Origin of the sequence: Chryseobacterium sp. SIMBA_038, assembly GCF_046535115.1 — a bacterium.
Taxonomy (GTDB): Bacteria; Bacteroidota; Bacteroidia; order Flavobacteriales; family Weeksellaceae; genus Chryseobacterium.
The window spans coordinates 57,672-115,342 of sequence record NZ_JAWRXH010000008.1; the positions used below are offsets into that span (position 1 = coordinate 57,672).

General features: G+C 33.4%; 62 protein-coding genes and 1 tRNA gene (2 of these 63 cut by a window edge). 28 read left to right on the plus strand and 35 right to left on the minus strand.

The features are described from left to right. From SB689_RS18875 to lpxB, 4 genes are all read right to left on the minus strand, one after another. Window positions 1–1,046, minus strand: partial view of a fumarate reductase/succinate dehydrogenase flavoprotein subunit gene (locus SB689_RS18875; RefSeq protein ID WP_410693642.1) — the 5' portion only. The gene continues 967 nt to the left of window position 1, outside the view; only the first 1,046 of its 2,013 coding nucleotides appear in the window; the start codon lies at window positions 1,044–1,046; its stop codon lies beyond the left edge, outside the window. Between the two features lie 15 nt (window positions 1,047–1,061). Continuing rightward, window positions 1,062–1,724 carry a succinate dehydrogenase cytochrome b subunit gene (locus SB689_RS18880; RefSeq protein WP_410693643.1) on the minus strand — a complete coding sequence of 221 codons (663 nt, stop codon included), beginning with the start codon at window positions 1,722–1,724 and terminating at the stop codon, window positions 1,062–1,064. 144 nt (window positions 1,725–1,868) lie between these two features. After that, the gene (locus SB689_RS18885; protein ID WP_410693644.1) at window positions 1,869–3,638 is read right to left on the minus strand and encodes a ComEC/Rec2 family competence protein; all 1,770 of its coding nucleotides are present in this window, start codon (window positions 3,636–3,638) and stop codon (window positions 1,869–1,871) included. Between the two features lie 147 nt (window positions 3,639–3,785). Next, window positions 3,786–4,889 (minus strand): lipid-A-disaccharide synthase, encoded by a 1,104-nt coding sequence (gene lpxB, locus SB689_RS18890; RefSeq protein WP_410693759.1) that lies wholly within the window; start codon window positions 4,887–4,889, stop codon window positions 3,786–3,788. Between the two features lie 159 nt (window positions 4,890–5,048). Between lpxB and SB689_RS18895 the strand changes: the two genes are divergently transcribed. Further along, window positions 5,049–5,558: a DUF2480 family protein gene (locus SB689_RS18895; protein ID WP_410693645.1), complete on the plus strand. Its 510-nt coding sequence runs from the start codon at window positions 5,049–5,051 to the stop codon at window positions 5,556–5,558. Window positions 5,559–5,710: 152 nt separating this feature from the next. After that, the gene (locus tag SB689_RS18900; protein ID WP_410693646.1) at window positions 5,711–6,370 is read left to right on the plus strand and encodes a DUF937 domain-containing protein; all 660 of its coding nucleotides are present in this window, start codon (window positions 5,711–5,713) and stop codon (window positions 6,368–6,370) included. A 73-nt stretch (window positions 6,371–6,443) separates the two neighbouring features. Here the strand turns inward: SB689_RS18900 and SB689_RS18905 are convergent, their stop codons facing one another. The 6 genes from SB689_RS18905 to SB689_RS18930 all read right to left on the minus strand — a co-directional run bounded on the left by SB689_RS18905 (window position 6,444) and on the right by SB689_RS18930 (window position 10,597). Further along, entirely contained in the window at window positions 6,444–6,560 is a 117-nt protein-coding gene (locus SB689_RS18905; protein ID WP_410693647.1) for a 30S ribosomal protein THX, read from the minus strand. A 164-nt stretch (window positions 6,561–6,724) separates the two neighbouring features. Then, a complete protein-coding gene (locus tag SB689_RS18910; protein WP_410693648.1) occupies window positions 6,725–8,119 on the minus strand; it encodes an MATE family efflux transporter in 1,395 nt (464 codons plus the stop codon). Window positions 8,120–8,193: 74 nt separating this feature from the next. Further along, complete coding sequence (locus SB689_RS18915; RefSeq protein WP_410693649.1) at window positions 8,194–9,240, minus strand: ATP-grasp domain-containing protein; 1,047 nt, start codon at window positions 9,238–9,240, stop codon at window positions 8,194–8,196. A gap of 5 nt (window positions 9,241–9,245) precedes the next feature. After that, on the minus strand, window positions 9,246–9,689 hold the full coding sequence (locus tag SB689_RS18920; RefSeq protein ID WP_410693650.1) for a YHS domain-containing (seleno)protein: 444 nt from the start codon (window positions 9,687–9,689) through the stop codon (window positions 9,246–9,248). 54 nt (window positions 9,690–9,743) lie between these two features. After that, window positions 9,744–10,010 (minus strand): hypothetical protein, encoded by a 267-nt coding sequence (locus tag SB689_RS18925; protein WP_410693651.1) that lies wholly within the window; start codon window positions 10,008–10,010, stop codon window positions 9,744–9,746. Continuing rightward, the gene (locus SB689_RS18930) at window positions 10,007–10,597 is read right to left on the minus strand and encodes a sigma-70 family RNA polymerase sigma factor (protein ID WP_410693652.1); all 591 of its coding nucleotides are present in this window, start codon (window positions 10,595–10,597) and stop codon (window positions 10,007–10,009) included. The genes SB689_RS18925 and SB689_RS18930 overlap by 4 nt, the downstream gene beginning before the upstream one ends. Window positions 10,598–10,891: 294 nt before the next feature. On the opposite strand from SB689_RS18930, the gene SB689_RS18935 reads away from it, so the two are divergent. The 7 genes from SB689_RS18935 (at window position 10,892) to SB689_RS18965 (ending at window position 17,766) form a co-directional block, all read left to right on the plus strand. Then, window positions 10,892–11,329 carry an ankyrin repeat domain-containing protein gene (locus SB689_RS18935; RefSeq protein ID WP_066754822.1) on the plus strand — a complete coding sequence of 146 codons (438 nt, stop codon included), beginning with the start codon at window positions 10,892–10,894 and terminating at the stop codon, window positions 11,327–11,329. Window positions 11,330–11,467: 138 nt separating this feature from the next. Further along, entirely contained in the window at window positions 11,468–13,222 is a 1,755-nt protein-coding gene (gene aspS, locus SB689_RS18940) for an aspartate--tRNA ligase (RefSeq protein ID WP_410693653.1), read from the plus strand. Between the two features lie 46 nt (window positions 13,223–13,268). Then, entirely contained in the window at window positions 13,269–13,811 is a 543-nt protein-coding gene (locus SB689_RS18945; protein ID WP_410693654.1) for a hypothetical protein, read from the plus strand. 60 nt (window positions 13,812–13,871) lie between these two features. Beyond that, the gene (locus SB689_RS18950; RefSeq protein WP_410693655.1) at window positions 13,872–14,657 is read left to right on the plus strand and encodes a Ku protein; all 786 of its coding nucleotides are present in this window, start codon (window positions 13,872–13,874) and stop codon (window positions 14,655–14,657) included. Then, entirely contained in the window at window positions 14,657–15,259 is a 603-nt protein-coding gene (locus SB689_RS18955) for a DNA polymerase ligase N-terminal domain-containing protein (protein ID WP_410693656.1), read from the plus strand. Before SB689_RS18950 ends, SB689_RS18955 begins: the two co-directional genes overlap by 1 nt. A gap of 77 nt (window positions 15,260–15,336) precedes the next feature. Beyond that, entirely contained in the window at window positions 15,337–17,193 is a 1,857-nt protein-coding gene (ligD, locus tag SB689_RS18960; RefSeq protein WP_410693657.1) for a DNA ligase D, read from the plus strand. A 33-nt stretch (window positions 17,194–17,226) separates the two neighbouring features. Beyond that, the gene (locus SB689_RS18965; RefSeq protein ID WP_410693658.1) at window positions 17,227–17,766 is read left to right on the plus strand and encodes a hypothetical protein; all 540 of its coding nucleotides are present in this window, start codon (window positions 17,227–17,229) and stop codon (window positions 17,764–17,766) included. Here the strand turns inward: SB689_RS18965 and SB689_RS18970 are convergent, their stop codons facing one another. The 4 genes from SB689_RS18970 to SB689_RS18985 all read right to left on the minus strand — a co-directional run bounded on the left by SB689_RS18970 (window position 17,767) and on the right by SB689_RS18985 (window position 20,576). Beyond that, complete coding sequence (locus SB689_RS18970) at window positions 17,767–18,501, minus strand: SDR family NAD(P)-dependent oxidoreductase (RefSeq protein WP_410693659.1); 735 nt, start codon at window positions 18,499–18,501, stop codon at window positions 17,767–17,769. 249 nt (window positions 18,502–18,750) lie between these two features. After that, a complete protein-coding gene (gene yajC / locus SB689_RS18975; protein WP_410693660.1) occupies window positions 18,751–19,128 on the minus strand; it encodes a preprotein translocase subunit YajC in 378 nt (125 codons plus the stop codon). 4 nt (window positions 19,129–19,132) lie between these two features. Then, entirely contained in the window at window positions 19,133–19,669 is a 537-nt protein-coding gene (locus SB689_RS18980) for a DUF1573 domain-containing protein (RefSeq protein WP_410693661.1), read from the minus strand. Window position 19,670: 1 nt separating this feature from the next. Continuing rightward, a complete protein-coding gene (locus SB689_RS18985; RefSeq protein WP_072412614.1) occupies window positions 19,671–20,576 on the minus strand; it encodes a transcription antitermination protein NusB in 906 nt (301 codons plus the stop codon). 90 nt (window positions 20,577–20,666) lie between these two features. On the opposite strand from SB689_RS18985, the gene SB689_RS18990 reads away from it, so the two are divergent. Next, window positions 20,667–22,328, plus strand: a complete 1,662-nt coding sequence (locus SB689_RS18990; RefSeq protein ID WP_410693662.1) for an ABC transporter ATP-binding protein — start codon at window positions 20,667–20,669, stop codon at window positions 22,326–22,328. 99 nt (window positions 22,329–22,427) lie between these two features. Beyond that, entirely contained in the window at window positions 22,428–22,763 is a 336-nt protein-coding gene (locus SB689_RS18995) for a DUF3276 family protein (RefSeq protein WP_034679055.1), read from the plus strand. Window positions 22,764–22,903: 140 nt separating this feature from the next. On the opposite strand, the gene SB689_RS19000 is transcribed toward SB689_RS18995, so the two are convergent. The 11 genes from SB689_RS19000 to SB689_RS19050 form a co-directional block, all read right to left on the minus strand. After that, window positions 22,904–22,979, minus strand: a tRNA-His gene (locus SB689_RS19000). A gap of 35 nt (window positions 22,980–23,014) precedes the next feature. Then, window positions 23,015–23,734 carry a bacillithiol biosynthesis deacetylase BshB1 gene (gene bshB1, locus SB689_RS19005; protein ID WP_410693663.1) on the minus strand — a complete coding sequence of 240 codons (720 nt, stop codon included), beginning with the start codon at window positions 23,732–23,734 and terminating at the stop codon, window positions 23,015–23,017. A gap of 166 nt (window positions 23,735–23,900) precedes the next feature. After that, window positions 23,901–25,553 (minus strand): tetratricopeptide repeat protein, encoded by a 1,653-nt coding sequence (locus SB689_RS19010; protein ID WP_410693664.1) that lies wholly within the window; start codon window positions 25,551–25,553, stop codon window positions 23,901–23,903. A gap of 91 nt (window positions 25,554–25,644) precedes the next feature. Then, the gene (locus tag SB689_RS19015; protein WP_410693665.1) at window positions 25,645–26,517 is read right to left on the minus strand and encodes a PstS family phosphate ABC transporter substrate-binding protein; all 873 of its coding nucleotides are present in this window, start codon (window positions 26,515–26,517) and stop codon (window positions 25,645–25,647) included. After that, window positions 26,507–26,704 (minus strand): C4-dicarboxylate ABC transporter, encoded by a 198-nt coding sequence (locus SB689_RS19020; protein ID WP_185097261.1) that lies wholly within the window; start codon window positions 26,702–26,704, stop codon window positions 26,507–26,509. The genes SB689_RS19015 and SB689_RS19020 overlap by 11 nt, the downstream gene beginning before the upstream one ends. Window positions 26,705–26,776: 72 nt before the next feature. Further along, window positions 26,777–27,619 carry an energy transducer TonB gene (locus tag SB689_RS19025; RefSeq protein ID WP_066754795.1) on the minus strand — a complete coding sequence of 281 codons (843 nt, stop codon included), beginning with the start codon at window positions 27,617–27,619 and terminating at the stop codon, window positions 26,777–26,779. A gap of 23 nt (window positions 27,620–27,642) precedes the next feature. Next, on the minus strand, window positions 27,643–28,215 hold the full coding sequence (locus SB689_RS19030) for an ExbD/TolR family protein (RefSeq protein WP_066754793.1): 573 nt from the start codon (window positions 28,213–28,215) through the stop codon (window positions 27,643–27,645). Window positions 28,216–28,227: 12 nt separating this feature from the next. After that, entirely contained in the window at window positions 28,228–28,830 is a 603-nt protein-coding gene (locus tag SB689_RS19035; protein ID WP_410693666.1) for an ExbD/TolR family protein, read from the minus strand. 68 nt (window positions 28,831–28,898) lie between these two features. Continuing rightward, window positions 28,899–29,762 carry a MotA/TolQ/ExbB proton channel family protein gene (locus SB689_RS19040; RefSeq protein ID WP_410693667.1) on the minus strand — a complete coding sequence of 288 codons (864 nt, stop codon included), beginning with the start codon at window positions 29,760–29,762 and terminating at the stop codon, window positions 28,899–28,901. A 240-nt stretch (window positions 29,763–30,002) separates the two neighbouring features. Continuing rightward, on the minus strand, window positions 30,003–32,816 hold the full coding sequence (gene leuS / locus SB689_RS19045; protein ID WP_410693668.1) for a leucine--tRNA ligase: 2,814 nt from the start codon (window positions 32,814–32,816) through the stop codon (window positions 30,003–30,005). 187 nt (window positions 32,817–33,003) lie between these two features. Then, complete coding sequence (locus tag SB689_RS19050) at window positions 33,004–33,477, minus strand: lipocalin family protein (RefSeq protein ID WP_410693669.1); 474 nt, start codon at window positions 33,475–33,477, stop codon at window positions 33,004–33,006. Window positions 33,478–33,658: 181 nt separating this feature from the next. Here SB689_RS19050 and SB689_RS19055 point away from each other — a divergent pair, with 181 nt between their 5' ends. The 3 genes from SB689_RS19055 to SB689_RS19065 are packed head-to-tail and all read left to right on the plus strand — an operon-like array spanning window position 33,659 to window position 36,084. After that, complete coding sequence (locus SB689_RS19055; RefSeq protein ID WP_410693670.1) at window positions 33,659–34,651, plus strand: acyltransferase family protein; 993 nt, start codon at window positions 33,659–33,661, stop codon at window positions 34,649–34,651. Window positions 34,652–34,699: 48 nt separating this feature from the next. After that, a complete protein-coding gene (locus tag SB689_RS19060) occupies window positions 34,700–35,458 on the plus strand; it encodes a glycosyltransferase family 2 protein (RefSeq protein WP_410693671.1) in 759 nt (252 codons plus the stop codon). Continuing rightward, on the plus strand, window positions 35,458–36,084 hold the full coding sequence (locus SB689_RS19065; RefSeq protein ID WP_410693672.1) for a deoxyuridine 5'-triphosphate nucleotidohydrolase: 627 nt from the start codon (window positions 35,458–35,460) through the stop codon (window positions 36,082–36,084). The genes SB689_RS19060 and SB689_RS19065 overlap by 1 nt, the downstream gene beginning before the upstream one ends. Here the strand turns inward: SB689_RS19065 and SB689_RS19070 are convergent. The 6 genes from SB689_RS19070 to SB689_RS19095 all read right to left on the minus strand — a co-directional run bounded on the left by SB689_RS19070 (window position 36,076) and on the right by SB689_RS19095 (window position 40,821). Then, on the minus strand, window positions 36,076–37,311 hold the full coding sequence (locus SB689_RS19070; protein ID WP_410693760.1) for a 3-deoxy-D-manno-octulosonic acid transferase: 1,236 nt from the start codon (window positions 37,309–37,311) through the stop codon (window positions 36,076–36,078). The two genes, SB689_RS19065 and SB689_RS19070, sit on opposite strands and share 9 nt — an antisense overlap. 11 nt (window positions 37,312–37,322) lie before the next feature. Next, window positions 37,323–37,661, minus strand: coding sequence for a cupin domain-containing protein (locus SB689_RS19075; protein ID WP_410693673.1), 339 nt, complete (start codon window positions 37,659–37,661; stop codon window positions 37,323–37,325). Continuing rightward, window positions 37,658–38,128: a DUF1648 domain-containing protein gene (locus SB689_RS19080; RefSeq protein WP_410693674.1), complete on the minus strand. Its 471-nt coding sequence runs from the start codon at window positions 38,126–38,128 to the stop codon at window positions 37,658–37,660. The genes SB689_RS19075 and SB689_RS19080 overlap by 4 nt, the downstream gene beginning before the upstream one ends. Before the next feature lie 7 nt (window positions 38,129–38,135). Continuing rightward, window positions 38,136–38,855, minus strand: a complete 720-nt coding sequence (locus tag SB689_RS19085; protein ID WP_410693675.1) for an NlpC/P60 family protein — start codon at window positions 38,853–38,855, stop codon at window positions 38,136–38,138. Window positions 38,856–38,943: 88 nt separating this feature from the next. Next, window positions 38,944–39,591: an O-methyltransferase gene (locus SB689_RS19090; RefSeq protein ID WP_410693676.1), complete on the minus strand. Its 648-nt coding sequence runs from the start codon at window positions 39,589–39,591 to the stop codon at window positions 38,944–38,946. A gap of 396 nt (window positions 39,592–39,987) precedes the next feature. Beyond that, on the minus strand, window positions 39,988–40,821 hold the full coding sequence (locus SB689_RS19095) for an OmpA family protein (protein WP_410693677.1): 834 nt from the start codon (window positions 40,819–40,821) through the stop codon (window positions 39,988–39,990). 86 nt (window positions 40,822–40,907) lie between these two features. On the opposite strand from SB689_RS19095, the gene tilS reads away from it, so the two are divergent. The 10 genes from tilS (at window position 40,908) to SB689_RS19145 (ending at window position 50,950) form a co-directional block, all read left to right on the plus strand. Beyond that, window positions 40,908–42,218, plus strand: coding sequence for a tRNA lysidine(34) synthetase TilS (gene tilS / locus SB689_RS19100; protein ID WP_410693678.1), 1,311 nt, complete (start codon window positions 40,908–40,910; stop codon window positions 42,216–42,218). After that, window positions 42,191–42,745, plus strand: coding sequence for an RNA polymerase sigma factor (locus tag SB689_RS19105; RefSeq protein ID WP_410693679.1), 555 nt, complete (start codon window positions 42,191–42,193; stop codon window positions 42,743–42,745). The genes tilS and SB689_RS19105 overlap by 28 nt, the downstream gene beginning before the upstream one ends. 87 nt (window positions 42,746–42,832) lie before the next feature. Then, a complete protein-coding gene (locus SB689_RS19110) occupies window positions 42,833–43,792 on the plus strand; it encodes a redoxin domain-containing protein (protein WP_410693680.1) in 960 nt (319 codons plus the stop codon). A 17-nt stretch (window positions 43,793–43,809) separates the two neighbouring features. Further along, complete coding sequence (locus SB689_RS19115; RefSeq protein ID WP_410693681.1) at window positions 43,810–44,727, plus strand: hypothetical protein; 918 nt, start codon at window positions 43,810–43,812, stop codon at window positions 44,725–44,727. A gap of 310 nt (window positions 44,728–45,037) precedes the next feature. Further along, window positions 45,038–47,107, plus strand: a complete 2,070-nt coding sequence (locus SB689_RS19120) for a cytochrome c biogenesis protein CcdA (RefSeq protein ID WP_410693682.1) — start codon at window positions 45,038–45,040, stop codon at window positions 47,105–47,107. A gap of 260 nt (window positions 47,108–47,367) precedes the next feature. Next, window positions 47,368–47,892, plus strand: coding sequence for a biopolymer transporter ExbD (locus SB689_RS19125; RefSeq protein ID WP_410693683.1), 525 nt, complete (start codon window positions 47,368–47,370; stop codon window positions 47,890–47,892). 64 nt (window positions 47,893–47,956) lie between these two features. Beyond that, a complete protein-coding gene (locus SB689_RS19130) occupies window positions 47,957–48,478 on the plus strand; it encodes a hypothetical protein (RefSeq protein WP_410693684.1) in 522 nt (173 codons plus the stop codon). A gap of 11 nt (window positions 48,479–48,489) precedes the next feature. Then, window positions 48,490–49,272, plus strand: coding sequence for an alpha/beta fold hydrolase (locus SB689_RS19135; RefSeq protein WP_410693685.1), 783 nt, complete (start codon window positions 48,490–48,492; stop codon window positions 49,270–49,272). Between the two features lie 9 nt (window positions 49,273–49,281). After that, the gene (locus tag SB689_RS19140) at window positions 49,282–50,106 is read left to right on the plus strand and encodes a hypothetical protein (RefSeq protein WP_410693686.1); all 825 of its coding nucleotides are present in this window, start codon (window positions 49,282–49,284) and stop codon (window positions 50,104–50,106) included. 49 nt (window positions 50,107–50,155) lie between these two features. Continuing rightward, window positions 50,156–50,950 carry a patatin-like phospholipase family protein gene (locus SB689_RS19145; RefSeq protein ID WP_410693687.1) on the plus strand — a complete coding sequence of 265 codons (795 nt, stop codon included), beginning with the start codon at window positions 50,156–50,158 and terminating at the stop codon, window positions 50,948–50,950. A gap of 152 nt (window positions 50,951–51,102) precedes the next feature. Here SB689_RS19145 and SB689_RS19150 read toward each other — a convergent pair whose 3' ends face one another. Further along, window positions 51,103–52,107: a DHH family phosphoesterase gene (locus SB689_RS19150; RefSeq protein ID WP_410693688.1), complete on the minus strand. Its 1,005-nt coding sequence runs from the start codon at window positions 52,105–52,107 to the stop codon at window positions 51,103–51,105. 226 nt (window positions 52,108–52,333) lie between these two features. Between SB689_RS19150 and rpmH the strand changes: the two genes are divergently transcribed. Beyond that, window positions 52,334–52,492, plus strand: a complete 159-nt coding sequence (rpmH, locus tag SB689_RS19155) for a 50S ribosomal protein L34 (protein WP_054511485.1) — start codon at window positions 52,334–52,336, stop codon at window positions 52,490–52,492. Between the two features lie 154 nt (window positions 52,493–52,646). Then, complete coding sequence (locus SB689_RS19160) at window positions 52,647–53,357, plus strand: cell division ATP-binding protein FtsE (RefSeq protein WP_066754755.1); 711 nt, start codon at window positions 52,647–52,649, stop codon at window positions 53,355–53,357. Between the two features lie 59 nt (window positions 53,358–53,416). Here the strand turns inward: SB689_RS19160 and SB689_RS19165 are convergent, their stop codons facing one another. The 3 genes from SB689_RS19165 to SB689_RS19175 are packed head-to-tail and all read right to left on the minus strand — an operon-like array spanning window position 53,417 to window position 56,152. Then, the gene (locus SB689_RS19165) at window positions 53,417–54,112 is read right to left on the minus strand and encodes a tRNA1(Val) (adenine(37)-N6)-methyltransferase (RefSeq protein ID WP_410693689.1); all 696 of its coding nucleotides are present in this window, start codon (window positions 54,110–54,112) and stop codon (window positions 53,417–53,419) included. Further along, window positions 54,112–55,566, minus strand: a complete 1,455-nt coding sequence (locus tag SB689_RS19170) for a sensor histidine kinase (protein ID WP_410693690.1) — start codon at window positions 55,564–55,566, stop codon at window positions 54,112–54,114. The genes SB689_RS19165 and SB689_RS19170 overlap by 1 nt, the downstream gene beginning before the upstream one ends. Then, complete coding sequence (locus SB689_RS19175) at window positions 55,553–56,152, minus strand: riboflavin synthase (protein WP_410693691.1); 600 nt, start codon at window positions 56,150–56,152, stop codon at window positions 55,553–55,555. The genes SB689_RS19170 and SB689_RS19175 overlap by 14 nt, the downstream gene beginning before the upstream one ends. 49 nt (window positions 56,153–56,201) lie before the next feature. Here SB689_RS19175 and pdxA point away from each other — a divergent pair, with 49 nt between their 5' ends. Continuing rightward, window positions 56,202–57,293, plus strand: coding sequence for a 4-hydroxythreonine-4-phosphate dehydrogenase PdxA (gene pdxA / locus SB689_RS19180; RefSeq protein WP_410693692.1), 1,092 nt, complete (start codon window positions 56,202–56,204; stop codon window positions 57,291–57,293). A gap of 84 nt (window positions 57,294–57,377) precedes the next feature. Continuing rightward, a protein-coding gene (locus tag SB689_RS19185) for a YceD family protein (RefSeq protein ID WP_410693693.1) crosses the window boundary here: on the plus strand, window positions 57,378–57,671 show its 5' portion. The gene runs 231 nt beyond the window's last position; 294 of the gene's 525 nt are visible here — the first part of the coding sequence; it begins with the start codon at window positions 57,378–57,380; its stop codon lies beyond the right edge, outside the window.

The following is a 57,671-nucleotide window of genomic DNA, read 5'->3' on the forward strand; positions in this document are numbered from 1 at the left end:
CATCTTTCTTTACCCGCTCTAGACGCAACGTCACGAGGAACTAAGTTTCCGAATGCAGGATATCTTCTTTCTAAATAATAATCTCTATCTTCTTCTTTAATATTTTCAGGTCTTAACTTCCCTTCTCTGATCGCTACTGAATCTTCAATCTTTTTAGGAACCCAGATTCTTCCTGAGTTTCTTAATGATTCAGACATCAACGTCAGTTTAGACTGCTGTGTTCCATGAACCGGAATACAAGTCGGGTGAATCTGTACATAACAAGGGTTTGCAAAATATGCTCCTTTCTTGTGAATCTTCCAAGCTGCAGAAACGTTTGAACCCATTGCATTTGTAGAAAGGAAATATACGTTTCCGTATCCTCCAGAAGCAATAACTACAGCGTGAGCAGAATGTCTTTCAACTTCACCAGTTACAAGGTTTCTTGCGATAATCCCTCTTGCTTTTCCGTCTACAATTACTAAATCCAGCATTTCGTGACGGTTATACATTTTTACTCTACCCTTACCGATTTGACGGCTTAAAGAAGAATAAGCACCTAATAATAACTGCTGACCTGTTTGTCCTTTTGCGTAGAAAGTTCTTTTAACCTGAACTCCACCAAATGAACGGTTATCAAGTTGTCCTCCGTAATCTCTTCCAAAAGGAACCCCTTGGGAAACACATTGGTCAATAATATTAGCCGAAACTTCAGCTAATCTGTATACGTTTGCTTCTCTTGCTCTATAGTCACCTCCTTTGATTGTATCGTAGAATAGTCTATAAGTAGAGTCACCATCACCTTGATAATTTTTAGCAGCGTTGATCCCCCCTTGAGCCGCAATAGAGTGCGCTCTTCTTGGAGAATCCTGATAACAGAATGCTTTTACATTATATCCCTGCTCTGCCAAAGTAGCAGCTGCAGAACCTCCTGCCAAACCTGTACCTACAACAATAATATCAATCTTATCTCTGTTGTTTGGTGCAACAAGGTTCATATGGTCTTTATGATTTTTCCATTTATCCTTTAGAGGACCAGCTGGAATTCTTGAATCTAATTTACTCATATTAGTATATTGATATTATTGAGTTATAAAATGAAAAATCGCAATAAAAATAAATCCTGCAGGAATAAGGATTGAATACCATTTCCCTAAAGCTTTAATTACCGGAGTGTATTTCGGATGTCTTGCACCAATTGATTGGAATGAAGACTGAAAACCGTGAGCCAAGTGTAATCCCAATAAAACAAAAGCAATTACATAGATTGCCACTCTCCATAAATCAGCAAACTTTTCATGCAATTCCGGCCAAAAACGTTCTGCATCAGGAGCTAATCCTTCTACATACTTGTAATTAATTTCATGTAACCAGAAATCATAGAAGTGCAATCCTAAAAATGCCAAAACAACAGCCCCAGAAATAATCATATTTCTAGACATCCATGAAGAATTCACAGAAGCATTGTTTGCAGCGTATTTTACAGGACGCGCTTTGTTATTCTTAACCTCTAATACAAATCCCAGAATAAAATGGAAAAGAACTGCAAAACCCAGAACAGGTTGCATGAGGAACTGAACAAAAGGATTATACCCCATAAAATCTGATGCCGTATTGAAAGCATCGCGATTGATAACGGATAATAAGTTTGTCGTTAAATGCAGTATAAGAAAAATCAGCAAAAACATAGCTGATAATGCCATAGCATATTTTCTACCTATTGTAGAACTCGTTAAACCTGCCATATAAGTTTAAATTTGAATTTCTACAAAATTAAGAAATGTTAACTATACTCAAAAGTGAGAAATCTCACTATTAGTCAGTTTGTAATCTTTCTAAATAAGCCCATAAAGCATTATAAATAAAGGAAAAACGAAAAAAGGCAACAATTAATTTATATTGTAAACTTTACCCTTGTACACCACCTTTTGTGTTAAAGTTGGGAAAAATTTCACTTCAATAGCGCCTAATCTCCTTGAAGATTTGTATGGATTGATGATATATTTAGTAATCTTGTCAACATTTGAATTATTTTCAACCCAAAAACAAACTCTGTTTCCCTTTTTCACAGAAAACACTTTATGTTTATAAAAATCATGAAGCAAAATTTCTTCCTTTTGATATTCGATTGCATTGCAGCTTATTCGTAATATTAAAAATACAAAAACCGCCATTATCAATCTTCCTGAATTTTTATAATTAAATTTTAAAATGGCAAACCTCAGCAGATAAACGATTACAAAAAGTGAAAGAACTTCAACCAAATTCATTGGAATATTTTCAAAAAATAATGAATCAAAATCAGCGAACCAATGAATACTTTTCAACAAAATTTTAATGGTAAAATCATATACAATATTGATCAAACCAAAATCAATTTTAAAAGCAATTAAGGCTGTCATTAAAAAAGAAAAGACAATAATAACCTCAGAAAAAGGAACAATAATAAAGTTCGCTAGAATTGAAATAAACGAAAATTGATGAAAATAATACAGCACCAAAGGAAGCGTTGCCAATTGCGCCGAAACAGAAATTGAGATCGTGTTAAATAGTATTTTTTTCAAGTAATTATCCTGTTTTGGGAAATATTTTAAAATAGACTGATTCAACCAGAAAATTCCAAGAACAGCTATGAAACTTAACTGAAAGCCGACATCAAATATTTGTTGAGTATCTAAAATCAAAATAATGAAAGCCGACAATGCCAATGAATGCAATAAATCTGGTTTTCTTTGAAGTAAAACATAGATAAAATACACCGTCAACATAATACAAGAGCGTAAAACGGAATTCCCAAATCCGATAAAAGCGGCAAATAACCAGATAAATATTAAACTTGAAATTATTACATATTTCCTCGATTTTAAAGGAAGAAAATACATACATAAAAAGTAGAATAATCCGAAAATTACGACAATATGAGTTCCTGAAATCGCCAGAAAATGTACTAATCCCGACTTATTAAAATCTTGAGCGGTTGCAGAATCAATTTCAGTTCGGTCTGCCAAAATAATTCCTTTTAAAAACTCCCGGCATTGCGGTGACATTTTAGATTGATCGATATTTTGGAGAACTTCAAGTCTTTTTTGAAGAATCTTTTCATTCCAACTTAAATCATTTCTTACAGAAGAAGAAAATTCATCAGATAAATAACATTGGCGATCAATATTTTTTCGCTGTAAATATTTTGAGTAATCAAACTGAAAATTATATTGAGGAGATTTCGTTTGAGTTACATATACCTTCGCCTTGTAATAATGCTTAAAATCAAGTTCTTGATTAATTTTTGGAATAAATAAAATTGAATTAAAATACTCTTTTCCAGATTGAGCAACAACTTCATATTTTTTATATTTTTCAGTAGAATTTAGTTTTTTAGAAATTTTAAAAACGATGGTTTCATTTTGAGAATCAATGATTTTCTTAGAAGAAAATCCGTTGAAAAAATGAAGAGAAATTCCAACTCCAAAAAACATCAGACCTAATGCATAAGGCTTTAGCTTAAATAAAAAATAAGATTTAAAAAAGGTAGAAATTAAAATAAGTAAACAAATACCTATCGTTAAAAAAACGGAGGTTTCATCCAAGAGAAGTCGATCTTGGAGAAAAATTCCAAAAACGAAACAGATGACCAGAATCAAAAGAGGCTGTTTATTCAATCAAAAAATTTGTGTTGCTCAAAAATATTTATTCGAAAGAAAAATAACACGCCAATATTTGAGAATTTGCAAAACGAGCCAATATTCGTTTTATAAAAGATAAATCGTAGAAAAAATTTCTACGATTTATATGGATAATTCAATATTTTAAACTTTTAAAATCACATCTGCTGCGTGATCACTTGCTCCGCTTCCGCCAAGCTTTTCTCTTAATAATTCGTAATCTTTTAAAAGTTGGGTTCTTTTCTCGCCTTCCAAAACTTTGTTTAATTCATCGACAAGACTTTTTGTGTTCAGATCGTTTTGAATTAACTCTTTTACAACCTCACGGTCCATAATCAGATTAACCAAAGAAATAAACTTGATATTTTTAACTAATCTTTTGGCAATAGCGTAAGAAATTTTACTTCCACGGTAGCAAACTACTTCAGGAACATTCAGCAAAGCGGTTTCTAAAGTTGCTGTCCCAGACGTTACCAAAGCTGCTTTTGAGCATCTTAATAAATCGTAAGTTTTATTGGAAACAAAATGAACATTGTCATCAACATATTTTTGATAAAATTCTTTCGGAAGACTCGGCGCACCGGCAATTACGAATTGAAAATCTTTAAAATGAGGTCGAACGGAAAGCATTATTTCAAGCATTTTCTCAACTTCCTGTTTTCGAGAACCAGGTAAAAGTGCGATGATTTCTTTTTCATTTAAGCCATGCTCTTTTTTGAAATCATCAATCCTAATTTCTTTCAAACTAGAAATAGCATCCAGCAACGGATGTCCCACAAAATGAGAATGAACTCCATGTTTTTTGTAAAAATCTTCCTCGAACGGAAGAATTACCATCATTTCATCAACATATTTTTTGATAATCTCTACTCTACCCTCTTTCCAAGCCCATAGTTGGGGCGAAATATAATAGATAACTTTGATTCCAAGTTCTTTTGCGAATTTTGCTATTCTTAAATTAAAACCAGGATAATCAACCAAAATTAAAACATCAGGGCGATTAGCTTTAATATCTTCTTTACAAATTTTAATATTATTCAGGATCGTTCTCAGATTCATTGCAACCTCCAAAAAGCCCATGAATGCAAGATCACGGTAATGTTTTAACAATGTTCCGCCTTGCTCTTTCATCAAATCACCGCCCCAGAAACGAAATTCTGCGTTGGGATCTTTCTTTTTTAAAGACTTCATTAAATTACTTCCGTGTAAATCTCCGGACGCCTCTCCTGCGATGATATAATATTTCATTTTTGCTGAAACCTTTTTATTTATTTTTTTTGCCATCAAGAACCTCCTTTTAATTGAATGATTTGTCATCATGGGAGGTTTCTATAATAAGGATAGAGAACAAATTAAAGCTTTGTACAATCTTAATTTGTAAATTTGTTTCAAAGATAATGATAAAAAATGTCAGAAGAATTTGAAATCAGAAATAAAGTTGCAGAGAGTGGTCTTATAAATTTTGATCTTGCTACCCTTGTTCCGAAAGGTGTAAGAAAAGGCATTGATCTTAAAGATTTTCTTTTTATGGAAATGATATTGAAAGAAAAAGATTTCCGTGAAAAAGTAGCATTAATCAATACAGAAGAATATGAAGACACTTATATTTACATTTATAATTCAGCTGATGCGATTGTTCCGCTTTGGGCGTATTTTGTATTAACGGCAAAACTTACAGGTGTTGCAAAAAAGATTGTTTTTGGAAATCGTGAGGATCTTGAAGTGATTTTAATGCACAACGCTGTTCAGACTTACGACTTTGAAGAAATGAGAGGAAAAAGAGTCTTGGTAAAAGGTTGTTCAGATAAAGAAATACCCGAAAATGCTTATATAGAACTGGTAGAACAATTACAGCCAATTGTAAAATCTTTGATGTTTGGAGAAGCATGTTCGAATGTTCCTATTTTAAAAAATTAAAAAGTTTTAAGCTAAATCATTGTAAATTTTTAACCTAAAAATCAACAACTTAAAGAAATTCATAAACTTTAACATTAATTTTAGATTAAAAAAAAATATTGAGGAATATTTTTTGATAACTTTGGTTTACAATAATAAAAACAAACACAAACATGAGTTTAATCGACCTACTTACAGGTAACACGGGCAACGAAGTTGCACAACAAGCTGAGAATAAATTTGGCATCAGCAAGAACCAAATTATTGCTTTATTGGCTGTAGCAGCACCGTTGGTTATTTCGTATCTTAGAAACAAATCTCAAGATGCTAAAGAAGCAGAGGCATTGAATAATGCTTTAGACAAAGATCACGACGGAAGTATTCTTAATGATTCTTCACAGCTCGAAGCAAGACAGGCAGAAGGCGGTTCAATTCTAAGTCATATTTTCGGAGGTGACAAGCAAAATGTAGAGAACCAATTATCGCAGAACACAGGAATTTCGATTGATAAAATCGGACCTATTCTAGCCATGTTAGCTCCTGTTATCATGGGTTACATCGGAAAAGAAAAACAACAGAGCAATGTTGGCGCAGGAGGTTTGGGAGATCTTTTGGGAGGTATTTTAGGAAATGCTTCTAATCAGGCTCAGGCTCAAGGTTCAAATCCATTGAATGATATTTTAGGAAGTGTTCTTGGTGGCGGACAATCTCAATCTTCAGGAAATCCTTTAAATGATATTTTAGGAAGCGTTCTTGGAGGTGGCGGAAACCAACAGAAACAACAAGGTGGCGGCGGATTAGGAGATATCCTTGGCGGCCTTTTCGGAAAATAAATAATTTAATTTGAATACAAAAAAAGACCGAAGAGAAATCTTTGGTCTTTTTTATTTTTAAGAAAAATTACTGTTATTTAGATTTTTCTTCTGAAGATGTAATCTGCTTTGAAGCCTTTCTCAGTCTTCTTTTACCATAACTTCCGTTATTGATTTTTCCTCTTCTTGATTTTTTGTCTCCTTTTCCCATAAGTAAATTGTTTTGTTGATTACTACTAATTTAGACAATCACAGTGAGACCTCAAAGTATTAGGCTGTTAAAGTTATTATAATTTTAAGCTAGAGGTTTGAAGTTATTATTGAAATACAATTTTCCCTTGGCTTAAAACTTCCAGCTTCCAACACCCAGCTTCCCTATACTTTCACTGTCTTCCATTTTCCTTTTTTAAACAAAATAAAAGCTACGATCGTTATTAGCGTTTCTGCTGTTGGAATAGAAATAAAAACTCCTTTCGGCCCCATTCCCAAATGTTCTGAAAGAAAATATGCCAACGGAATCTGGAACATCCAAAATCCAAAAAAATTAACCCAGGTCGGTGTCCACGTATCTCCCGCCCCATTAAAAGCATTGATCATCACCATCCCGATTCCGTAGAAAATAAACCCTACACTCATAATGTGTAAAGCGTTTGTTGCGTAATTTTTAATTTCTATTTCTTTCGTGAAAAATCCTACCAAAAAATCCCCTAACAAGAAGAAAAGCAAACTCACAATAACCATGAAAATAACATTGTATTTCACGGTTTTCATGACAGATTGTTCAGCTCTCAACATTTCATTGGCTCCCATATTTTGCCCCACCAAAGTTGATGCAGCATTGCTCAATCCCCAAGCAGGAAGCATGAAAAACATCATTAATCTAAGTGCCGTCTGATAACCTGCCGATGCATTTTCTTCTCCTGTCGTTGCCACTAGTTTTGCCAAAAAGATCCAACTGCAAGATGCAATGACGAACTGAAAAATTCCCGGAGTTGCAATTTTTACGGTTGATTTTATTAGTTTAAAATCCGGTTTAAAATAATTTAATTTTATCCGAATCTCCGTATCAGCTACCAAAAGGTGATATAATTGATAAATAACTCCAATACTTCTTCCAATCGTTGTTGCAAGAGCTGCCCCTGTTAAACCCATCGCCGGAATCGGGCCGAAACCTTTAATTAAAACCGGACAAAGAATAATATTAGCAATATTGGCGATCCAAAGACTTTTCATGGCAATAGCCGCATTTCCTGCACCTCGGAAAATTCCATTAATTAAAAACAAAAGCATGATGATTACACTGCTTCCCATCATAATTCTTGTAAAATCTTTACCGTAAGCCGCTGCTTCAGGTTTTGATCCCATCAGAATTAAAATTTCTTCAGCATAAATAACTGCAATTAAACTTAAAATAAAAGTAATGACAAATGACACCAAAATCACCTGCGCAGCACTTTGAGAAGCTTTTTCAGGGTTTTTCTCACCAATTCTTCGGGCAACCAAAGCCGTTGCAGCCATACTCATCCCTATCGCTATAGAATACATGATTGAAAGTACAGATTCCGTAAGTCCAACCGTTTGTATTGCAAATCCACTTTCTTTAAGATGACCTACAAAATACAGATCCACCAAGGCAAAAACGGATTCCATTGCCATTTCCAGCATCATCGGAATCGCCAAAAGAAGAACCGCGCTTCTAATACTGATTTTGGTATAATCTACACTCTCGCTACTGAATGCTTTTTTGATGAAATCTATATATTTTGTCATAGCTGTAAAATCTACCTCAAAAGTATAGATTCAGAAATGATAAATAATTAGCATATGGAAAGTTTTTCGAAAACTTAAATCGAAAACGGATTATATTCTTTGAAAAGGCTCCAACATTCTTCTCTATCTGTAAAACGATGTCCTTTTTCTTTATTCATCTTCGCAATTTGATACATATAATCCCAATGTCTCATAATTTCTGTGATCGCAAAAAGATAAAAATTTTCGGGATCGTATATAAAAGTAGGCTCTGAAGCAGCGCCATTTAATTCAATTATTTTAAAATTTTCGCCGTTTTCAAGGTCTCTCCAGGAATTGAACTTAACATCAAATCGTCCGTAATAAAATCCGTCCATGGTTGAGCATATTTCATTAAACAAATCCTCCAACTTAGCTGAAATTTTATATGAACTATCATAAAAAGTTGCTCCTCTTGCATGATTTCCGATACTGCTGAGAAGTACTCTTTCATCTTTCTCCGGAATATAATTTTCATTAAAAGTTGTGTTCTGAAAAACCTGTGGATAAAATTTATGGTATCTGAAATTATATTTGATCAACTCAGCTAAAGTCTGTTTGCCATCGCCTACCACTTCTATTCCTTTTTTCTCAACAACTCCACTGATGAAGCCTTTTTCAGAATTTGGAAATCTAATATAGAACACTCCTATTTCCTTTCGTAAATCGACATATTCTTCCAGTAAAAGATCTTCATTCCCAAAATTTTTCAAATAACTTTCAAGATGTGTTTCACTTCTAATTACCTCAACATTTCGACCTCTACAGCCATTATTTGGTTTTAAAACAACCGGATAACTCAAATGATTTTGTTTAATAATATCTAAAACGTTTTCCGCTTCAATATTTTCTTTAACGAAAAAAGATTTCGCTCTAAACTTTTGAGGAATAAGTTTATTCACATAATTTTTATCTTCCAACGTTATCCCACCATGTATCATTGATGGATTTACAGCTTTGAAAAAGCCAACCGACCTGCATTTAATACTAATCCAGATATAATAAAAAATGCAAGGCAGATATACCGTCCACATCGGCCAAAATTCCCAATGCGTTACTCTGTACCATCTGTACCGAAATTTAAATAAAACTTCATTTTCCAATCTTCTTATTTTTGAACTGTATTTTGCCAGTTTTTATCCGCTTTCTTATTAAGAATCTCTTCGTCTTTATTCCAATTGGTTAGTGTATTTTTAAAAAAATTATTATAGAAGAGGTATAGTTTTCCGTTGACGATTTTAAATGTTTCGGGATCTACATTTACTTTTTCACCATCATTACCCATTGCATAAGCACAATAGCCACCATACTGAGGAAAATATTTGTTCGGATTTTGCTGAAATACAGTTTTGTTTGTTTTGTTTATAAAATGATAGCTTACGCCTTGATATTGTACAGAAAAATCTACAGATCCTTTTTGAGGTTTTCCTGTAAAATAACTCACCACATCATATCCCGAATTGGCTATATTCTTTTTGTGGTTAATATTTTTCCCGGTTTGAGCAAACGTCAAACTTCCTAAAAAGAAAAAAATGAGCATTAAAAATTTCATCTTTATAACTTTTAAAATTTTAGACGTAAAAAAATACTGTTCCTTACAAAAAACTTATTCTTTTTTGAAACTTTCTTTTATTTTATCTTTTAATTCCTGAGATACATGTTCTTCATTCTCATTCATTTCCGAATCAAAATGTTTATAAAGAGCTTCATCTATAACTTTTGTCTGTTTTTTAAAATTTTGACAACATTTACAAAACAAAATATGAAATTTCATTTTCAGCCAGGCAGAAAAAGACAAAGATGTTTCTTCAGATTTAATAATATTGAGGGACGTTTCTTCACAATTATTGAGAAGTCGATTAAAAAATTTCATACATAAGGTTTTATTTCTTTTTTTTCAAGGCAGCTTCTTAAAAGAGTTTTAGACCTAAAAAGAAGAACCCAGTAATTTGACGATGTAATATTCAATTCCTTACAAATTTTTTTAGCATCATCATCCATCATATATTTTGCAATAAAAACGGGCTTTAATTTTGGAGGTAATTTTTGCAGGCAATATTCTAAAATCTCATGAAATTCTTTGCTTAAAATACGTTGGTCTGCATTTTCTGAAATGTAATTTTTATTGATTTTCGGTTTCCATCTTCCATAATTATTTTCATTGAAAAAAGCATTACCAAAAGACTCTTCTGTTTCTGAAAAATAATCATCATAGCCTTTAGAATTACTTTTTTGCCTGTAATAATCTATGATTTTATTTTTTAAAATACTTGTGAGCCAAGTTTTCACAGAAGCTTTACCTTCAAATTGTTTAAGACCTTTATATGCTGAAAGGAAAGTTTCCTGTATAATGTCTTCGGCATCTTCTCTAGAATTCACCCTTTTAACAGCAAAAGCAAACAAAAAATCTGAAAATTCATCTACCCATTGCTCTGGGTTTAGACAATCGTTCTTTTCCATCGTATTAATTTTATTTGTGTTATTTGGTTCTATAAATTTAATGAATATTGCCGTTGAAAACTCATTCTATCAGGGCTTTAATTAAAATTCGAAACATTTTAAACTTAATAAAATGGTATGTATTATTTTTTATGTTAATTATTCATTTTCATGTAAAACAATTCTAAGTAAAACATTACTCCCGATATCATTAAAAGAGATATTTTGAAAAAAACATACTTTTTTAGGCGTGATAATAAATATTTTTATCAAAAAATGAATTAGCTTTGTATATTCATAAAAAATAAAAGTTTCATGAAAAAAATAATCTCTACTTTATTAGTATTCGGAATCTCGATATTTGCCAACCTATTATTTGCACAACAGATTTCAAGGGAACAAAAGGTTGCTTTTCAGACTGACAATATAGAAACACTGAAAAAGAGCTTCGCCAAAGAAGATTACAACAAGTGTTTCGGAGCTAAAGAAACATCATATAATCTGCTTTCTTTTAGCGTAAAACATGATAAGAAAAATGTTTTTAATTATTTACTTTCCAACAATGTAGACGTTAATAAAGCGTGTGATAATCAAACACCATTGATGATCGCTGCAAAATACGGAAGAGCAGATCTTGCAAAAGCATTGCTGAAAAAAGGAGCAACAAAAACTTTAAAAAACGACAAAGGACAAACGGCTAAAGATTATTCAGTAGAATACAAACAGCCTGCTCTTACAGAAATTTTAAAATAGAAATATTCAAAATACAATGTAAAAACTTCCGAAAGGGAGTTTTTTTGTTTTTAAAACCCTCAAAAATCTTATCTTTGCAAACGAAAATTCAAGGCTCAAAACTTTGAGTCTTAAACATTGAACTTTAAACAAATAATTATGTTTCGATCGCACACAAACGGAGAATTATCTCTCAAAAATCTTAATGAAGAAGTTACACTGTCAGGATGGGTACAGACTATCCGTGATAAAGGTTTTATGATTTGGATAGATCTTCGAGATCGTTACGGAATTACTCAGTTGGTTTTCGACCAAGACCGTTCTACAGCGGAATTAATGGAAAATGCCAAGAAATTGGGACGTGAATTCGTAATTCAGGTTACAGGAAAAGTAATCGAAAGAGTAAGCAAAAACCCAAATATTCCAACAGGAGAAATTGAAATTTTAGTTGAAAAATTAGAAGTTCTTAATGAATCTCAGCTTCCGCCTTTCACGATTGAAGATGAAACAGATGGTGGTGAAGAATTAAGAATGAAATACCGTTATCTGGATATCAGAAGAGCTCCGGTAAGAGATAAATTGATCTTCCGTCACAAAATGGCGCAGAAAGTGAGAAATTATCTTTCAGACGAAGGATTTATTGAGGTTGAAACTCCGGTTTTAATCAAATCTACTCCGGAAGGAGCGAGAGACTTCGTTGTACCGAGCAGAATGAATCCGGGACAATTTTACGCATTGCCACAGTCTCCACAGACTTTCAAGCAATTACTGATGGTTGGGGGAATGGATAAATATTTCCAGATCGTGAAATGTTTTCGTGACGAGGATTTGAGAGCTGACAGACAGCCGGAATTTACACAAATCGACTGCGAAATGGCTTTTGTAGAGCAGGAAGACGTGATGAATGTTTTTGAAGGAATGACGAAAACCTTGATCAAAGATATTACAGGTCAGGAATTCGGAGCGTTCCCAAGAATGACGTTTGCCGATGCGATGCAGAAATACGGAAACGACAAACCTGATATCCGTTTCGGAATGGAGTTCGTGGAATTGAATGAATTAGTAAAAGGAAAAGATTTCAAAATATTCGATGACGCAGAATTGGTTGTCGGAATCAATGTTGAAGGATGTGCAGATTATACGAGAAAACAAATCGACGAGCTTGTTGATTGGGTTAAAAGACCACAAATCGGGGCTTCAGGAATGGTTTGGGCTAAATTCCAGAATGATGGCGTGAAAACTTCTTCTGTGAATAAATTCTACAACGAGGAAGATTTAGCGAAAATCATCGAGAAATTCGGAGCGAAAGAAGGCGATTTAATGTTGATTCTTTCAGGAAACGAGCACAAAGTAAGAACTCAGCTTTCTGCGTTGAGAATGGAGCTTGGAAACCGTTTGGGATTAAGAAAAGGAGACGTTTTCGCACCACTTTGGGTTGTTGATTTCCCGTTATTAGAATTTGACGAAGAAAGCGGACGTTACCACGCAATGCACCACCCTTTCACCTCTCCAAAACCTGAAGATATTCATTTATTGGAAACTGATCCAGGAAAAGCAAGAGCCAACGCTTACGATATGGTGTTGAACGGAAACGAAATCGGCGGTGGTTCTATCAGAATTTTTGATAAAGATTTACAGTCAAGAATGTTTGATCTTTTAGGATTCTCTAAAGAAGAAGCAGAAGCCCAATTCGGATTCTTAATGAACGCCTTCAAATATGGAGCACCTCCTCATGGTGGTTTGGCTTTCGGATTTGACCGTTTGGTGGCAATTCTTGACGGAAATGAGGTAATCAGAGATTACATTGCATTCCCTAAGAATAATTCAGGACGAGATGTGATGATTGACGCGCCTGCCGCAATTGCTGATGAACAGCTCGATGAATTGGAATTACAATTGAATTTAAAAGCATAAATTAGAAGCGGAGATTTTTTCTCCGCTTTTTTTAACTAAAATAACCATGAACGAAGAAATTCTGACCTACAACACTCCAAATTCAGAACAAATTTTAAGGGAAATCAATCAGTACGAATTCAAAAGAATTTGGAAAAACAATTTGAAAAAAAACAATAAAAACATTTTTTGGGCAGCTTTTTTTCTTCTGTTAGCGGCTTTTATGTTGTTTTATAAGGTATATTTCGGCTATTTTTTTGCGGGATTAGGTTTAATGTATATTTCAATATTTATTAATTATCGCTCAATATATAGAAAGCATAAAGAAAAATTAAATGCTTTGCTTGATAAAGAAACTAAAGATCTTGCAACAAATTCAAAAGATGTGATTTGGGAATTTACTCCTACCTATTTCAGGTTCAAAAACTATAAATCAGATTTTAAATTTAGTTGGGAAACTATTACCTATTGTCTTTTAGACGATCACTATTTATATATTACAGCTTCTCCATACATAAATTTCATTTTAGACAAAACCAATATCGATGAAGAAAACCTCAATAAAACCATCGATTACCTTAATAACAAATCATATTTCAAGGCAATTTAATTAATAATTTTAATTTTCAACGGCACAATCATTGCACACTCTTACACAAAACGTAAGACAATGAAAGCAATTTGGAACGGTGCCATTGGCTTTGGTTTAGTCAATATTCCTGTGAAGATTTATTCTGCGACAGAAACCAGTAAATTGGATTTGGATATGCTTGATAAATCTGATTTTTCGAATATCAAATTCAAAAGAGTCAACGAAAAAACAGGCAAAGAAGTAAAATGGGAAAACATTGTGAAAGGTTATCTCATGGACGACAAATACATCATTCTCGATGAAGAAGATTACGAAGCCGCAAGTCCCGAAAAATCAAAAATACTGTCAATCGAACATTTCGTAAAAGAAGCAGAAGTTGATAGTGTTTATTTTGAAAATCCATATTTTCTCGAGCCTCAGAAAAATGGCGAAAACGCTTACAGGCTTTTAATAAAGGCTTTAGCTGAAACAAAAATGGTCGGTGTCGGAACTTTCGTTCTTCGCGACAGTGAAGCAATTGGAATGATTCGTCCTTATAATGACGAAATTTTAGTGTTGAACAGATTACGTTTTGCCCAAGAAATCAGAGATTACAAAGATTTAAAAATTCCTGCTAAAAAAGCTCCGAAACCTGCCGAACTTAAAATGGCGAAAAATCTTATTCAACAATTATCGGAAAAGTTTGATCCGACTGTTTACAAAAATACCTATTCCGAAGAATTGCTGAAAATCATTAAGAAAAAAGCAAAAGGCAAAACCGTAAAACTTAAAAAGTCCGAGCCCGCAAAACAAGGCAAAGTGATTGATTTGATGGCTCAGTTAAAAGCAAGTTTACAAAGTCCAAAATCTAAAAACGCTTCATAATGGCTCTTAAAGATTATAACGAAAAACGTAAGTTCGACGAAACCACCGAACCCAAAGGCAAAGCAAAAAAGAGTAAAGACAAACTTATTTTTGTGATTCAAAGGCATGCTGCGTCGCGTCTTCACTATGATTTCAGATTAGAAATGGAAGGCGTTCTGAAAAGCTGGGCAGTTCCGAAAGGCCCGTCACTGGATCCGAAAGACAAGCGTCTGGCGATGATGGTGGAAGATCACCCTTACGATTATAAGGATTTTGAAGGAAATATTCCCGAAGGAAATTACGGAGCCGGACAAGTCGAAGTCTGGGACAGCGGAACTTACGAACCTTTAGACGAAACCAGCAAACTTTCGAACGAAAAAGAATTGTTGAAAGAATTAAAAGCCGGTTCATTAAAATTCATTTTACATGGCAAAAAGCTTAAAGGTGAATTTGCTTTAGTTAAAATGAAAAATGCAGAAAATAACGCTTGGTTATTGATCAAACATAAAGACGATTTTGCGGAAGAAAAATATGATGCTGAAGAAAATACTTCACCGAAATCTTTAGTAACAAAATTTTTAGAGGAAAAAAAAAGCCTAAAAAGCAGCAAAAAGAAGTCATAACTTCTGAAACAAAACCTAAATTTCAACGATTCAATTCTTTAGTCGACGAAAAAAAACTAGAGAATTTCATTAAACCAATGCTTGCCAAATCTTTTGAAAAAGCATTTGATGATGAAGACTGGATTTTTGAAATAAAATGGGACGGTTATCGTGCGGTTGCCGATCTCAGCAATGAAAAACCTCTCTTCTACTCCAGAAATGGAATTTCTTTTTTATCAGAATTTGACAAAGTTTCACAAGATTTTGACCAACAGAAATACAAAATGATTCTCGATGGTGAAATTGTAGCCTACGATGAAAATGGCAGACCTAATTTTCAATTATTACAACAAATTGGAGATAATCCTAATTTAGCCTTAGTTTATCAGGTTTTTGATCTGCTTTGGCTCAATGGTCATTCTACGGAAGAACTTCCATTAATTCAGCGGAAAGAGCTTTTAAAAGAGGCTTTGATTGAAACTGATGTTATCAAATATTGTGACCATATTCCTGAAAAAGGCACCGCTTTTTTTAATCAAATGAAAAAAATGCAGTTGGAGGGAATGATCGCCAAAAAATCAGACAGTCTTTATATTGAAAATCACAGAAGTTCAGATTGGCTGAAAATAAAATTTACCAATACAGAAGAAGCTATAATTTGTGGATTTACAGAACCACGCGGATCGAGAGAAGGTTTCGGAGCATTGATTTTAGGAAAATATATTGACGGAAAGTTGATTTATTCCGGACACACGGGAACAGGTTTTAATAAAGAATCATTAAATCTGCTTCATGAAAGACTGAAAAAATTAGTAATAAAAACTTCACCGTTTGAAACCGTTCCTAAAACAAATATGCCTGTAACATGGACAAAACCTGAATTGGTCTGCGAAATAAAATACTCCGAAATTACCAAAGACGGAATTTTCCGACATCCTGTTTTTGTTGCGATCCGTGAAGATAAAAATCCTGAAGATATTAATGAAAAACCTAAAAAAATGAAAGCCAAAACACCATTAAAAAAGACTTCAACTTCTGAAAAAGAAAAGGAAATCACTTTAGACAAACATAAAGTAAAATTGACCAATCAGGATAAAATTTATTTTCCGAAAGACGAGATTACAAAAGGTGATGTGATTGAATATTATCAATCTATTGCCAATTATATTTTACCGCATTTGAAAAACCGTCCCTTGTCATTAAATCGTTTCCCCAATGGAATTGAAGAACAAAGTTTCTATCAAAAAGATGCGAGTGACAATATTCCCGACTGGATTAAAACGACGCAGGTTTATTCGGAATCTAATGATAAATACATCGATTATATTTACTGTAATGACAAGGCAACGTTGGCGTATCTGAATAATTTAGGTTGTATTGATCTGAATCCCTGGAACTCTTCGCTTCCCGATTTGGAGCATCCTGATTTTATGGTTTTAGATCTCGATCCTTCAAAGAAAAATAGTTTTGATGATGTGATTGAAACCGCTTTACAGGTAAATGAGGTTCTAAATTCAATTAAAGTTAAAGGGTATTGTAAAACTTCAGGAAGCACGGGAATTCACATTTACATTCCAATGGCTGGAAAATATGATTTTGACCAAGTGAAAGATTTTGCCCATATTTTGATGAAACAAGTCAATGAAAAGCTTCCGAAAATCACAACTTTAGAAAGAAGTTTGCAAAAAAGAAACGATAAGAAAATTTATCTTGATTATCTTCAAAACAGAACGGGACAAACGTTGGCGAGCGCCTATAGTTTAAGACCAAAAGAAGGAGCTTCTGTCTCTATGCCTTTGGATTGGGAAGAATTAAAACCCGGTTTGAAACTGACTGATTTTAATATCCATAATGCCTTGGAAAGAATTAAAGAAAAAGGTGATCTGTTTAAACCTGTTTTGGGTAAGGGAATTGATATGATGAAGGTGTTGGAATTGTTGCAGAGTGTTGAATAATTTTGATATTTTTGAATGAACTAAAAATACAGAATGAAAACTTCAATTTTATTATTAATTCTCATTTTTTGCCTGAGTTGTTCTGAGAAAAAAATAGATAAAAAGTCAAACTACGATCAACAGAATTATTCATTTGATAATATATTAAGCTACGGCAAAGGAGATACCATATTTATAAAATCAAGATTTCAAGATTGTGGAGAATGGGGTGGTCATGAGGAGTTAGTTAAAATCTACCGCACAGAACGAAAACCCAAGTTGGCTTATGTCAAATTCAAGGTTGATTGCGGAATCAGAAATTCATTAGGTCAAATAATTCAAACCAAAGAATTTACCCAACATATTTTATTATCAAATTCACAGCAATTAATATTGATGAAATATATGAATGATTTAATGAAATTTCAGTTTCTTAAAGATGAAATTTCACATTCTGGAAACTCTTTTTATTTAAGTAGTACCAAGGGAGATTTGAAAATTTCTTATTATGGAGACCAATCTTTACCTTTAAACAGTTACAATACTTTAATGACTGCATTAAAGCTTCCAAAAGTAAATATTGAAAATAGATAATTAAGGTAATTTCGCTACCAAGCTTTCCGGCAACACTTTCAAAATTAAATAAATAATTTTCCATTTAAAATCCGGGATAATGGTGAAAGAATTCCCTGCATTGACGATATGTTTGGCTACATAATCAGGTTCCATAATTAAAGATTCATTTAATTGTAGCCCATCATTAATTTTTGTTCTGATATAACCAATCACCAAAGCATTGACTTTAATATTTTTTGAAGCTAATTCTTGTCTCAAACCAGCTAGATACGTTGTAAAAGCCGCTTTTGTACTTCCATAAACGAAATTACTTTTTCGACCTCTTACTCCGGAAAGTGAAGACAAGCCAATGATTCTTTCTAAATTTTTATTGCCTTCATCCGTCGCAATAATATTTAAAATAGAAACTGCGCCCATATAATTGGTAATAATCATTTGCTGAGTTCCTTTGAAATCTCTTAAAGCCTTTTCATTATCCACCAAAAAGCCTGCAGCGTAAACTGCAATATGAGGTTTTACTGGAAGTTCATTATAGAATTTCTGATGTGAATCAAAATCTGCTGCATCAAAATATAAAACCGTAATTTTTGATTGGTCTACATTATTGGAAACGATAAAATCCTCTAACGATTTTGTATTTCGGGAAGCTGCAATGATCGAAAATCCTTTTTCAAGATATTGAATGATGCATTGCTTCGCAACATCGGAGTTTGCACCTAGAATTAGAATGGTCTTGTTTGTGTTTTGATTCATGGGGCAAAGATATTTTATTTTAAAATTTAAACACAAATTTCACAAATGTTTTCACTAATAACACAATTTTTTGTTATTTCGACGAAGGAGAAATCTATCTTTAAAAGTATGCAATAGATTCTTCACTCCGCTTTGCTTCGTTCTGAATGACAGCTTTGCGCATAGTTTTGCATGAAGGCATCCTATAAAAGAATCGGCGCGGTGAGCTTTGCTCACCGCGCCGAAACGTAATATTTTAAAAACTAAAAATTATTTATTTTCAGTAGTTTCGATTTCTTTTTTCTCAACTGGTTTATCAGTTGTTTTTACTGCTTTATCTCCAAAACGAGTTTCTGTAAATTCTCTAGAAACTGCTGCTTTTTCGAATTTCAATTTCCCAGATAATGTTTCAATAACAAAACCATCATCCTGAACCTGAGCAATTCTTCCGTGAAGACCAGAAGTAAGAACTACTCTAGTTCCAACTTTTAGGTTTTCCTGAAAAGTTTTTTCTTTCTTTTGTTTTGCTTGTTGTGGCCTTATCATTAAGAAATAAAAACCTACAAACATCACCCCCATCATGATCAACATCATTGGAGACGAACCTCCTGCTGGAGCTGCTTGTAAAAAGATTGTTAACGTATTCATTATATTATGGTTGAATATTAGCAGTAAATGTTAATTTAATTGGAGCTTTATCTACATTAGCAAAAACATCTGCATACTTACTTACGTTTCCGTCAAAGCTTGAAGAGTCAAAATGCAAAGTGATTTTTCCTTTTTTACCTGGCATAATCGGTTCTTTTGTGAAATCAGGAACTGTACATCCACATCCTGGCTTTACTTCAGAAATTACCAAAGGATTAGTTCCTGTGTTTGTAACTTCATATACGTGCTCTACTTTATCTCCTTTTTTGATTTTCCCAAAATCGAAGCTGTTTTCAGAAAGAGCAATTGTTGTTAATGGCTGGTTAGATGGAGCTGGAGTTCCTGCTACTGCCGGATTAGCTGTTGCTGCACCTTCTTGTACATGAGCTGCAGAAGAATCAGTTGTTGGTGGCAAATTGTTTGCAGCACTAGAATCTACTGCTACAGCATCTGATCCCTGAACTTCTTTGCTTTCTTTTTTACAAGAAACTAAACCAAAGCCTATAATAGACAAAGCGATAATTGATAACGTCTTTTTCATGTTAAATTCTATTTTGATCTTTACAATATTTATCTAAAATTCCGTTGATGAAGATATTTGATCTGTCTGTAGCAAATACTTTAGCGATCTCAATATATTCATTAATAATTACTCTTGAAGGGGTGAAGGCAAAATTATCTAGCTCAGAAATTGCTGTTGTTAAAATAACTTTGTCCATTAAAGAAACTCTATCCAAATCCCAGTTATCCAATCTTTCACCTAACTTTTTCTCATTGCTTTCCCAGTTGTTCAGTGTGTCTCTCAACAATTTACCTGCGAAATCCCTGTCTTCATCATCTTTCACCATTTTGATCAAAGTTCTGCTGTCTTCATCTTCTTTTAGAAAACCAATCGTTTTTTGAACCATTGAATTAGCAATATGAATGTCATCATACCAAGTTAATTCTTTATCCCCAAGATATTCATGAAAATCTTCATTTTCAGCGATGTATCTTAAAAATAGTTTTCCAATAAATTTTTGATCTTCCTCAAAAGAATACCCATCTTCTTTCATGAAATCCTGATAACGCTTTCCTGCAGTAATTCTTTGGAAAGTTCTTACCAATAAATCATCATGAAGGTCCCACTTCAATTGTTTATGCTGACCAGTAAAAAATAATCTCTCAGGATTTTCTTCAATCTTAATTAATACTTGGTTGCTGATGAATTTTTGATTAGGATTGGTATTAGCATCGGTTTTGATGTACTTATTCTTACCGATTTCGATCTGATGTTCTGCAAGATCTTTCAACGCCACCAAAAAGTTTAGTTCATAGATATACAGATAATAGATTTTTTCTATTCCAGAGAACATATTTTTCTCTAAAACATCAAATTTTATTGGATTTTGGTAGTAAGAATACACACTTTCTACTACTTTTTCACGGATTTGTCGTCGTCCTAACATTCAAAGAGCTTTTTATGGGTGCAAAGATACGAAATTTAAAATTTATGAAATTCGTAGTCTGCTTCTATTTTTGTAATTTTGTAAAACTTTATGAAAGCTTTAAAAACTCTAAACCCTTATTTTTGGAAACATAAAATATTATTGTTTTGGGGGTCGCTATTTATCATCACCAGTAATTTTTTCAACATATACAAAGTACAGTTTGTAGGAAAATCGGTGGATGAACTTACAAAAAACGGAAATTTCGGCTTCAATAAGCAGATATTAATTTATGTTGCTATTATTGTTGGATGCTCGCTTCTTACCGGATTTTTCACCTTTATGATGAGACAAACCATTATTGTAGCATCCAGAAGGATTGAATATGAGTTGAAAAATAAAATCTACAGACATTATCAGGAATTATCTTTAACGGATTACAAACAAACGACGATCGGAGATTTAATGAACCGATTAAGTGAAGATGTTGTAGCTGTAAGAATGTATTTGGGTCCTGGTGTGATGTATGTTGTGAACTTAATTATCTTATTAATTATCACAAGTATTTATATGCTGAAAACGGATGTATCAATGACTTTATGGACATTGTTACCTCTTCCGATTTTATCATTTGCTATTTTCAAGGTAAGTTCAATTATTAATAAGAAGTCGAAAATCATGCAGAAAAGCCAGTCTGCGATTTCAACTTTTGTTCAGGATAGTTTCTCAGGAATTCGTGTGGTGAAGTTTTTTGCGAAAGAAAATTATATCAAGAAAAATTACAGCGTAAAAGTTACTGATTATCAGGATAAGGCTTTAGATTTAGCCAAAACTGAAGCATATTTCTTTACTATTATTTTATTTGTAATCGGTTTATTAAATGTTGCCATTATTTTAATTGGTGGACAGAAATATATTGACGGACAATTAAGTATCGGTAAAATCGCCGATTTCTTTATGTATATCAACACATTAATATTTCCTTTTTCAATGGTAGGTTGGGTAACTTCCGTAAACCAAAGAGCGGAAGCTTCAATGCAGAGAATCAATGAATTTATAGATAAAAAATCTGAAGTTATTAATACAAACTTCGAAAACTATCCTATTAAAGGAGATATTGAGTTCAGAAATGTTTCTTATGTCTATCCAAATACAGGAATTAAAGCTTTAGATAATTTAAGTTTTAAAATTGACGCCGGACAATCTCTCGCAATCATGGGTAAAACAGGAAGCGGAAAATCAACGATCGCCTTACTTCTTTGCCGATTAATTGATCCTACAGAGGGTGAAATTTTAATTGACGGTAAAAACCTTAAAGACCACAACCTTGAAAATTACAGAAATTTTATAGGTTACATTCCACAGGAAAGTTACTTGTTTTCAGACTCTATTGAGACTAATATTGGCTTTGCAATAGACAACCCATCCCACGAAAAAGTTGTTGAATATGCCAAGATCGCAGACGTTGATAAAAACATTATTGATTTCAAAGATCAATATAAAACACTGGTTGGTGAGCGTGGCGTAATGCTTTCGGGAGGTCAGAAACAAAGAATTTGCATCGCAAGAGCCTTAATTAAAGACCCAAACATCATTATTTTTGATGATTCACTGTCTGCTTTGGACACTGAAACCGAGCAGAATATCCTTGAAAATATAGATTCGAAAATTCATAACGCTACGTCCATAATTATCACACACAGAGAGTCTAGCGCTCAGAGAGCAGATAAAATTATTAATCTTACCGAAATTACCAATTCTTTAACCGCTTAGCCATTTCATTCGGAATTGTTAAATAAATCATAAAAAAAATTTTGTGATTAAAAGAAAACTTTTATATTTGTTCTTAACAAGATTAAAAAATATCTAACAATGAGTGAATACAAGGAACGCCATGAAAATGAAATTTTCACGAAGGTGTTAAAAGCAGGAAGAAGAACTTATTTCTTTGATGTGCGCGAGACGAAAGCAGGAGATTATTATCTTACGATTACCGAAAGTAAAAAGAACTTCGGAGAGAATGGAGAGGCTACATTCGAGAAACACAAAATTTATCTTTACAAAGAGGATTTTAAAAGTTTTCAGGAGATGTTTAATGAATCCACAGATTTCATCATTAACGAAAAAGGTGAGGATGTAATATCAGAAAAGCATGACAAAGACTTCAAAAGCAAATCTTACACAATAGATTCTGACGACGAGGTTTAAGCCAAAACAATATCTTAAAAACACAAGCATCTGAAAAAAGATGCTTTTTTTATGTTTATATTTTGATAAATCTTATTGATTTTCTTGATATTATTGCATAAAAAAAACACATTCTCAATGAAGAAAATGTGTTTAAATGTGGGTGAATGAGGGGTCTCGAACCCCCGACCTCCGGAACCACAATCCGGCGCTCTAACCAACTGAGCTACAATCACCGTTTTGGTGGTGCAAATATAAGAAAGATTTTTTAATTACAAAATAATTCCTTCAAAATTTTTCAACGCAATCAGCTTCTCAGTCGTAAATCCCTCAGCATAAGCAACTCCCGATAACCTACCTAAATCCTGTGCACGGTACGTTAAACTCTCATAGAAGTCCTTTGATGTAATCGGAGTCTCCGGTTCTTTAGAATTTGGGTCATAAAACTGAGTTTTGAACGCCATACAGGCTTCAATCTTCTTATCAAGATGCTCAGATATATCAATTACAAATTCAGGTTTGATGTTTTTCCACTGAATATAATTGAAAATATGCTTCGGTCTCCACACCTCTTGGTTTTCTCCTTCTTCAGAAGTTTCAATTTTTCTTAAGCCAGATAAAAAGCACGCATCCGACACTAATTTCGCTCCTTTTGCATGATCTGGATGTCTATCATCAACCGCATTCGCTAAAACGATTTCTGGCTGGTATTTGCGAACCATTTTTACGATCATTAATTGATATTCTTCAGAATTCACAAGAAACCCATCTTTCATTCCTAAATTTTCTCTGGCAGAAACTCCCAAGATCTTTGCAGAATTTCCGGCTTCAACTCTTCTTGTTTCATCCGTACCTCTGGTTCCCATTTCCCCTTTCGTTAAATCAACGATAACGCATGTTTTACCTTCTGAAATTAATTTGGCTATTGTTCCGCCACAACCTAATTCAACATCATCAGGATGTGCTCCAAAAGCAAGTATATCTATTTTCATTTATTCTTCTTAATTTTTAATTTGTCCAATGGAATGCCCAAAGATTAGGTTCATATTTTTGAATTTTTAATCAAGGCGTTTCATATTTTCAAATATAAGATTTAAAATAAAAACTTCCCAAACATTACGAATGGGAAGTTTTAATATCTATAATTTAAATTTTAAATTACTTGTTGATCTCTCCGTTCAGCTTTACAGCATCTTGGTATGTTGGATCTAATTGTAAAGATTTTGCAACATAATCTTTTGCTTTCGCAAGATCAGAATCTTTATTCATATAAGCTACTGCGAAGTAAGCATATGCTAAAGTCTGTTTGTTAGCTTCCATATCTGCAGGTTTTACCGTTGAGATAAATTTCTCATAAGCAATTTTTGCAGCGTCGTTATTTCCAGCTTGCTGATAAGAATATCCTTGGCTGTAGTAAGCAGGTGCCCAATCAGGAAGAAGCGTGCTCATTTTTTGCCATGTAAGGATTGCTCCGTTCCAGTTTTTAGCATCTTGGTAAGCTGTTGCCAACTTAAATAATGAATCTGTATCCTGAGCATTAGCAGCAACTTTTTGCTTTAATCCTTCGATCGTTGGGTTTGTAGGCCCAGTATCAGCAGAACCTTGTGATACAGCACCACCTCCAGCAATTTTAGCAAGTTCCATATCCCACTTCAACGTTTCGTCTTTTGCGCCTTTAGCAATCGCTACTTTTTGTTGAGCTTCAGTCATTAAAGCTGTTTTCTTAGCAGCATCTTTTTCGTCTTTAGCCAAACCAGCAGCAATTAGACCTAATAAACCTTGGTCAGCAGGCTGTACTCTAGACTTTTCAGCCTGAGAAACGAAGCTGTCCATGCTTTGCTTAGCCTCAGCATATTTTCCGTCAGCATATAATTGATATGCTCTTAATTTAAATTTAATTGGATCATCAACTTTGTCAAAAATCTTGTCTAAGATCATTTTAGAGTTTGCATAATCTTCATTAGTAAAATAAAGTTTAGCAATTTCTAACTGAGTATACGGATCTTCGTCAGCATATTTTGTATAGTTGATCAAATCCTGAGTTGCTTTCGCATTCTCCTGATATTTAATATCATAAGCAGCTAAAGCTTTGTAAGCAGGTGCATATGTAGCATCTGTAGCAATTGCTTTATCTATACTTTCTTTCGCTTGTTTCCATTGTTGTGCAGCCATCCATAAAGTTCCGATTCTTGTATAAACGGAAGCTTTATTTTTCGCTAGCGGCAAAGCTTTATCGTAAGCTGACATTGCATCACCAGGGATTTTCTTCAATCTGTAAGCATCTCCCAATGTATAGTAATAATGTGCAGGAACTTCTTTTTTAGCGGCTCTTTCAATTGCTTTATTCAAGAACTGAATAGCAAGATCCGGAGAGTTATTTTTTTCGAATAATGTTAAAGCTTCAGCCGCTCTGAACATTACTTCTGCGTCTTTTTCTCTAGAATCAGTTACAATTTTCTGGATCTCAGCAATTGCACCTTTATCGCCTTTCCCTAGTTTTACAGCAGCCAAACCTATTTTATTTAAATAACTTTTAGCATCTAGTGCAAGACCTTTGTTGAAGCTTTCTGTTGCTTTTGAAAAATCCGGTTCACCTTGTCTTAAAAATGTATTTCCTAAGTAGAAATAATTTTCAGCAGTAGGTGCTTTAGCAATCATGTCAGTGAAATTAGTTTTTGCTTGAGCAAATTTATCACTGTCAATACTGTTAATACCATCTTGTACTGTTTGCGCAGAGGCAAAGTTGGCAAAAAATACCACGGCTGCCCCAAAAGCAATCTTCTTTACATTCATAATCATTATATCTTTCATTTTAATATATTCTAAACTGAGTTAATTCATTACACAATTTTCAGACCAAAATAGTGCAATTATTTTAAGGGAAACATTAATTTAATATTTTTTAACGCATTTGAACCTCTCTCTTATAAATATTGTAGGGTTGTAATCCTTCCTTTTCTACGATCATCTGGCCAAGTTGGGTGCATGAATATCTTATGAACCCATTGGCTATGTTAAAGTTTCCTTCGTTTGTTAAAAAGTATAAAACTCTTGTAAAAGGATATTTCATTTCGCGTAATCCATCAGAATCTGCGGTATACAATTTTCCATTATTTTCAACAGGAAGAACTTTTACCAATTCTCTTAGTTTTTCGGAGGTTTTATCATACGGTCTACTGAAAGTATTCAGACCGATAACTCCTATTTTATTCGGGTATTTATTTAATTCTTCAATAATATTCTGACTTCCAGGAATTACAGAGAATTTTAAATCTTTTGGTTGTTTTTTAAGCTTCTGAGCAACGAAATTCAAATTACTTGAATTTGTTCCATCAAAAATAAAGTCTTTATTCTCAGATTGAAGACCGTTTTTAATTTCATCCATAGAAATACTTGTCTTTGGAGAATTTATAGGAACAACAAAAACGACAGCATCAGCAGCAAATTTTGCAGGTAAGATCTTCATATCAACTTGTTCCTCAAAAGCTTTAACTTCTTCGGGAGAAAGTTCTTTAGACATTACGGCAATTCTAGCTTTACCTTGTAATAAATCAAGAAAACCTAAATCTTCTTTTCTTGTAACCACTTTAATTTTTGTTTCAGGATAATTGATCATATATCCGTCTGCTAAAGCCTCAGTAACGCTTTTAAAGGATTCGTCCGTAAGGATTGTAAGCTCTCCTTTGTGATAAGACGGAGATTTATCTTCTTTTTTACAGCCTACAATGATAATACTAAAAACAAATAGCATTATAAGTTTAATACTATTCTTCATTTCCAGAATCTTTAATTTTTGAAACAGCTCTATATATTCTGAATATCCCGTAAAGGATAAGAAGCCCACCCATTGCATAAGCAACCGCCGGCTCCAAAGTTGTGAAAAAGAATTTGTAGTAAATAACTACACCTCCAAGCACTATATAAAATAATCCTGTAATCAGGGATAACCAATTGAACATCATAAAACAAAAATACCAAAAAAAATAAAAAGAGAAGCTATTGCTTCTCTTTTTTAATTATTATTTAAAGATAAATTATCCTTCAAAATTCATTGTTAAAGGTAATCTGAATCTGTAACGTACAGATTGACCATTAATTTTTGCAGGACTCCATTTATTCTTAATAGACTTAATCGTTCTTACAGCTTCAGAGTTGAAGTCTGAATTTCCTCCATTAGCCTTTACGTCAGTAATACTTCCATCTCTTTCTACTACGAAAGTAATTTCAGTTTTTACTGTACCTTCATCACCGTTCATCGCAGAACCATCAAAGCTATCTCCTACTTTCTTTCTGAAAGAGTTGATACCTCCTGGGAATTCCGCAGTTTGCTCTACCTCAGTATATACTTGAGTATCGCTCACCTGAGGCTTCACTTCAGCTGTTGAAGTTCTTGTACCTGTAGATGGTGGTGGTGGAGGTGGAGTATAAGCCGGAGCTTTTACACCTTCCTGATTGTTTAGACCAGTTGTCGTTTCTAATTGCTTAGAAATTGGTGGCGGTGGAGTTTCAATTTTTGGAGCTCTTACCGGTTCTGGTACAACGTTCTGAATAACCTCAATCTTTTCCTCTTCTTTTGGTGGAGGTGGTGGAGGTGGTTCTTCTTCTTTTGGCTGCTCTATAATTTTATCTTCCTGAAGAATCTCAACCAAATCTGCCTTAACTTCTTGTTTAGGTGGTTCAGTAAGTCTCTTAATTGTAAGATAAATAAACGGAGACAAAGCCGCAACTAGGAATAATGCCGTTCCAACAATAAAAGATTTTGTTAGAAGTCTTGGATACTGATGTCTAAGATCATAGGCACCATACGCCTTGTTTCTATTTTCAAATACAATCTCGTCTAAAGTAAGATTCTGACTGTATACATTTTCATCTGCCATAGATTTACAATTTTATGGTTAAATTACTTTGTAGCTGGTGCAGCCGCAGCTCCTTTATTTCCAACTTTTCTGTCATAAATAGCCTGTTCCCAAGGTTTCACATCGGTAACACCGTACTGCTCGCTTTTGGTAATAGCCATCTCGTCAAGAATATCTACAAAGTTTTTATATACAGCATCGTCAGTAGGCTTGATAATAACAGTAAATTTTGTTTTATCTGCCGCATTTGCTTTTGCTTGCTCAATTACTTTTCTAATCCCTTCTCTATCAAAAGTAGTCTCGTTAAGATTTTGATCAGTTAAAGATGTATTATCCTGCTGATGCCAAAAAATCTTATTGCCTTTACCCAATAATAAAGAAATTGAGTTAGAAAGTTTAATTTCTGTTGGGGGTGGTTTTGGTGTATTTTCTTTCGGTTTTGCCGGAAGACCCAAATCCATTACATTCGGTTTAGAGAATGTGGTTGTGAACATAAAGAAGGTGATCAATAGAAAACCCAAGTCCACCATAGGAGTCATATCTACCCTGGTATTCTGCTTCTTGGAACGTACCTTGCCGCCTTTGCCGCCTTTTTCCTGTACTTGTACTTCTGCCATTTCTAATGATTATTATTGTTTACCTTCTTGTGATGTAATCAACCAGAATTTAAGAAAATCAATATCTCTTAAACCTTCAAATAGGCTTTTAACTTTAGGATACTCAGTTGTAACGTCTCCTTTGATTGCTAATTTGTAATCAGGATTTACGCTTAAACTTTGTTGTACCCAGTCTACTAACTGCTTATTTGTACTGTCCATAGGAATCCCAGTAGGACTCTTGAAACTCTTCTGCTCCTCATCTGACAAATCAAGATAGCTTTTAAGTTGGTTCATAGGAACCCCAATCGCTTGTACTTTTTGAAATGCAGCTTTTTCGTTGTTGTCAAATGTAATTCCATACTTTTGACCCATTTTATCTAAAAGCTGTAGTCTCTCTGATGCGTTCTCTACCGGTTGGAAATAAAATTTCCCATCCGGAGTAGCGTTGATGGTCATCAAACTCGCATCAGGAAGTAACTTCTCTGATATTGAAGATGGCGGTTTAATCTGCTCCACGTCAGGTTTTTTAAACTGAGTGGTCAATATAAAGAATGTAAGCAGTAGGAATGCAACGTCACACATTGCCGTCATATCCGTAACTACTCCATGTCTTTTTGGTTTGACTCTCGCCATTGTTTTGAATTATTTTTAATTAAACTTCTGTTATTGCTAATGCAAATTCCTTGCTAAAGATTCAATTCTTAGTTGAACTCAGCGAAAGACTGCTGGATACTCATTGCGATCTCGTCGATCTTGTAAGTTAATCCGTCAATTCTAGATGTAAAATAATTGTAAAGAATAATAGCGATAGCTGAAGTACCAATACCTAAAGCCGTGTTGATCAATGCTTCAGAGATACCTGTAGAAAGTGCAGCTGCATCTGGAGTACCACCACCAGAACCTAACGCGAAGAATGCTTTAATCATCCCGATTACCGTTCCCAATAGTGCGATCAAAGTTGCAACAGTACCTAGAGTAGAAAGAATCATCATGTTTTTCTCTAACATTGGCATCTCAAGAGTAGTAGCCTCTTCGATTGCTTTGTTAAGAGCGATCATTTTCTGCTCCTTGTTTAATGTAGTGTCATGAGAAAGTGCTTTGTAAGTAGTAAGACCTTCTTTCACTACGTTACCTACAGATCCTTGTTGTCTGTCACACTCTTCTAAAGCTTCATCAATTTTGTTTTGATTAAGTAAGCTTCTTACTTGTACTACGAAGTTGTCTAAGTTTCCTTTTCCAGAAGCCTTACCAAGTACGAAATATCTTTCAAAAGAGAAAACGATTACAGTGATCATGAAAGTAATCAAGATTGGTACGATAACCCCTCCTTTGTAGATAATACCTAAAAACGACTCTGGGTGAATGTCTTTTCCTTCAACACTTGAGAAAGCTACAGAACCACCACCTAGTTTGTCTGCGTCTTTAAAATTCCCTGGGTTACCAAGAACGAATAAATAAATACAAACTCCTATAACGAATAAAATAGGAATAATAACAGCTGGGTTTAAACCTCCTGCTTTTCTAGCAACTAATTGCTCATCATTTTTTGAAACATTCATTTCCATATTTAACTAAATTATATTGTTTTAAAATTTTACAGTTTGTAAATTAAAGGCAAAATTAATTAAAATGCAAGAGTCTTAAATAAACATTTTTGTTTTTTTTGATAAAGAAATTTTAATACGATTTCGATATTATAATTTTTTTTCAATTTTTTAGTTATTTTCCTCAATTTTAACGTTTATGTTAAAATATTAAAAAAATTAACCCCTCATTTTTTTTAAATTACCAATGTTAAATTTCTTTTAAATTACAATATTCACAATTCTGTGATGCACCACAATGATTTTTTTCGGTGCTTTACCATCCAGAATTTGTTGAATTTTCTCATCCTGCATCACCAAATCCTCAACTTCTTTAGCTGATAATTGTGCAGGTAGAGGTAATTTAAATTTCATTTTACCATTTACGCTCACCGGATATTCAATTTCGTCTTCTACTAAGTAGGTTTCGTTCAGTTCCGGGAATTTCTCGAATTCAATAGAAGTATCATGTCTCAGCAAGCTCCAAAGCTCTTCACAGATGTGAGGGGCATACGGCGAGATGATAACGGCTAAAGGCTCAAGAATATTGCGTTTGTTACATTTTATTTTTTGTAATTCATTTACAGCAATCATAAATGATGATACAGAAGTATTGAAAGAGAAGTTTTCGATATCGTAAACCACTTTCTTTATTAATGTATGTAATACTTTATATTCTGCTTTTGTAGGTTCTTCATCAGAGACTTCAAAATTATCTTCGTTGAAATATAAATTCCAGAATTTTTTCAGGAAGCCGTACACTCCGCTTAGACCTTGCGTGTTCCAAGGCTTAGATTGCTCTAATGGGCCTAAGAACATTTCATACAATCTCAATCCGTCTGCTCCATATTCATTACAGATATCATCAGGATTTACAACATTGTATTTTGATTTGGACATTTTTTCTACTTCACGGTCTGTAATGTATTTTCCGTCTTCTAAAATAAATTCTGCATCAACGTAATCTGGTCTCCAAGCTTTGAAAGCTTCTGTATCTAATTCGTCAGATGTTCCTTTTAATAAAGATACATCAACGTGAATCTGCTGAGTTTGATATTCACTTGCTAAATTTTTAGAAACATATTGATTTGTTCCTTCAATTCTATAAACAAAAGCACTCATCCCCAAAATCATCCCCTGATTGATCAATTTTTGGAAAGGCTCATCATTATTAATATACCCTCTGTCTTTTAAGAACATATTCCAGAAACGAGAATATAATAAGTGACCGGTTGCGTGCTCGCTACCTCCGATGTATAAATCTACTTGTCCCCAATAATCGGTTAATTCTTTATTAGCAAAAACCTCATCATTATTAGGATCCATATATCTAAGGAAATACCATGAGCTTCCTGCCCAACCCGGCATTGTAGATAATTCTAAGGGAAATATAGTTTTGTCATCAATTAAATCTGTAGCAACCACTTTTTGGTTTGCTTCATCCCAAGCAAAAGTTTTTGAATTTCCTAATGGCGGATCTCCGTCTTCTGTTGGTAAATATTTTTCAACTTCAGGAAGTGCTAACGGCAAAGCAGAATTTGGTAACGTGTAAGGCATTCCATCCTTATAATAGATAGGAACTGGCTCGCCCCAATAACGCTGTCTTGAGAAAATTGCATCACGTTGTCTATAATTTGTAGTTCCGTGACCGATTCCTTTTTTCTCAACAGCATCAATAATTAATGCTTTTGCTTCGTCATAGCTTAAACCATTCAAGAAATCTGAATTTACACAAACGTTTGTTTTAGAATCAAAAGATTTTTCCTGAACGTCTTCTTCTGTTTCTACAACTTTTTTAATTTCTAAATTAAATTTCTTCGCAAATCTGTGATCACGCTCGTCATGTGCAGGAACAGCCATTACAGCTCCCGTTCCGTAACCCATCAATACATAATCTGAAATATAAATCGGCATCTTTTCATTGCTGAAAGGATTGATCGCGTAACTTCCCGTGAAAGCACCTGAAACGTTTTTCACGTCAGACATTCTGTCTCTTTCAGTTTTTTTGGAAGTTTCTTCAATATAAGTATCTACCTCAGCTTTTTGTTCTGCTGTAGTAATAGTTTCAACTAAAGGATTTTCCGGTGCCAACACCATAAATGTTGCTCCGAAAATAGTATCAGGTCTTGTTGTGAAAACCTCAACGATTTCGTCGTGAGTATCAATATTAAATTTAACCTGAGCTCCTTGAGATTTTCCGATCCAATATTCTTGGGCATCTTTCAAAGGTTGAGGCCAGTCTAATGTTTTAAGACCTTGCAACAATCTTTCAGAATATGCAGAAATTCTCATGCTCCACTGCATCATTTTCTTTTGGAAAACAGGGAAACCTCCTCTTTCGGATTTTCCATCTTTCACTTCATCATTTGCCAACACTGTTCCTAAAGCAGGACACCAATTTACAGTAGTTTCTGCTCTGAAAGACAAACGGTAATTTAATAAAATATCTTCTTTATCAATTTCAGAAGCTTCTTTCCATTCTTCTGCCGTGAAATTTAATTCGTCGTTTTGATTGGCATTTAAATCCAATGAACCTTTTTCTTCAAAATGTTTGATCAACGTTTCGATAGATTCTGCCTTGTCTGTATTTTTATTATACCAAGAATGGAACAATTCAATGAAAATCCATTGTGTCCATTTATAATATGAAGCGTCAGAAGTTCTTACTTCCCTGCTCCAGTCGAATGAAAAACCAATTTTTCTTAATTGCTCTTCGTATCTGTTGATATTTTTTTCTGTAGTGATTGCAGGGTGCTGCCCTGTCTGAATTGCATATTGCTCAGCAGGCAGTCCGAAACTATCGTAACCAACCGGGTGGAGAACATTAAACCCTTGATGTCTTTTATATCTCGCATAAATATCTGAAGCAATATATCCCAGCGGGTGACCTACATGAAGCCCCGCCCCCGATGGATACGGAAACATATCGAGAACATAAAATTTTGGTTTGTCTGTGTTATTGGAAGTTTTGTACGTTTGATTGTCTTCCCAGTATTTCTGCCACTTTTTTTCTATCTGCTGATGATCGTAAAACACGTTGTTATTGATATTAGATGTTAGACTCTAGATGTTAGATTTATTATAATTCCAATTCTAGTATTTCACAAAAATAATGATTTTAATAGAAATGGAACTTTAATTTTCGATTAATTATAATTCATATCAAAACAAAAAGATCTCACCCGAAGATGAGACCTTTTTATTATTTATACTATTACTTTAATTATTGAGGAATTCTCTTAAAAGTATAGGTTCTGGTCTTATAAACGGTAGGATCCGAAGTTTCTTCTCTTATTGAGAGGTTCAGCGTAGTTTCATTAAGGGTAATTACTTTCCCGTTAGATGGTTCTACTGTTCCCTGATATTTTATCTGGATCGTTTTTTCGCTTTTGTCGTACGTATAATTGAAATTACGATCTGATGAAATAGCACACTGCCCTGGTGTAGCAGTATCATTCCATTCAGTTCTTTTACCTACTACCTCAGTATTAAACCTCCATCTGGATTCTTTCTGACAGTCGGTATACGTAATAAGATCTGAAATAGGCTGTTCTCCCGTTTCTATAGTAGTGATGACTTCTTTTAATGGCTGCCAAACACCCACAAGAGGAGCTTCAACCGGAGTATCGTCATCATTATTACATCCCGTAGCTACGAATAATGATAAACCTGCAAATAGTAATGCTAATTTCTTCATGTATCAAATTTTTCAAGCGCTAAAATTATAATTTTTTTGAATTATTTAATAGTTTTTTGTGAAAAATTATTTCAAAAACCTATATTTCTAAAATTATTACGGCTTATAGCTGCAATATTACCACTATTTAACAAATATTGAACTATCGAAGAGTCCCATATATTTATTAAAAAAGTTATTTTTGCAAAAAAAACAAATGCAAGACATCGCGAAAAATAATTTTGACTTCATCCGTGTTCTCCTCGCTTTTATTGTTTTCATTGGGCATTTAGGCTATCTAAGTGCATCCCCTACTCTTGAATTCCTAAAGCACAGCCCTGTAGAAGTTGGTGTTTTCGCATTTTTCATCGTCAGTGGTTTTTTGATCGCGCGAAGCTATGAAAGAACAAGTACCTTAAAAAAATACGTCAAAAAGAGATTGAACAGAATTGTTCCCGCCTATTTGTTAGTCGTGGTTTTATGCACTATATTATTAAGTTTGGTAAGTACCTTTTCTTTTTCAGAATATTTCAGCAGTCCACAAACACTTAAATATTTTCTTTGGAATTCTGTATTTATGAATTTCATGGCGCCCAATCTTCCCGGAGTTTTCGGGAACGGAGCGATAAACGGAGCACTTTGGACTTTAAAAATTGAAATGTGTTTTTACTTTTTAGTTCCGGTTCTTTTCTTGTTTTTTGGAAAGGATAATAAATATAGAAACATCAGTTTAGTAGTATTTTATTTTCTTTCATTGATTTATCTCAATTATTTTGAAATGACAGGAAAAGTAGAAATTTCAAGACAAATTCCGGGAGCATTATGTTATTTCATTGGCGGAATGCTGGTTTATTTTAATTTTGAAAAATTCATTAAACATAAAAATATCCTTTTCATCATCGCGATTCTAACGGTTTGGATTGATTTAATTTTTAAAATTAAATTATTCTCACCTATCATGATAAGCATCATCGTTCTTTACGTTGCCTATTCTTTTAAATTTTTAAATAATTTCGGAAAATACGGAGATTTCACGTATGGAATTTACATCTTCCACTTCCCTATCATCCGAGTATTTGCTACTTTAGGTTTATTTGCGAATTACAATCCTTATTTCATGGCATTTATTTGTATGCTGGTTGTAGTAGGTGTCGGCGTAAGCTCGTGGCATTTGTATGAAAAACGATTTTTATAATTATTAATATTCCCTCATAAGACTTTAAATCTATTTATATTTGCACAAATGAAAGACCTTGTTTCCATCATCACTCCCTGCTATAATTCTGCAGAATTTATAGAAGAAACGATACAATCTGTCCTCAACCAAACCTATGAAAACTGGGAATGGCTGATCACGGACGATCTTTCTAAAGACAATACCGTAGAAATCATCAGAAAACACAATGATCCGAGAATAAAACTGGTAGCTTTAGAAAAAAATGGTGGTGCTGGAAATGCCCGAAACAATAGTCTTGAAAGGGCTCAGGGAAGATATATCGCCTTTCTAGACTCTGATGATTTGTGGTATCCCGAATACTTAGAAACAATGACCAATTATATGCAGGAAAATAAAGTAGAACTCGTTTACTGCAACTATTCAAGGTGTGATGAGCATACAATGGAGCCTATTTTAAAGGATTTTCTTGCTGATAAGATTGTAACTTTTTCAAACTTATTGAAAACCTGCAGATTGGCTCCGGTTTCAACAGTTTATGATACAAAAAGAGTCGGAAAATTTTTCTTCCCAATAAAAAGCAAACGTGAAGATCATGTAATGTGGCTGAATTTATTAAAAGAAATCCCAAAAGGTTATCCCGTAAAAAAGACGTTGGCAAAATACAGAATGCGCGAAAACAGCGTTTCCAGAAAGAAGCAAAACATTATTAAAGATCAATATTTGGTATATAAAGATTTCATGGGATTTTCTACTGTAAAATCGTTGTATTACACGGCAAACTGGGCGTTGAACGGATTTTTAAAGTATTCTAAAATCTTTAATTAATGGAGTATTCAAAAGAATTTAAAGCCGCATTAAGCAATTTCTCTCCTGTAGAAAAAGACCGTCTTATTTTCAGATTATTGAAAAAGGATAAACTTTTGTCTAAAAAACTGTATTTCGAATTGATCGATACTGAAACGACCGACGACAAACGAGATGCCATGGAAGAAAATGTGAAGGAAAAAGTTCTTTTGGCTTCAAAATACATCGGAAATCAAAAATATTTCCAGACCATTATCCGAAAAATCAGTGCAGAAATAACGGAGCATATTAAAATTACCACCGATAAATTCGGAGAAGTTTCTCTTCATATATTATTGATCAATGAAATTTTAGAAAACAACGAAGATCTTGGCAGACAAAGGTTTGACAATGTTTACAAACTGTATCTTTATATCATCAATAAAATTTTCAGAGCATTAATTTTAGTAAAAAAATTAGATGAAGATTACTGGATGGAATTTGATGAACTTCTAGCTGATCTACATAAAAAAATCAATAGCAATACGTATCTGCAAAAGCTTTGTATCAATAATAGTTTAGATCTAAATTGGCTAAAATGTGAAAATATTCCCGAAAATTTAGATCAGATCATGAAAGAAATAAAAAGTCAGGGATTTTTAAGATAAAATTTTCTTGAGGATAATTTCTGTTGAATTAGGTTTTTCATCAACGAATTTTTTTGCATTTGCAGACATTTCATTTAATACTTCCTCATTATCACTGTTCATAAGAAATAAGACGAAATCTGCCGCTACATTTTCTTCTTCAAAAGATTTTCCACCATTAGCTTTGATCAAATCATCTGCTTCAGGATTTTTTCTGTAATGATTTCCAAAAATCACAGGAACACCGAAAGTTGCTGCTTCTAAAATATTATGTAATCCAGCATCATGGAAACCACCTCCTACAACGGCAATATCAGCGTAAGAATAGAGTTTTGACAATAATCCGATGCTGTCTATAATTAATAAATGATGATCGATAAATGATGATTGATCTGAAATTTCACTGTACAATAAAGCATCAGGAAAAATTTGTTTTAAATTTTGCACTCTTTTCAAATCGTGAGGAGCAATAATCATCTTAATATCAGAATTAGTTTTAAAAATAATTTCTGCGATCTTTTCTTCCGAACTCCAAGAACTTCCGAACACAATCGTTTTTTTATCCTCAATAAATTCTTTGATAAATTTTACATGATTATCTCTTTCCCGCAATTGTTTTACGCGATCAAATCTTGTATCTCCGGCAATTGAAGAATTATTTAAACCTACGCTTTTAGCAAGAGCGAAGGACATTTCTGTCTGATGAAAAAACCAATCGATATTGTTTTGTAATTGCTTTACAAACCACTTTCCATAAGATGTAAAGAAAGATTGATTTTCATAAAACAAAGCAGAAATAACATACGTTTTTGCGCCTTGAGCTTTTAATTCAGCCAAAAGATTATACCAATAATCATATTTCACCGTAAAAAATAGTTCAGTCTGAAATTGAGAAACAAATTCTTTTACCATAGATTTTTTATCGAAAGGTAAATAGCAAATTACATCAGCAATATGTTTCTTTTTAATCACATTTTCATACCCTGATGGCGAGAAAAAAGTCACGAGAATTTTATGTGTCGGAAACTGTTCTTTTAATTCTTCTAAAACAGGCAAACCCTGCTCATATTCGCCCAAACTTGCAGCATGCATCCAGATTACCTTATCTGATTGTGAGAGCTTGGATTTGATGATATGTAACGATTGTTTTCTTCCTTCAACGCCTTTTTTAGTTTTATCATTAAACAACGAAAAAACCTTCATTCCGAAAATGAGAAGATTGATGAATAAATTATATAGAAAAGCCATCATAATTATTTTTAAATTTCAATTCTATCATTATTTGTTGTTGGATTAGAAATCACCAAAAATTCCAGATCTTCCTGAAATTCATTTGAAATATAATGTTTTGATTTTGGTAAAATGGAGATACTTTCTCCCGATTTCACCAAAAATTTTTCATTATTAACATAGAACACAGCTTCCCCTTTTAATATGTAAAAGAATTGGTCGGCATTCTCATGAAAGTGGAGTTTCTCGGAAGTATTCGCCGGCATTTTTTCTTGCTTAACAGATAGATTTTGAGAATCTCTCAACACCCAACTATCGCAGTTGTTTCCCCAAATATAATGTTCGGAATTCTCTTTTGATTGTATCATTTGAATATCGATGTAAAAATGAAAACAGCAATTAAACTTCCAATAACAGAAAAAATAGCTGTAGCCATCGGAACTTTCGGTTTAGCTTTTTCATCGGATGAATATCTGAATGTATAATCCTGACTGTTTAGAAAAATCAATACGATTAACATAAGCAGCCATCTCAGAAAAAAATTCATGATGAAAAACTGTGAATTTTTATTTGTTTCTGTGATTTCTACAGGAAAATTTGCAGTTTCAGGATGTTTAGATATAAAAATAAACAGAACATAAAACATCAAAGCTAAAACAGGCGTAAAAAAAGTAAAAGCCTTATTTCCAAAATTATCAGCCTTCCCTTCAACATCAAAATGAACAGGAATTTTCTTTGGCAGCGTTTTATAATTCTTTATCGTAAACCACCACAAAAAAGCAATCAATACAAAATTGAGAATATCAAAACTTGTAAAAATTACTTCTTCTATCATGTTTTATCTATTTAAGAATACTTTTAATTACTCTTAATTTATGCGTATGTTTATTCAGTTCTTTATTGAAAATACCTGTAGAATCCAGCGTATCAATTCTCACTTTACCGGAAGCATGAATGATTTTCTGGTTATCAAGCATAATCCCGACATGAATAATTTTTCCCTCAGGATTTTCAAAAAAAGCAAGATCGCCAAGCTGACTTTCTTCAACAAAAGTTAGCGCCTCTCCCACTTCCGCCTGTTGGTAAGTATCTCTTGGCAGCTTAATATTATGAACTTTATACACTAATTGTGTAAAACCGGAGCAGTCTACTGCAAAAAAGCTTTTGCCACCCCATAAATAAGGCACATTAAGGAATTCTTTTGCCGTCAGCGCAACACTTTCACGGAGATCATGACTTCTTCTAGAAGCTACCGTCTGAAATTCTACTTCAGAGCCCATTGAAAGCAAAGTTCTGCCATCGTTTGTAAGCACAGAAGAAAAATCTTCCGTGACCACCGTAACTTTTCTATTGGCCAAATCTTCGTCTGTTACAGGTTTTATCTGTTTGGTATCCATCCATCCTTCATAGCCGTCATAATGCATTTTTATCTTGGTCCAGTTTTTATTCACTTCCAAAATATCTGCGCTTTCTCCAAACAATATTTCCGTAACAATTTCTGCTTTGTCAGAATTTTCTGCGCGCACCGGTGCTACTGTAACATTACAAATTCCTTTATCCATCTTTTAAATTTAGAGATTAAGAAATTTAGGAATTAAGAAAATTATCTGTTTTCTCATTTCTAAATCTCAGAATTCTTTACTCTTTTAATTATTTCCTTCTCAGGAAATTTACTCCGTCACGCAAAGGTAAAATAAGATTTTCAAAATCATCATCTTTTGCGATCAAATCATTTAATTCCTTAATAACTTGGGTTGATTTCTGCTTCGGATTTTCTTCCAAAACTTTCCCGTACCAAAGAACATTATCAAACAAAACTACTGAACCCGATTTTGTTCTGGGTTTAATTAATCTAAAATATTCAGCGTAATTTTCTTTATCAGCATCAATGAAAACAAGATCGAAAACCTCATCAGTTTCCCTTAAAAATTCTTTTGCGTCCTGAAGTTTAAAATTAATCTGATTAGAATATTCACTTTCCTGAAAATATTTTCTGGGTAAATAAGCAAGATCTTCATTTACATCCAAAGTTGTTATTTTTCCGTCTTTTGCTAAGCCCGTTGTTAAACATAAAGTAGCATATCCCGTAAAAGTTCCGATTTCAAGAACATTTTTAGGCTGCATCATCTGAGAGATCATCGTTAAAAGTCTCCCTTGCTGATAACCCGAAATCATGTGAGGCTGTGTCGTTTTCTGGAAGGTTTCTCTTCTCAGTTTTTTCAGAATTTCAGGCTCGGAAGATGCGTGTGTCTCCAGATACCTGTCCATTTCAGCATTCTTTTCTTCAAAAAAGCTCATTCTTACAATTTTTGTGAGTCAAATTTAACTAAATATAAGGAAAAAGAATAAATTTTGAAACAAAGATTCTCCGAAAAACAGGGAAAACCCCATGCGAATTACCGTAAAAATACGGATGTTTTCAAATGGCTATTCCTCTATCTTTGCAAAGACGGGTAAAAACACTAAGAAAAAATAAAATGAATGTAGGGGGAAAACTAATTAACACGAAGAATCAGAAGACCGCAATGCCTTTGGGCAAGGCGGATTCTTCCTTAAAAAAAACTAAACCTGAAATATCCAATTCATTTTTTCAAAGAATTATTTCGTTATTGAAAAAAGAAGAATTAATTTGATTAAAAAAAATAACTCCCGGATTTCTCCGGGAGTTATTTTTTATCGTTGAATTTGAAATTCTTATTTCTTAGGAGTAATATCCATCAACTTCATGAATTCATCAAGCTTAGGCATAATGATGATCTCCGTTCTTCTGTTTTCACCTCTTCCAGAAACGCTCATGTTTGTCGCTTTAGGATTGTACTCAGAACGTCCACCTGCTGTAATTCTTGCAGGATCAACCCCGAATTGAGACTGTAAAACTTTAGCAACCGATGTACCTCTCAAAGCAGAAAGATCCCAGTTGTCTCTTGGTAAGTTTGGAGAGCTTAAAGGAGAATTATCTGTGTTACCTTCGATCAATACTGAATATTTATCATAATCATTAATCACTTTAGCAACTTTTCCTAATACTTCCTGAGCTGCAGGCAATACATTGTAGTCACCAACTTTATATAGCATTTTATCTGAAAGCGAAATCATTACAACTCCTTTCAATACTTTTACCTGAACATCATCGTCTGTTACGTTATCCAAAGATCTTTTCAGTTTGTTTGATAAAGCTAAATTTAAACTGTCGTTTTTAGCATTATTAGAAATCAACTGCTTGATATAAGAGTTTGAAGCGTTGATTTCTCCTACTAACTTATCAATATTTGCAGAACTTTTACCTGTATTAGACAAACAAGCATCCAATGATGATTTTAAAGCATCATGCTGACTTTTTAGTAAATTATTCTCTCCTGATAATGCAGAATTTTGAGACTTCAGATCCTGGATCTCTCTTTGTCTTTCGCCAATGTTTTCAATACATTGCTTGTAGTTTGAACTTAGAGCATCGTATTGCTTTTTGCTGATACAAGATGTCATCCCCAACGCCATCGCAGAAACTGCTAGAATTTTAATAATCTTCATAAATAATCTTTTTTAGACGAATCAAATTTAGGAAAATTCATTTTAATTAATGGTTTATCTTTGTATAAAAGAAATTCTCAACACAGATGTTGGACTATTTAAGTTTTAAAAATCAATTAAAAAATCTCATTGAATCACCTGAAAATCATTCCTATTTATTGGCAGTGAGTGGCGGTGCCGATTCTATGGTTTTAGCATCTCTGTTTCATGATTCGGGTTGCAAATTTCAGATTGCGCACATTAACTATAAACTTCGTGGAGAAGATTCTGATCTTGATCAAAAAGTGGTTCAGGATTTTTGTGAGAAAAATCACATTCTGTATCATTTGTATAAAGTTTCTGAGAAAGATCACAAACCTGAAAATTCTATTCAGCTTTGGGCGAGAGAATTGCGTTATAATTTCTTTAAAAAAATTCAGCAACAGGAAAATTTGGAGTTTGTAGTAACGGCTCATCATTTGAATGACCAATTGGAAACGTTTATCATTAATTTGTCAAAAGCTTCTGGAATTAATGGTTTGAGCGGAATTCCATCGAATGATAATAATATTCTTCGTCCGCTTCTGCAATTTTCAAAAGAAGATATTTACGAGTTTGCAAAAGAAAATAATATTGAATTTCGTGAAGATCTATCCAATAAAAAAAGTGATTATTTAAGAAATAAAATAAGAAACGAGATTGTTCCCAAACTCATGGAAACGAACGAAAATTTTCTGGAAAACTTCAAAAAAAGTTCTTCTTATTTAAATCAGACCAAAGATTTTGTCCAGAATCAAATTAAAGATATAGAAAATAAGCTTTCGGTATTTAACAAATATCATAAAATCTTATCCAAAGAGAAGCTCAATCAGGAAAGTGATTTTGTAAAGTTTGAGATTTTAAAAAAGTATGGTTTTAACCAAGAAGAAGAAATTTCGAAAATTTTTAAAGCTGAAAACGGAAGCTCTTTTTTCTCAAAAGATTATCAATTAAAAATCGATCGGAATGAATTGATTTTTTCAAGCCAAAATTCGGATATTCTGAATGAAAAGCCAGAAGAAATTATCTTAAATATCAATGAAAATCAGGAAATAATTCTACCAGAAAGTATAGAATTCAAGATTTCATTAGAATGGCTTTTAGATATGGAAAAAATAAGCTTTCCTTTAAATTTAAGAAAAAAGAAAGAAGGTGATTTATTCTTCCCGATCGGAATGAAAGGAAAAAAGAAAGTTTCTAAATTCCTGCGAGACGAAAAATTATCTATTTTCGAAAAGGAAAACATTTGGTTATTATGCGATTCTAACGATCAGATTTTAGGAATATTACCTTATCGACAAGACGGAAGATTTTCTGCCGATAAGCACACCAAGAAAATATTAAAAATAAAATGGACAGAAAAACAACAAATACTCTAGCAATAGAAGATTTTAAAAAGAACAGCAATGTAGCTTTCGCCATTTTATATCAAAAATACTTTGTTTATACTAAAAAATTCGTTCTTAATAACAGGGGAAATCTGGAAGATGCAGAAGACATTTTTCAGGATGCGCTGATTATTTTATACGAGAAATTATATGCCGATAATTTCCAAGCTTATACTTGTCTAGCCAATTATGTTTCAGGAATTTCTAAGAATTTATGGCTGAAAAAGCTCAGAAATAAAGAATTTCTAACAGAGATTCCAGAAAATTATTATGCTAACAATCAGGAAGAAATTAATACTGCAATTGAAAATGAGCGAGATTATTTGGATAAACTTCATGATTACATCAATTCTATTTCCTCCCACTGCAAGAATTTAATTCAGGATATTTTTATGAAAAATAAGAGTATTGAAGAAATTCAAACAAAATATCAATATTCCAGCAAGCATAATGCACAAAATCAGAAGCATAAATGTGTTGAACAAATTCGAAAAATAAAAAATAATGATAATCTTTAGCACTGAAATACAGTCAATTATAAAAAATCATCCAAAAGCCGGGTGATTTTTTTTTGTTTTTGGAACTTATTATTAAATATCAATATTATGTTTAAAACAATTGTATTAAGTCTGTGCTTATTGATCGGAATTTCCGCTAATGCACAAAGTAAGAAGGGGATCAATTTTCAAAGCATTGATCTTGAAGCGGCAAAACAAATCGCAAAAAAAGAAAACAAGCTTATTTTCATAGACATCTACACAACCTGGTGCGGGCCTTGTAAATTGATGCAAAAAAACACTTTCACCGATCCTAAAGTTGGAGAATTATTCAACAAAAACTTTGTAAACCTTGCGATAGATGCAGAGAAAGAAGGTGTGGCGTTGGCAAAAGAGTTTAAAATCGTGAATTTTCCATCATTCTTATTTTTAGACGCGACGGGAAAATTGGTTCAATATGATTTTGGATATTATAATGCAGAGCAGTTTTCTACGGTTGGAGCTTCAGTTTTAAGTAAAGTTTCATCAAACATGACTCCTAAAACACTAGATATGGTGAAAGGAAAAATGGTTGGAGATAAAATTGCAGATTTTTCGGCAAAAGATCATTTAGGAAAGACATTTTCATCAGCAAAAGAAAAGGAAAAATTGGTTTTGGTTTTCATCCGCGGACAATGGTGCCCGTACTGCAACAAACATATTGAATCACTGCAAAATCTAGCTCCTGAATTAAAAGCAAAAAACGCAAGATTAGTTATTATTTCTCCGGAAAAACCAGAATTCATCGAAAAGACATTGGAAAAAACAAAAACCAATTACACTGTTTTATATGATGAAGGCTACAAAATTGCAGAAGCTTTTGACGTTCTCTACACGCCCGATAGTAAAACTTTGGATATTTACACCTCAAAAGTAGACGGTTTTGCGACAAGCAGATCGGATAACTCAGGAAGACTTCCTGTTTCTGCAACCTATATTTTGGATGAAAATAAGGTAATCTCGTGGAGACATTTTAATCCTGATTATAAGGAAAGAGCTTCGGGAGAAGATATTTTGAAGCAATTATAAAATCAAAAAAACACAAGATGAAAAAGCCATATTCATACTGTTTATATTTATTTCTGGCGATTCTTCCCTCGGCATTTTTACATGCACAAGGCTGTAGTGACGCGGGATTTTGTACCGTGAACAGTTTAAAACCTCAGCATACGAATGATTCTATATTCGTACAGAAAAATCAATTAAAAATTGGATTTTCTTATGGAAAAGCAGATCATTCGGTTTCTGCTTACAGTCAATATTTGGAATATAACCTACAAATTAATTCTAAATTTGGAATTAGCGCTAAAGCAACTTCGCTTTTGCAAACAGGAAATAATGTAAGCGCTTTTGGATTATCTGATATTTATTTAAACACTAATTATCATTTAGATAAAAACTTTACGCTTACTTTAGGCACGAAAATTCCGCTGACCAATGGAAATACATTCAAAAATGGAAATGCTTTGCCGATGGATTATCAATCCAGCTTGGGAACTTTAGATCTTATTGTTGGAATTGGGTATCAGATTAAAAAACTACAGTTAGTTGCAGCTTTACAACAGCCTTTGACACAGAATAAAAATCAGTTTATTGCTGAAAATCATCCAATAAATTCTGTTTGGAGAGATTTTCAGACCACGAAAGATTTTAAACGAAGCGGTGACGTTTTACTGAGAGCGTCTTATCCGATAAAAATTACTGATCGATTTCAATTAACGCCTAGTTTATTAAATATTTATCATCTTTCTAAGGATAAATTCACGAATTCAGGTGGCTCTCAACAACAAATTGAAGGCTCTGAAGGTTTAACAATGAATGGAAATCTATTTTTAGATTATAAACTAAATGAAACCAGTGCCCTGCAACTTAACGTGGGAGTTCCATTTTTAGTCCGGGATATAAGACCTGATGGATTAACGAGAAGTTTTATCGCTAATTTGGAATATAGCTTCAAATTTTAACGTCTTATTGAAATTATCGAGAAAATCAATATAACTATTATCTAAAATTATAATCTAAAAGAATCTGTCTTCTATGGTAATTAAAGCAAAACAATACCAAATATCTTTTGGCTAATAGATTTTTTAAAACAAAAAAGACGGTTTGTTCGTTTTTTTAGGGACGAAAAATTAGCTATTTTAGCCAAGCAAAATTTGAGCATTGCCTGGAAGGAGTGTTTTTTGAGAAAAAAATTATTCTTCCAGACAAGACAGACACATGCAAGGGATGAGAAAGCAAAAAAATATTCTCAAAATTTTTAATTAAAGTAAAATGAAATTTAAAAACTGGTTTTTATTGATTCTGTTGTTTTTAGCGACAGGAATTAATGCACAAATCAAAAATCCTGTAAAATTTAAACTTACGGTTAACGAACTGGGAGACAACCAATATGAAGCCGTGTTGAATGCAACAATGGAAAGCGGTTGGCATATCTATTCTAAAGATATTCCTGAAGACACGGGAATTCCGACAGAATATAAAGTTTCCGGAAAAAATATTAAACTGATTGGAAAATTTACCGAAACAGGCAAAAAACATGAAGAATTTTCTGAAGCTTTTGGCGGGAAAATTATTTTCTACTCCAATTCTGCAGGTTTCAAGCAAAAATTTAAATTAAAAGACGGAACAAAACCTGGTGATGTAGTTGCAGAAATTACTTATCAGACTTGTGACGACCGAGTTTGTCTGGCTCCAAATACGCTGGAATTCACTCAAAAAATAACACCAAAAGGTGTAACGGCAGAAGCTATTACTGAAAAATCAGAAACTCCAAAAGATTCTGTTAAAACAGTAGAAACTGCAGTACAAAATCCTGTAAAAACAGAAACAGCGGTAATTGCTGGAGTTTCAAAATTAGATCCAAAACAATTAAAAATTGAGTCTATTGATTTCCAAAAACCTTTGACAGATTGCGGAACAGCAGCCGTTAAAGACAGCGAAAATTATTGGACTTATTTATTCCTAGGATTTATCGGAGGATTGATTGCATTGTTGACTCCGTGCGTTTTCCCAATGATTCCGTTAACGGTTTCGTTCTTTACAAAAGGGAATAAAAATAAGGCAAAAGGGAAAAGAGATGCATTGATCTACGGATTTTTCATTCTTCTTATTTTTGTTTTATTAAGTGTTCCTTTTCATTTAATTGATGGAATTGCAGGAAATGTTTTCAACGAAATCTCAACAAGCATTTGGCTGAATATCGTTTTCTTCATTGTATTTATTTTCTTCGCAGGAAGTTTCTTCGGATACTATGACATCTCGTTACCAAGTTCAATCGCAAACAAATCTTCAAAAGCAGAAGAAGCTGGTGGAATCATCGGTATTTTCTTCATGGCTTTAACTTTGGTGATTGTATCTTTCTCTTGTACAGGTCCTATTTTAGGGAGTTTATTGGGAGGATCTTTATCGGGTTCATCACATATTCCAACGCTTTTAACTTTGGCTTTAACAGGGTTTGGTTTAGCTTGGGCAATTATTTTCGGATTGCTGGCTTTATTCCCGCAAGCATTACAAAGTCTTCCAAAATCGGGAGGATGGATGAATACTGTGAAAGTAGTTTTAGGATTTATAGAACTGGCTTTAGCATTGAAATTCTTATCAAAAGCAGATTTAGTTTCTAAAACTTTCTTATTAAAAAGAGAACTTTTCATCGTGATCTGGATCGTTATCGGAATTGGATTAACGTTGTATCTATTCGGATTAATAACATTTCCACACGACGATAAAAAACCGAAAATTTCTATTGCCAGAAAAGTTTTAGGAGTATTGGGAATTGGTTTCGTAATTTATATGATTCAAGGATTGATGCCATCAGATCGTCCGAAATTACAATTACTAAGCGGAATTTTACCTCCCTTGAACGTAAGTTATTTCCACGACGAAAAAGACGGAATTCTAGGAATGCATCCTGAGCATGATTTCTTCAAAGCTATTGAATTGGCCAAAAAAGAAGACAAACCTGTTCTAATTGACTTCACAGGTTACGGTTGCGAAAACTGTAGAAAAATGGAAGAATTCGTTTGGAGCGAACCGGATATTTTACCGATTCTTCAAAATGACATCGTTCTTGCTTCATTATATGTTGATGATAAAGAAGAACTTCCTGAAGATCAAAAAACTAAAATTGATCTTGGTGAAGGACAGGTAAAAAAAGTAAAAACGATTGGTGACAGATGGAGTTTATTCCAACAAGTTAATTTTAATAATAACTCTCAACCACATTATGTTTTGATTACTCCGGACGGAAAAGTAATTAATTCTCCTGTTTCAGGGTATATGCCGAAAGAAGATTTCAAAAAATTCTTGGAATGCGGTGTTAATTATTACAAAAAGAATAAATAAAAAATTCAAAATATTATTTAAAACTCATACTGAAAAGTGTGAGTTTTTTTATTTTAAACAATCAAATACAATCACTTAAAATATCCTAAAACCTTATGAAATTAAAAACTCATGAGGTTTTTTAATGTTAAATAACAATTGATTTTAGAAAATTTATAACATTTTCTAATTTTAGGTATAAACTTTGTATTGAATCTTTCAAATAAAGAACAATTATTCACTCTTTATCACAAACTGTTTAACATTAAAAAATATTAATTATGGCTGAAGTAATTGCACAAGAAAAACAAGGCGGCAAGCAAAAGAAAAAATTAATCAGAGTTGACATGACTCCAATGGTAGATTTAGGGTTTTTATTAATTACCTTTTTCATGTTTACCACCAACTTTACAAAACCTAATGTGATGGATCTGGGATTGCCTGCAAAAAGTCCGAATCCACATCCAATTGATATCCCTTACATTGATAACTTAAATCAAGTAACATTTGTTTTGGGGAAAGATAATCGAGTTTTTTATCATCAAAGTAATGCTAACGAATTAAATAAAAGCAATCTAAAAGAAACTGATTTTAGTGGAGTAAAAATCTCAAAAATCATTTCTGAAGCATATAACAATGCCCCAAATAAGGCAAATTTCACAGTAATTGTAAAACCTACTGATGATGCTAATTACAAAAATTTCGTAGACGTTTTAGATAACATCGCAATTTCTAAAAAAGAACGATACGGAATCACGGACATAAAACCTTGGGAAAAGAAAGTTTACGAGGAATTAACAAAATAATACGAAAGGGCATTTTTAAAATGCTCTTTTTTATTTAATTTTGAGACTATAATTTTAAATATTGATGAAAGACCTAATAACCGCAATTGCTATTACAACTTTAGTTGTTTCATGTTCAAAAAAAGACGCACAATCTACTCCAAATCAGTCAGACAGTACAAAAATCGTTGATTCTATTAATGCTGCCCGAACAAAAATAAATGACAGCATTAAAGCTAAAAACAGCGAAAATAATTTCAAAGATTTTAGCGGAGATCATAAATTCACTTATCAAAGTCAGAATTCTTCTACAAAAACAGGTTCTGTAAACTTCAAAAAAATGGGCAGGGATGATTACGATGTTTCAGGAAGTATAAAATCCGGAGAAAATTCCGTAACCATTAAAGGATCAGCTGTTGTAGTCTCTCCTAAACATCTGAATTTTACAGGAGAAATCACTCAAAGTATTTCATCAGACAACAACGGAAAACCTTACACCAGAAAAGGGACAAAAACATTCATGTCCAAAGACGGAGGAAAAACCTGGAGACTTCAGGATATGGTAAACGGTTCGGGATTTGTAGATTATATCGATATTCACTTTTAATATTTGAAATCATGCTGCACTTCGAGAAAAAAGGAAACGGAAAAGAGACATTGGTATTACTTCATGGCTTCATGGAAAACAGTTCTATTTGGAGCGATATGGAACCTCATTTGTCTGAAAATTTTTCATTATTAAAAATTGATCTTCCCGGCCACGGAAAATCTGAAATTTATGGAGAAATTCACACCATTGATTTTATGGCTGATGAAGTGAAAAAAGTTTTAGATGATCAGAAATTAGAAAAAGTTCACTTATTAGGACATTCCATGGGAGGTTATATTTCACTGGCTTTTGCTGAAAAATATCCTGAAACACTGAAAAGTTTAACCTTATTTTTCTCAACCTATTTTCCGGATGACGAAGAAAAGAAAGAACAGCGTATAAAAAGCTATAGAATTATTAAAGACGCTTTTTCGCATTATGCAAGAGCCGGAATTCCAAATTTATTCAATCCAAACGAAAGAGATATTCTGGAAGGAAAAATTGAAACAGCTTTAAGGGTTGCCCTTTCAACAAACAATTTAGGAGCTTTAGCCTCTGTAAAAGGTATGGTTGAAAGAACCGATAAAAAACATGTGCTGGAAAATCTTGAAGCTAAAATTTTGGTAATAGCAGGAAAGCACGACAATGCTGTAAAAACCGATAAAACCATTAAAAATCTTCCTGAAAGAACCAATCTCAAATCTTACATTCTTGATTGTGGACACAACGGACACTGGGAAAAGCCAGCGATCTGTGCTGAAATCATCAATACAGAACTTCTTCACAATATGCCGAAAAATTTAGTTTTCTAAAAATTATTTATGAGAATTTTCATCCTTTCAATTGTCTTTTTTTCATTTTTCAGTTGTAAAAAAGAGACGCAATCTTTAGATAAGAACAATCTAAAAGATTCGGTTGCCGTTACGGAAAACACATCGAAAGACACTTTAAAAACTGAACAAAGCAAGTCGGGAATTTTTAATTTCCAAACTGAATTATGCGAAAATAAAGGATATTTTGACGAAAATAAATACACCAAAGAAGAGCTTGAAGGAACTCACACACTTTGGTTTCAAATGGGCGGCATATTGCTCAACACACCTTCTGTTTTTAATCTAAAAGGTCTTGATGAAGTAAGAAAAGATAAAGATCAAATTTTATCTAAACTTAATCAAGATTTTCTTGAGAAAAAGAAAACTTTAGAAAATTTAAAAATAGTAAAGGTTCCTTATTGGGAAAATGTGAAAAAGAATAGAATTCAAGAATTGATGGAGGAATATGAGTTTCGAAAAACTGAAATTCAGGCTTTTTCCGATCCTTCCGTTTTGTTGAATGCTAAACTTTCAAAAGGTTGCGAGAATTTTATAAAATCTTTAAATTCAAACGACGCTCAAATGATTGAAGAATGGAGAAAACTTCGTGAAAATATGAGCAAAAAAAATGGCGATCCACAAAGAATTTTAAACGAATTTGAAGAACATCTGAATTCTGCTGATAAAAAAGATTATGCCATCATTGATTTAATAACTTTTGGTTGGGGAAACTGCACGAATGGTAATATCAACAGTATTCCGCATGATGAAAAAATGAACAAACAATTTGAAGATCTTTTCATAAAAATCGATTCCGATTGCGACGAACCTTAATATTCTTTTACCAAAAATTCCCGTATATTAGTAAAGATTAAATTTTTCAATGAGTCTATTCTCTTCCAAAAAAAAGAAACCAATCATCGGCCTGACACTTTCGGGTGGAGGAATGCGCGGAATCGCTCATATCGCGGTTCTGAAAGCTTTGGAAGAATACAATTTGAAACCACAGATTATCTCCGGAACAAGCGCTGGATCTATCATCGCAGCGTTCTATTCTTTCGGAAAATCTCCGGACGAAATGATGGAAATTGTAAAACACACGACATTTTTTTCAAGATCATATTTAAGACTTTCCAAAAACGGTATTTTTAGTTCAAACTTTATTTTAAAATTATTAAAAGATTATTTCCCTGAAGACGATTTTAAAATCCTGAAAATCCCCGTCTATGTTGCAGCTACAGAAATGACCCACGGAATTGTCGATTTCTTTTCGGAAGGCGAACTTTTCACTCCTCTTTTAGCTTCATCAAGCGTTCCTTTTGTACTTCCGCCCGTAAGAGTGGGTGAGAAAATATATATTGATGGCGGCGTTCTCGACAATCTTCCCATTGAACCAATCATTGATAAATGTGATTTTTTAATTGCTTCCCATGTGAATTCAATTAGTTATGACAGTCTCGATAAAATGAGTTTAATGAAAGAATTTGACCGAATTTTACATTTAGCCATCGCAAAATCTGTTTACTCTAAAGCAACATCATGCGATATTTTTCTCGATCCTCCGAAAATGACGAAGTTCAGTTTATTCACTAAAAAAAATCTTGACGTCATGTTTCAAGAAGTTTACGAATATACTTGTAAAGAACTTGAAGACAAAGGACACAGTCGAGTTTCTTGAGTGAGAGGGTTGGAGCGTTTGAGTGTTGTCGTATTTTAGGGTCATTGCGAGGAGCGACAGCGACGAAGCAATCTCTTATAAAAAAAGATTCTTCACTCCACTTCATTTCGTTCTGAATGACAACTACAATCTAATCAACCTATTTCACTCAATTATAAATTTTCCTCTGCAATTTTAGCTTTAAAATTTTCAAGTGTATCTGCTAAAGAAGCATTAGATTTTCCACCTGCTGCATTGATATGCCCTCCTCCACTGAAATATTTTCTTGAGAATTGATTCACATCTACATCATCTTTACTTCTGAAAGATATTTTAATGAAATCATCATACAAATCTTCCATGAAAAACGCAGACATTCTTACACCAACAATGCTCAGTCCATAATTCACAAAACCTTCGGTATCGCCTTTTTGGAAACCATATTCCTGAAGTTCTTTTCTTGTTAAATATAAAACAGCCACTTTACCGTCGTTCACCACTTCGATTCTTCCTAAAATCAAAGCCAATAAATGAAGACGTGAAACCGTATTGGTATCCCAAGTGTTGGAAGTTATAATAGATGGATCCGCACCTTTTTCAATTAAATTAGCAATAATTCTATGCGTTGCTGCGCTCGTAGAACGAAAACGGAAACCTCCCGTATCCGTCATAATTCCTGTGTAAAGACATTCTGCAATATCTTTATTCACCAAATGCTCGTCATTCATCGCTTCAATGAAGTGATAAATCATTTGACACGTTGCAGGAATTATCGTATCAGAATATACATAATCAAATTCTTCAGGCTGCTGATGATGATCGATAAGAATTTTTTTAGCTCTGGCTTTTACCAACCAATCGCCTAAAATTCCGATTCTCGCAGGAGAATTAAAATCAAGACAGAAAATAACATCTGCTTCATTAATAATATCAAAAGCTACCTTTCTTTTGTATTCGGCAACAATGTTTTTTCTTGCTTCGGGCATCCATTTCAAAAACTTAGGAAAATCGTTGGGTACAACCACTTCCGCATTGATTCCTTTTGCATGCAAATAATGCTTTAAGCCCAAACTAGAACCAATAGCATCTCCATCCGGATTATAGTGTGTAAGAATAACTATTTTGTTTTCAGGAATAAGAAGTGCATTAATTTCTAAAAGTTCTATTGGTGTAAACATTTATTTTCTTTAAATTTGAGTCTTCAAAGATAGAGCTTTTAAATAAATCATTACTCATTATTTTTAAACACTGTGCAAGTCATTTATTCATGGGCATGATAAAATTAACGATGAAAAAAGATTCAATATTTTCTAAAAAAAGAGTCGTTAAGTTTGGAACTTATAAAAAAATCTATATCTTTGCAACCTGAAAAATTAATATTAATTACGACTTAAATATATAGTAATGAGTAAAAGAACATTCCAACCATCGGAGAGAAAAAAAAGAAACAAACACGGTTTCAGAGAAAGAATGTCAACGCCTAACGGTAGAAGAGTTTTGGCAGCAAGAAGAGCTAAAGGTAGAAAGAGTCTATCTGTAAGTTCTGCAAGAGCTAAGAGATAATATCTTAAATTACAATATACAAAAATGCTTGAAAAGAACTTTTTCAGGCATTTTTTGTTGTTAAAATTTACTAAAATTTAGTTTCTTTAGGTTTCTTTTTTCTATTTTTAAGATCTGAAAAAATATTTTAGAAATAGCCTCTTAAATTTGAATTATGCCACATACAAATATTGCCGGAGATAGTATTATAAGTTTACAACACGCGAAAATTGCGCAAAAAAACTTCACTGTTCTTTCTGATGTGAATCTTAACATCAAAAAAGGCAGATTCTGTTATCTTATCGGAAAAACGGGTTCAGGGAAAAGCTCATTATTAAAGACACTTTACGGGCATATTCCGTTAGCGTCCGGACATGGAGCTGTTGTTGGTTTTGATCTCGCAAAAATGAGAACTTCCGACATTCCTAACCTTAGAAGAAAATTAGGAATTGTTTTCCAGGATTTCCAATTGCTTTCTGACAGAACTGTTGAGAAAAACCTGAAATTCGTTCTTGAAGCTACCGGATGGAGCGATAAAACAAAAATGGAAGACCGTATCAACGAGGTTCTTGGAAGCGTAAACATGAAAAGTAAAAAGCATAAAATGCCTCACGAACTTTCCGGTGGAGAACAACAGCGTGTGGCGATTGCAAGAGCTTTATTAAATCACCCAGACCTTATCTTAGCCGATGAGCCAACAGGAAATCTTGATCCGGAAACTTCTAATGAAATTATGACCTTGCTAAAACAGGTTGCTTTAGAAAACGGAGCTGCCGTGGTAATGGCAACGCATGATTATCACATGATTCAAAATTTCCCTGGAGAAGCGATCAGATGTGAGGATGGGAAAGTTTCTGTGCTGGATACAGCAGAATTATTTGAATAATAAATTGAGAAATTCAGAGATTTAGAAATTACTAACTTCTAAGATCTAATTTCTAACTTCTATCCCTTAAAAACATGAAACTCTTTTGTGAGTTCAAGATATTGGTCCGAGTATTGTCTCGGACTTTTTTCTATAATAAATTCAGATTCTTTGGGTTGATTTTCACTTAAAGAAAACTCCAAGATCAGTCTTTTTACTTTTGAATTTTCTATTCCTTTAATGTTGATTCTTCGCGTTAAAAACAATTTATTTTCTTTCGCTATTTCAATAAAATCAACTCCAACCTCGGCAGGAATAATTACAGAAAAAATTCCTTTTTCGGAAAGTAATGTTGATGATTTCGAAATTAATTGTTGAAAGTTTAATTCAACCGTTTGTCTGGCAATTTTATCTTTTTCAGAGCCGGATTCTTCAAAATAAGGAGGATTGGAAACTATTAAATCAAACTTTTCTTCTGTTTCAAAATTTTTAAAATCATGAAGAATATTTTTTAACCTTGAATTAAATTTAGACTTCTCGAAATTAGATTTTGTAAGATGTACAGCTTCTTCATTAATATCTAAACCTAAAAATTCAGCTTTGAAATTTCTTTGAGCTAACATTAATGAAATCAAACCCGTTCCTGTTCCTATTTCTAAAACTTTAGACTTGTCATCAACATTCGCTAAAGCACCCAACAAAACACCGTCTGTTCCTACACGGAAGACATTTTTAGACTGATAAATTTCGAATTGTTTAAACGTAAAAGGCTTCACTATAAATTGGTTGGCAATGTAATTGTGAATGTTGAACCTTTTCCTACCTCAGACTTTACAGAGATTTCTCCTTTATAGTCTTCAACCATTTTTCTAACCATTGATAAACCTAGTCCCATTCCGCTATTTTTTGAGGTGAAATTAGGCTCAAAAATCCTTTCATATATATTTTCAGGAATCCCAATGCCATTATCCTGAATGGAAACCATCACTCTTCTCTGGTGCTGTTCTACATCCACATTAATAATCAATTTTCTTTCATCACTTTCAGCCTGTTTGGCATTGGTAACAAGATTGGTAATAATTCTGGAAAGGTAAATCCTATCCATATTGATCATAATATTGCTTTTATTGGAATGTATAAAGATACTGTCGTCATTGAAAACACGTAGAATATCTTCAACCTCGGTGTTCAGATTGATAACCTCATTATTTTTTTCGGGAAGCTTCGCAAATTCTGAAAAAGCAGACGCAACTGTGGCAATCAAATCGATCTGATCAACCATTGTTTTGCTCATTTGCTTTACCCTTTCTCGAATATTTGGGTCTTCGGGATCAAATTTTCTTTCAAAATTTTGGATAGTCAATTTCATTGGCGTCAAAGGATTTTTCACCTCATGAGCAACCTGTTTTGCCATTTCGCGCCAAGCTTCTTCCGAGGCTTTAAAACGTAATCTCTCCTTTTGATCCTGAATCTGGAGAATCATCCTATTATACGCTCTTGCCAGAGCATTTAGTTCATCATTTTTATAATATCTGATAGGGTGCATTTCATTTTCAAACAATGTAATACGGGTGATCATATCAGAAAACTTAGTAATGGTTTTTGCTAAATTATTAGAAGTAATCCAACTCAGCCAAATACTGAATAAAATAAGAAAAATATCAACCAATAAAATGTATTTAACATATTGGTGAAGAACATCAAGATATGCCGATTCATTGTGATACAAAGGAATGTACACAATACCTACAGGATCCAGAACATTATTTTTCAACACTAAATAAGACGAAGTAAAAACCGCATCTTTAGCCTGATCATATCCTCTGATATCCACTCTGGCATCGGTAGCCAGAATTTTATTAACAATATTTAAAGGAATCGTTTTTTGCTCTACCAAACTTTCATCTTTATTAGAAAGAAGGTAGTTGCCTTTTAAATCATAAATAACAATATCGTGTTGGTTGATATCCGCGATTTCAAGAATTTTATTACCCAAAACCTCGGTAAGATCTTTTGTTTCCACAAGAGATCTACTCACAGCATAATCCAAATATCCCATAACGGCATTGGTTTTATCCTGCATATCTATCCTACTCTGTTCCAGAGAATTACTTCTTAAAACAAAATAAGGAACCAGCGAAGAAGCCGCAACACTTAAAAGACATACGAGCAAGAAACCGAAAAACACCCGATTTCTTAAACTATATCCTTTGTACTTATTTATTGCCATTCTGTTTATTAATTAACCTAGCAATATACTTACCAATTATGTCGAATTCCAGATTAACTTTATCTCCGGTTTTAAGATGCTGCATATTGGTAAACTCCCATGTATATGGAATAATTGCTACTGAAAACTGAGAATCTTCACTTTTTGCAACGGTTAAACTTATTCCGTTTACTGTAATTGAACCCTGAGGAACGGTTACAAAATTCCCGTTGGATTCATATTTAATAGTAATAAAATAGCTTCCGTCTTTATTCTCAATTCCTACAACCTCGCCGGTGTGATCAACGTGACCCTGAACGATGTGCCCGTCTAATCTTCCGTCCATTTTCATGCAACGCTCAAGATTTACAACCGTTCCAACATTCCATTTTCCAAGGTTGGTTTTTTCTAAAGTTTCATTGATCGCCGTAACAACATATTGGTCATCTTTAATCTCCACAACCGTTAAACAACAGCCGTTATGAGCAAGACTTTGATCTATTTTTAATTCATTGGTGAAAGGGCATGTTAAAGTAAAATCAATGTTACTTCCTTTTTCTTCAATCTTTTCAATAACTCCAACTGCTTCAATAATTCCTGTGAACATATTATTTTTTGCTAAATTTGTAAAATTATAATCTTCAAAGATAATCAAAATGAGCCCAAAAAACCATAAAGTACGAGTAGGAATTTCAATCGGGGATTTCAACGGCATAGGACCAGAAATCATCATGAAGTCTCTGAAAGACAAAACAATCACCGATTTTTTCACTCCGGTAATTTTTGGTTCAGGGAAATTATTTACCTATCAGAAAAATATTTTTAAGCTTAATTTAAACTTTAATTACATCAACGAAACTTCACAGGCACAGGCAGGAAAGATCAATATGCTGAATCTTGTGAAAGATAATTCGAATGTAGAATTGGGAAAACCAACCGAAGAATCAACCAAATTGGCGATAGATTCTTTGGAAGCAGCAACTGAAGCTTTAATGAAAGGAGAAATTGATGTTCTTGTGACAGCTCCTATTAATAAAGATGAAATGATGAAGATGGGCTTCAAACATGCCGGCCACACAGGATATTTTGAAGAAAAATTTAATAAAAAAGGATTGATGTTCTTGGTAACAGACGATTTAAAAGTTGCCGTTTCTACCCATCACATTCCATTAGCGCAAGTGGCTGAAAATATTTCTAAGGAGAAAATTAAAAAGCAAATCCGAGCTTTAAATCAAACTTTAATTGAAGATTTTAATATTTCCAGACCGAAAATTGCGGTTTTAGGCTTAAATCCACATTCAGGAGACGGCGGCGTGATTGGAAGCGAAGAAATTGAAATTATTTCTCCGGCGATCAAAGAACTTTCAGACAATGGAATTCTGGCCTTTGGTCCTTTTCCTGCAGACAGCTTTTTTCAACCGAGCAAATACAGAAGTTTTGATGCCGTTTTAGCGATGTATCATGATCAGGGATTGGCTCCATTTAAGACTTTAGCTTATGAAGAAGGCGTAAATTATACCGCTGCCCTTCCTTTTATCAGAACATCTCCCGATCACGGAGTTGCCTATGATATCGCAGGACAAAATATTGCTGATGAACAAAGTTTTACAGAAGCAATTTTCACGGCTATTAAAATTTTTAAAAACAGAAGCGAATATAACGAGCTGATGAGCAACCGTATGCAGCCAAGAAAAATGGTTAGCGACAACGGAATTGATGAAGATTTACCAGATGAAACTGAAGCATAAATCCTTAAATCAAATTTAAAATTAATTTGTTTGGGATTTTATTTGTAATTATAAAAAAAATGCATATTTTTGCACACTCATTTTATGGACAAGTTAAGAAACTATGACGTGAGCTTTTCCGGACTTAAAACGGGGAAGCATCAGTTCAAATTTGAGATTGACAAGACGTTCTTTCAATTATTTGACACTGAGCAAGAATTTACAAATCCTAAGATTTCAGTAGATGTTTTACTTGATAAACACACTACTTTCTTAGAATTTGAGATAAAAATCGATGGAATCGTAGAACTAGTTTGTGATATTACAAACGACAGCTTCGATCATCCCATTGAAAACGAGATCAAGGTTTTGGTGAAGTTTGGAGAAGAATACGATGAC

Bases quoted from the DNA above. Each gene is read 5' to 3' on its own strand.
- SB689_RS18880 (WP_410693643.1), bottom strand. From the start codon at position 1,724: ATGGCAGGTTTAACGAGTTCTACAATAGGTAGAAAATATGCTATGGCA.
- lpxB (WP_410693759.1), bottom strand. From the start codon at position 4,889: ATGAAATATTATATCATCGCAGGAGAGGCGTCCGGAGATTTACACGGA.
- SB689_RS18895 (WP_410693645.1), top strand. From the start codon at position 5,049: ATGTCAGAAGAATTTGAAATCAGAAATAAAGTTGCAGAGAGTGGTCTT.
- SB689_RS18900 (WP_410693646.1), top strand. From the start codon at position 5,711: ATGAGTTTAATCGACCTACTTACAGGTAACACGGGCAACGAAGTTGCA.
- SB689_RS18905 (WP_410693647.1), bottom strand. From the start codon at position 6,560: ATGGGAAAAGGAGACAAAAAATCAAGAAGAGGAAAAATCAATAACGGA.
- SB689_RS18910 (WP_410693648.1), bottom strand. From the start codon at position 8,119: ATGACAAAATATATAGATTTCATCAAAAAAGCATTCAGTAGCGAGAGT.
- SB689_RS18920 (WP_410693650.1), bottom strand. From the start codon at position 9,689: ATGAAATTTTTAATGCTCATTTTTTTCTTTTTAGGAAGTTTGACGTTT.
- SB689_RS18925 (WP_410693651.1), bottom strand. From the start codon at position 10,010: ATGAAATTTTTTAATCGACTTCTCAATAATTGTGAAGAAACGTCCCTC.
- SB689_RS18930 (WP_410693652.1), bottom strand. From the start codon at position 10,597: ATGGAAAAGAACGATTGTCTAAACCCAGAGCAATGGGTAGATGAATTT.
- SB689_RS18935 (WP_066754822.1), top strand. From the start codon at position 10,892: ATGAAAAAAATAATCTCTACTTTATTAGTATTCGGAATCTCGATATTT.
- aspS (WP_410693653.1), top strand. From the start codon at position 11,468: ATGTTTCGATCGCACACAAACGGAGAATTATCTCTCAAAAATCTTAAT.
- SB689_RS18945 (WP_410693654.1), top strand. From the start codon at position 13,269: ATGAACGAAGAAATTCTGACCTACAACACTCCAAATTCAGAACAAATT.
- SB689_RS18950 (WP_410693655.1), top strand. From the start codon at position 13,872: ATGAAAGCAATTTGGAACGGTGCCATTGGCTTTGGTTTAGTCAATATT.
- SB689_RS18955 (WP_410693656.1), top strand. From the start codon at position 14,657: ATGGCTCTTAAAGATTATAACGAAAAACGTAAGTTCGACGAAACCACC.
- ligD (WP_410693657.1), top strand. From the start codon at position 15,337: ATGCTTGCCAAATCTTTTGAAAAAGCATTTGATGATGAAGACTGGATT.
- SB689_RS18965 (WP_410693658.1), top strand. From the start codon at position 17,227: ATGAAAACTTCAATTTTATTATTAATTCTCATTTTTTGCCTGAGTTGT.
- SB689_RS18970 (WP_410693659.1), bottom strand. From the start codon at position 18,501: ATGAATCAAAACACAAACAAGACCATTCTAATTCTAGGTGCAAACTCC.
- yajC (WP_410693660.1), bottom strand. From the start codon at position 19,128: ATGAATACGTTAACAATCTTTTTACAAGCAGCTCCAGCAGGAGGTTCG.
- SB689_RS18980 (WP_410693661.1), bottom strand. From the start codon at position 19,669: ATGAAAAAGACGTTATCAATTATCGCTTTGTCTATTATAGGCTTTGGT.
- SB689_RS18985 (WP_072412614.1), bottom strand. From the start codon at position 20,576: ATGTTAGGACGACGACAAATCCGTGAAAAAGTAGTAGAAAGTGTGTAT.
- SB689_RS18990 (WP_410693662.1), top strand. From the start codon at position 20,667: ATGAAAGCTTTAAAAACTCTAAACCCTTATTTTTGGAAACATAAAATA.
- SB689_RS18995 (WP_034679055.1), top strand. From the start codon at position 22,428: ATGAGTGAATACAAGGAACGCCATGAAAATGAAATTTTCACGAAGGTG.
- bshB1 (WP_410693663.1), bottom strand. From the start codon at position 23,734: ATGAAAATAGATATACTTGCTTTTGGAGCACATCCTGATGATGTTGAA.
- SB689_RS19010 (WP_410693664.1), bottom strand. From the start codon at position 25,553: ATGAAAGATATAATGATTATGAATGTAAAGAAGATTGCTTTTGGGGCA.
- SB689_RS19015 (WP_410693665.1), bottom strand. From the start codon at position 26,517: ATGAAGAATAGTATTAAACTTATAATGCTATTTGTTTTTAGTATTATC.
- SB689_RS19020 (WP_185097261.1), bottom strand. From the start codon at position 26,704: ATGATGTTCAATTGGTTATCCCTGATTACAGGATTATTTTATATAGTG.
- SB689_RS19025 (WP_066754795.1), bottom strand. From the start codon at position 27,619: ATGGCAGATGAAAATGTATACAGTCAGAATCTTACTTTAGACGAGATT.
- SB689_RS19030 (WP_066754793.1), bottom strand. From the start codon at position 28,215: ATGGCAGAAGTACAAGTACAGGAAAAAGGCGGCAAAGGCGGCAAGGTA.
- SB689_RS19035 (WP_410693666.1), bottom strand. From the start codon at position 28,830: ATGGCGAGAGTCAAACCAAAAAGACATGGAGTAGTTACGGATATGACG.
- SB689_RS19040 (WP_410693667.1), bottom strand. From the start codon at position 29,762: ATGGAAATGAATGTTTCAAAAAATGATGAGCAATTAGTTGCTAGAAAA.
- SB689_RS19050 (WP_410693669.1), bottom strand. From the start codon at position 33,477: ATGAAGAAATTAGCATTACTATTTGCAGGTTTATCATTATTCGTAGCT.
- SB689_RS19060 (WP_410693671.1), top strand. From the start codon at position 34,700: ATGAAAGACCTTGTTTCCATCATCACTCCCTGCTATAATTCTGCAGAA.
- SB689_RS19065 (WP_410693672.1), top strand. From the start codon at position 35,458: ATGGAGTATTCAAAAGAATTTAAAGCCGCATTAAGCAATTTCTCTCCT.
- SB689_RS19070 (WP_410693760.1), bottom strand. From the start codon at position 37,311: ATGGCTTTTCTATATAATTTATTCATCAATCTTCTCATTTTCGGAATG.
- SB689_RS19075 (WP_410693673.1), bottom strand. From the start codon at position 37,661: ATGATACAATCAAAAGAGAATTCCGAACATTATATTTGGGGAAACAAC.
- SB689_RS19080 (WP_410693674.1), bottom strand. From the start codon at position 38,128: ATGATAGAAGAAGTAATTTTTACAAGTTTTGATATTCTCAATTTTGTA.
- SB689_RS19085 (WP_410693675.1), bottom strand. From the start codon at position 38,855: ATGGATAAAGGAATTTGTAATGTTACAGTAGCACCGGTGCGCGCAGAA.
- SB689_RS19090 (WP_410693676.1), bottom strand. From the start codon at position 39,591: ATGAGCTTTTTTGAAGAAAAGAATGCTGAAATGGACAGGTATCTGGAG.
- SB689_RS19095 (WP_410693677.1), bottom strand. From the start codon at position 40,821: ATGAAGATTATTAAAATTCTAGCAGTTTCTGCGATGGCGTTGGGGATG.
- tilS (WP_410693678.1), top strand. From the start codon at position 40,908: ATGTTGGACTATTTAAGTTTTAAAAATCAATTAAAAAATCTCATTGAA.
- SB689_RS19105 (WP_410693679.1), top strand. From the start codon at position 42,191: ATGGACAGAAAAACAACAAATACTCTAGCAATAGAAGATTTTAAAAAG.
- SB689_RS19110 (WP_410693680.1), top strand. From the start codon at position 42,833: ATGTTTAAAACAATTGTATTAAGTCTGTGCTTATTGATCGGAATTTCC.
- SB689_RS19115 (WP_410693681.1), top strand. From the start codon at position 43,810: ATGAAAAAGCCATATTCATACTGTTTATATTTATTTCTGGCGATTCTT.
- SB689_RS19120 (WP_410693682.1), top strand. From the start codon at position 45,038: ATGAAATTTAAAAACTGGTTTTTATTGATTCTGTTGTTTTTAGCGACA.
- SB689_RS19125 (WP_410693683.1), top strand. From the start codon at position 47,368: ATGGCTGAAGTAATTGCACAAGAAAAACAAGGCGGCAAGCAAAAGAAA.
- SB689_RS19130 (WP_410693684.1), top strand. From the start codon at position 47,957: ATGAAAGACCTAATAACCGCAATTGCTATTACAACTTTAGTTGTTTCA.
- SB689_RS19135 (WP_410693685.1), top strand. From the start codon at position 48,490: ATGCTGCACTTCGAGAAAAAAGGAAACGGAAAAGAGACATTGGTATTA.
- SB689_RS19140 (WP_410693686.1), top strand. From the start codon at position 49,282: ATGAGAATTTTCATCCTTTCAATTGTCTTTTTTTCATTTTTCAGTTGT.
- SB689_RS19145 (WP_410693687.1), top strand. From the start codon at position 50,156: ATGAGTCTATTCTCTTCCAAAAAAAAGAAACCAATCATCGGCCTGACA.
- SB689_RS19150 (WP_410693688.1), bottom strand. From the start codon at position 52,107: ATGTTTACACCAATAGAACTTTTAGAAATTAATGCACTTCTTATTCCT.
- rpmH (WP_054511485.1), top strand. From the start codon at position 52,334: ATGAGTAAAAGAACATTCCAACCATCGGAGAGAAAAAAAAGAAACAAA.
- SB689_RS19160 (WP_066754755.1), top strand. From the start codon at position 52,647: ATGCCACATACAAATATTGCCGGAGATAGTATTATAAGTTTACAACAC.
- SB689_RS19170 (WP_410693690.1), bottom strand. From the start codon at position 55,566: ATGGCAATAAATAAGTACAAAGGATATAGTTTAAGAAATCGGGTGTTT.
- SB689_RS19175 (WP_410693691.1), bottom strand. From the start codon at position 56,152: ATGTTCACAGGAATTATTGAAGCAGTTGGAGTTATTGAAAAGATTGAA.
- pdxA (WP_410693692.1), top strand. From the start codon at position 56,202: ATGAGCCCAAAAAACCATAAAGTACGAGTAGGAATTTCAATCGGGGAT.